This is a genomic window from Pseudomonas sp., assembly GCF_035512415.1.
Classification (GTDB): domain Bacteria; phylum Pseudomonadota; class Gammaproteobacteria; order Pseudomonadales; family Pseudomonadaceae; genus Aquipseudomonas.
Genome location: NZ_DATKDZ010000009.1, coordinates 227,168 through 284,081 on the forward strand (window position 1 = coordinate 227,168; position 56,914 = coordinate 284,081).

Sequence of the window (56,914 nt, forward strand, 5' to 3'; positions counted from 1 at the left end):
GCGGCGGCCGCATTGCGGCGTCTGGCCGGCGAACGGGCGATTGCGCAGAACCGTACCGAAGCAGCCAAAGCCTGGCTGCTGGAGCAACAGGGCGAAGCCGCTCTGGACGACGCCCAGCGGCAGAGCCTGTGGGAACTGGCTCGCCAGAGTCGCGACAGCGCCCTGGTGGTGAGCCTTGGCGAGGAACTGCAGTACCCCTGCCTGGAAACGGTCGACTGGCTGAGCCGGCATGACCGGCCGGCAGCACTGGCCAAGTTCAAGCAGTGCCCGGCCGAGAGCAACCCGCAGCAATGGCTGACCCTGGCCCAACGCCTGCAAGCCACCGAAGCCCTGGCCGCGCAACGCCTGGCAGAGCCCTGGGAACAGCAACGCCGCGCCATCCTGCTCAACCAATGGCTGGCCCAGGGCAAAAACGAGCAGGTCCTGGACTGGCTCGCCGCGCAACCCCAGGATGCCCATGTGCTGCAGCAACAGGCCATGATCCGCCAGCGCCTGGGCCAGCAGCGCAACGCCGCGCAACTCTGGGAACAACTCTACGAGCGCAACGGCAGCACCCAGGCCCTGGATCAGGCCAGTTTTCTCTGGCTGGGCCTAGGCGAGCCACAACGGGCGCAGAACCTGCTAGAACGCGCCCAGCAGCGTGGCACCGCCCTGCCCGCCAGCGCCCAGCAGCGCCTGGCCGAGCTGTATGCCGGGCAACAGACGGCCATAACGGCGACTCAGGTCGAACCCTTGCTCAACCAGGTAAACGCCGACACCCGTGGCTTGCTGCTTGCCCGTCTGGCGGAGAACGGTGGCTGCGCTACGGTGCAGCGCAATGCCGGGCAACAGCCCCAGGAATTCGGGCAGCTGCGCGCTCTGGCCAGCTGCGCGCAGCCGGAACGTCCCGCCGAGGCCGCAGCCCATTACCGCCGCGCCGTCGAGCTGGGCGACTCGGCCAGCCGTCAACCGCTGGCCTATGCCCTGGATGCCGCGGGCGACCCGGCCGCCGCGCACCTTATATGGCAAGCCTACCCCACCGCCAAACTGGATAACGACGCGCGCCTGGCCGCAGCCCGCAGCGCCCTGGCGGCCGACCAACTGGCGATTGCCCAGGATCGCTGGCACAGCGCTGAGGCGGACAGCGCCGCAGCCTGGAGCCTGGGAGCGGCCATTGCCATGGCACAGAAGCAGCCAAAGCTGGCCCTGCAACGCCAGCGTCTGGCCTTGGCCCAGGAACCTGTGGCCGAGCAGTACTACACAGCCGCGGTCATCGCTTCGGCGGCCGACGAACCGGATCAGAGCCTGGAGTGGCTACGCGAGGCCGTGCGCCTGGCACCCGAAGAGCCACGCTACCGCGCCGATTACGCCATGCGGATGGCAGTGGCTGCCGAGCCGGGGCAACGCGAGCAATCCATCCCCCTGCTTCAGCAGGCCATTCAGGACTATCCCAAGGACTACCTGTTGGCCGAAACCCTGGCCATGCGTCATAACGAAGCCGGCGACAGCGCCGCCGCGCGCGCGCAGCTGCGCCGCGCCATCGACCTGGAAAGCACCCTGCTAGAGGAACGTGGCATGCCAGCCCTGGCGCAGGGCAGCCCGGATGCCGAAAGTATCGACCTGGAAAAACGCCGTTACCGCCAGCGCCGTGCCAACGAGGCGTTGTCCCGGCGCAACAGCATTACCCTGGCCAGTACCTGGTCGCCCGTCGGGGTCGCCGGCAGCGGTGCCAGCGCCGGTTCATCGGCGGAAAACATCCAGGTTGCCAGCTGGGATCACGCCCTCGGTGAGGAGCCCAGCACAGCCGGACGCAGCCTGTCGGTGTACGGTCGCGCCCTGCTGGGAAGCGGTAGCCGCAACCGTTACGGCGAAACCCTGGGCACCGGCATCGGCCTGCGCTACAAGCCATTCGGCGAGCTGAATCTCAACCTCTATGGCGAGCTGTATAGCGAAGGTCAGCTGAAGAGCCAAGCAGGCCAGTCCCGTGACGAGGGCGTCGATGTCGACTTCCTGCTGCGCGCCAGTGCCTCGCTGCTCGACCAGGGCGAATACCGCAATGACTGGCGCACCGACCAAAGCAATTGGAACGAGCGCTCCCTGTACCTGGATGCGGCCTGGTGGACCAAGCGCGGTGAGCACCAGTTGCTGGCACGCTACCAACAGGGCCGTGCTTACAAGCTGCCGTTTGCCGGGGCCCAGACACTGATGCCCTACGCCATGCTGCAGCTCACCAGCCAGGAGACCGACGACTGGCGCGAGGACCTGCGCGCGGGCCTGGGAGTACGTTGGCAGTTGTGGTCTCACGATGACCGCTACACTGCCTACCGTGGGCGCTTATCCATGCGCCTCGAATATCAACAAGCCCTCGGTGGCACCCTGTACGGAGGGGAGAACGGCTGGTTGAGCGCACTGGAGTGGAATTTCTAATGAAATCCCTGCTGTTGGCCCTGCTACTGCTTAGCCCCTTGCTTGCCCAGGCGGATGGTCGCCTGTTTTATCAGCCGCTGAATGTCGATGCGGCCTTGAGCCAGGAACAGTGGCGCGATATCTGGCGCGACACGGCGAAAAAAGGCGTCAAGACCCTGATTGTGCAGTGGACGCGCTTCGGCGATGAGGAGTTTGGTGGGGCTCAGGGCTGGCTGGCGAGCTCCCTGCGCGAGGCCCAGGGTCAGGGGCTGAAACTGATCCTGGGCCTGCATTACGACCCGCAGTTCTACCAGCAACTAGCCGAGCACCCGGACTTTGCCCAGTACTGGCAACAGCAGCTGGCGCTATCCCTGGAGCAACGCCAGCTGCTGGAGCAGGAGTGGCAAATCCCCGTCACGGGCTGGTACCTGCCCATGGAGCTGGACGACTGGAACTTTCGCGATATGGCCCGGCGCGAAGTCCTGCAACAGCAGCTGATCGGCTTTGCCGCCCAGCTGGGTCGCCCGCTGCACATGAGCGCCTTCAGCGGCGGCTTTCTGCCGCCCAACATTTACGCGGGCTGGCTGGACAGCCTGGCCCGCGTCGGTCTGACCCTCTGGTGGCAGGACGGCGTTGGCACCGGGGCACTGTCGCCCCTGGTGCGGCTGGCCTATGTCAGCGCACTGCCGTGCAAGGTAGGGATCATTCGCGAGGCGTTTCGTCAGGTCAGCGCCGAGGGGGAACCCTTTATGGCCGTACCCGGCTCGCCGAGTGCCTGGCCGCCCTGCCACTCCACAGCCGTATTCGAACTGCGCTACAGACCCTGGGCCCAGACGCTGTACGACATCCACTATGGTTTGCAATCACCCAGCCCGTTGCTGCGCTAGCAGGGAGCCCAAAAAGAGTGTGAAACCGTAGCGCGCTGGCGGCTGCTCAGCTTTGCGTCAGCAACGCCCGCACCGGAGCAAAGGAGCGCCGATGAATCGGTGTCGGGCCCAGACGGCGCAAGGCTTCCAAATGCACCGGGGTGGGATAGCCCTTATGCCCGGCAATGCCGTAGCCGGGATACTGCGCATCGAGCTGCTGCATTTCCCGATCGCGGCTGACCTTGGCCAGGATCGAGGCAGCGGCAATCGCCGGCACCTGGCTATCGCCCTTGACCACTGCGGCGCTGGGCACCTGCAGGACGGGGCAGCGATTGCCGTCGATCAGCGCCAGCCTGGGCGTGATGCTCAAGCCTTCCACCGCTCGCTGCATGGCCAGCATGGTGGCGTGGAGGATATTCAAGCGGTCGATTTCTTCCACTTCGGCACGGGCGATGCACCAGGCCAGGGCCTTTTCGCGGATTTCGTCGAAGAGTTTTTCGCGGCGCGCCTCGCTGAGTTTCTTCGAGTCGTTGAGGCCAAGGATCGGCCGCAACGGATCGAGAATCACCGCCGCCGTCACCACCGCGCCGCACAACGGGCCACGACCGACCTCATCGACCCCGGCCACCAGTTCCTGCACCAGGGTGAAATCCAGCCCTAGTTGCATCAGTTGCGCCCCAGCAACTGCAGCACGGCCTCGGCGGCCTGCACCGAAGCATCGCGGCGCAGGGCCCGGTGAATCACATCGAAGCCCTCGGTCTGCACCTCACCGCCATTGAGCAGCGGTGCCAGCAGCTGCGCCAGGGCTTCCGGGGTGGCCGCATCCTGAATCATCTCGGGCACCAGCAAACGCTCGGCCAGCAGGTTGGGCAGGGAAATGTAGTCGCTGGTGACCAGACGCTTGAGAATCCGGTAGGTCATGGGCGCAACCTTGTAGGCCACCACCATTGGCCGCTTGTACAGCAGCGCTTCCAGGGTCGCCGTGCCCGAGGCGATCAGTACCGCGTCGCAGGCCGCCAGGGCCTCGTGGGAGCGGCCATCGAGCAGAATCAACGGTAGATCGCGACCCACCAGCATCTGCTCCAGCTCCACCCGCCGCTGAGGGCTGGCGCAGGGCAGAACGAAACGAATACCCGGACGCAGGGTGCGCAAACGCACCGCCGCATCGAGAAACAGGCTACCCAGGCGCGCCACTTCGCCGCCACGACTGCCCGGCAGCAAGGCCACCACGGCCCCGTCCTGGGGCAGGTCGAGCGTCTCGCGCGCAGCGGCGCGGTCGGCCATGACCGGAATCGTATCAGCCAGGGGGTGACCGACAAAGCGCACCGGCACCTGGTGCGCATCGTAGAACTGCGCCTCAAACGGAAACAGGCAGAGCATCAGGTCGCAGGCTTCGCGGATCTTCAGCACGCGCTTCTGCCGCCAGGCCCAGACCGAAGGGCTGACGTAGTGCACGGTCTTGATCCCGGCACGGCGCAGCTTGAGCTCAAGGCCCAGATTGAAATCCGGCGCATCGATGCCGATAAACACATCGGGCTTGGCCGCGATCAGGGTCTTGACCAACTTGCGTCGACGCGCCAGCAACTCGGGCAAGCGCCCCAGCACCTCGACCAGGCCCATTACCGAAAGGCGTTCCATGGGGAAATAGGGATTCAGGCCCTGGGCCTGCATTAGCGGGCCACCGACGCCGATAAATTCGACCTGGGGATAGCGGGCCTTGAGCGCCTGTATCAACCCGGCACCGAGAATATCGCCGGAAGCCTCGCCAGCCACCAGCGCGACACGCATTAGAGCCGCCATGGGTTAGCGGGTAATGCCGCGTTGGGAAGCCAGGATAGAGTCGCGGAACACCGCGACTTCAGGAAATTGCTGGGCAGGCTCGGCCAGCTCGGCCAATGCCGCCTCGATGGTCAGGCCCTGGCGATACACCGTCTTGTAGGCGCGGCGCAGGGCGGCGATGGCTTCAACACTGAAGCCGCGGCGGCGCAGGCCTTCGAAGTTCATGCTGCGTGCCCCGGCCGGGTTGCCGGAAACCGTGACATAGGCCGGCACATCCTTGCCGATTGCACTGCCCATGGCGGCGAAGCTGTGCGCGCCGATATGGCAGAACTGATGCACCAGGGTGTAACCGGACAGGATCGCCCAGTCGGCGATATGTACATGGCCGGCCAACGCGACATTGTTGACCAGGATGCAATGGTTGCCGATCACGCTGTCATGGCCGACATGGGCATAGGCCATGATCAGGTTGTGGTCGCCCACGGTGGTTTCGTCACGATCCTGGATGGTGCCCCGGTGCATGGTCACACCTTCGCGAATGATATTGTGATCGCCAATCACCAGGCGCGTCGGCTCCCCCTTGTACTTGCGGTCAGGGGTATCCTCGCCCAGCGAGGAAAACTGATAGACGCGGTTGTGCTTACCAATTCTGGTTGGCCCTTTGATGATCACATTAGGCCCAAGCACGGTACCCTCACCAATTTCCACATCAGGCCCGATAATCGACCAAGGGCCGACGACCACGTCGTCGGCCAGCTTGGCACTGGGATCAATAATGGCGCGAGGGTCAATCAAACTCATAGTTTGCGTTCCGCACAGATGATTTCAGCCGAACAGACTTCTTTGCCGTCGACACTGGCCTTGCACTGGAACTTCCAGATGCTGCGCTTGCTGCTCAGGTAGCGGGCTTCAAGGATCAGCTGATCGCCCGGCACTACCGGATGGCGAAAGCGTAGCTTGTCCGAGCCGACAAAGTAATACAGGGTGCCATCGGAAGGCTTCACATTCATCATTTTGAAGCCGAGGATACCGGCGGCCTGGGCCATGGCCTCGATGATCAGCACGCCCGGCATGATTGGATGCTCAGGAAAATGCCCGTTGAAAAACGGCTCATTGATGCTGACATTCTTATAGGCACGAATGCACTTGCCTTCTACATCCAGCTCCGCCACCCGATCCACTAACAGGAAAGGGTAACGATGCGGCAGGTATTCGCGAATTTCGTTGATGTCCATCATTTCCAGAGAAGCCTGTAAGAGAAGAAGCCTGTAATTAAGAAGAAGCCGGCAAGCGCCGGCTCAGGCATCAGATGAAAAGTCTGCGCCTGAGGTCACGGCGGCCAGCTGCTTTTCCATTTGTTGCAGGCGACGCGCCATGTCATCCAGCTGCCTGATACGCGCAGCGCTCTTGCGCCACTCGGCGGCCGGCTGCATGGCAGTACCGGAAGAATAGGAGCCCGGCTCGGTGATCGAACGGGTGACCATGGTCATGCCGGTGACGAACACGCCATCGCAGACCTCGATATGCCCGACCATGCCCACGCCACCGGCGATCATGCAGTTCTTGCCGATCTTGGTACTACCGGAGATGCCCACACAACCGGCCATGGCGGTGTTGTCACCGACCTGCACGTTGTGCGCGATCATGATCTGGTTGTCCAGCTTGACCCCATTGCCGATCAGGGTGTCGGCCAAAGCGCCGCGGTCGATGGTGGTATTGGCCCCGATTTCGACATCATCGCCAATGCTCACACCACCGATCTGGGCAATCTTCTGCCAGACGCCCTTCTCGTTGGCAAAGCCGAAGCCTTCGCCGCCGATGACTGCGCCCGACTGAATCACCACCCGCTTGCCGATATGCACATCGTGATACAGGGTCACGCGCGGGGCTAGCCAGCCGCCCTCGCCGATCGAGGCGCGCGCGCCGACTACGCAATGGGGACCGACCGTCACGCCTGCGGCGATCTGCGCGCCACTCTCGACCACCGCAAAGGCACCAATACTGGCGCTGCCATCGACCCGTGCGTCAGCCGCGACCACGGCTGTCGGATGCACCCCTGGCAAGGCCAGGGGTTTGCGATCGAACAGGTGGGAAAGCTGGGCATAGGCCAGGTAGGGATTGACCACGACCAAGGCATTGCCGGCATAGCCAGCGGCATCGGCGGCGGTCAGCAGCACCGCAGCGGCGCGACAATCATTGAGAAACTTGCGGTACTGCGGATTGGCCAAAAAGCTCAACTGATCGGGCCCGGCTTCCTGCAAGGTGGCCAGGCCCGCGATCAGAATATCGGCCGAGCCACTGACAGTGGCTCCCAGCCGCTCGGCCAATTGGCCGAGGGTATAGGTCGCACTCATGATCAGCGCAGCTGATTCATGCGCTCGATAACCTGACGGGTGATGTCGAACTGAGGTTTGACATCAATCACCGCACCGCGCTCCAGCACCAGGTCGAAGCTGCCTTTCTTGATCACTTCTTCCACGGCCTTGTCCAGATTCGGCTTGAGCTTCTTGAGCATCTCGCGGTCGGCAACGGCTTTGGCTTCGTTCAGCTCCTTGGACTGGAACTGGAAGTCACGGGCTTTCTGCTTGAATTCAAGCTCCAGACGCTCACGCTCGGCGGTCTGCATCTTCTCGCCATCTTTGACCAGACGGTCCTGAATGCGCTTGGCATCGCTTTCCAGGGTTTTCAGCTTGTTCAGCTGCGGGCCGAACTTCTTCTCGGCATCCACTGCATAACGTTTGGCCGCGTCGGATTCGAGCAGGGCCATCTGATAATTCAATACTGCCACTTTCATCTGGGCAAAGGCCGGGGTTGCCAGCAGGGCAACGCTTAACAGAACCAGTTGAGTCAACTTACGCACGGTGCAACTCCTGCAAATACTGTGGGTGTTCGATGATCAGACCTAGAAGGTCTGACCGAGAGAGAACTGGAAAACCTGGGTATCGGCATCGTCTGGTTTGACGATCGGCATGGCCAGGCTGAAACTCAGGGGACCCAGGGCGGTAATCCAGGTCAGGCCAACGCCGACGGAACTGGCCAGCTCGCCTGCATCGATACCGTTGCAGCTGGTCTGGGTGTCGCCGCAGCTGGTGTCGAACACATTACCCACATCCCAGAACAAGGCGGTACGCAGCGAACGCTGGTCCTTGACGAAGGGCATGGGGAACAACAGTTCGACGCCACCCTGGACCAGTACGTTACCACCGAACGGCAGTGGATCATCATCGGGGTCATTCTGGGTGCCCTCATTGCCCGTCACAGCCTCACCACGACTTGGCGTACTGCGCGGGCCCAGGCTGTTGTCCTTGAAGCCACGCACCGAACCGAAGCCGCCGGCATAGTAGTTCTCGTAGAACGGCAACTCGCTGGTGGAGCCATAGCTTTCGCCGTAGCCCAGTTGAGTGTGCAGACGCAAGGTGTAGGTGTCGCTCAACGGGGTGAAGACCTGGCCGCGATAATCGACCTTGAAGAACGACAGGTCGCTGCCCGGCACCGTGGTTTCAAACACCAGGCTCTGCGAGTGGCCACGGTTGGCCAGCACACCGCGGTTGAGGGTCGACTCGGACCAGCCGACCGACGCCTTGAGGTTCAGGTAACTGTCGCCCTCTTCTTCCATAAAGTCGAAGATTTCGTCAACGGTATAAACCCCGGTGCTGATGCTGTCGCTCTGAATAGTCAGGCCATAGGTCAGGCGCGAGGTATCGCTGATCGGGTAACCGATGCTGACGCCGGCACCGTAGCTGTCCACCGCATAGCTGGACACATCGGTGTTCAGCTCGTCGTAGTCGGTTTCACGGAAGAAGGCGTTGTAACCCAGGCTGACACCGTCCGGCGTCCAGTAGGGATTGACGAAGCCGAAGTTGTAGCTGCTCTGGTATTCGCTGCGGTTCAAGCCCAGGGTGACCCGGTTACCGGTACCCAGGAAGTTGCTCTGGCTGATCGAACCACCCAGGATCAGGCCGGCATTCTGAGCAAAACCGACGCTGGCGGTGATGGAGCCGGAAGCCTGCTCTTCAACGCTGTAGTTGACGTCGATCTGGTCATCGGTACCCGGCACCTGCGGGGTTTCGACGTTGACTTCCTTGAAGTAGCCAAGGCGCTCCAGGCGTACCTTGGACTGATCGATCAGGTAGGTCGAAGCCCAGCCGCCTTCCATCTGGCGCATTTCACGACGCAGCACCGAGTCTTCCGACTTGGTGTTGCCGCGGAAGTTGATGCGATTGACGTAAGCGCGCTTGCCCGGATCAACCACAAAGGTAATGGACACGGTGCCGTCGTCGTTGGCCACCGGCACACCGTTGACGTTGGCGAAGGTATAGCCTTCGTTACCCAGGCGGCGGGTGATCAGCTCGGAGGTGGTGGTCATGACTTTGCGCGAGAACACCTGCCCTTCCTTGACCAGCAGCAAGGCGCGCACGTCATCTTCGAGATTCTTCAGGTCACCGCTGAGGGTAACGTCACGCACGCTGTATTTTTCGCCTTCGTCGACGTTGACGGTGACGTAGACGTGCTTCTTGTCCGGGGTGATGGACACCTGGGTCGAGCTGATATCCATATTGATATAGCCGCGATCCAGGTAATAGGAACGCAGGCGCTCCAGGTCACCGGAGAGCTTCTCACGGGCATACTTGTCATCATTCTTGAAGAAGGACAGCCAGTTGCTGGTCTTCAGCTCGAACAGGTCGATCAGGTCCTCGTCGGAGAAAACAGTGTTACCCACCACGTTGATGTGCTGGATAGCCGCGACCGAGCCTTCGTTGATATTGATCTTCAGCGCCACGCGGTTACGCGGCTGCGGAATCACTTCGGCTTCGATCTCGGCGGAGTAGCGGCCCTGGGCCACATACTGACGCTGCAGTTCGTTACGCACGCCTTCCAGGGTTGCCCGTTGGAAAATCTCGCCCTCGGCCAGGCCAGACTGGTTCAGGCCCTTAAGCAGGTCTTCGCTGCTGATTGCCTTGTTGCCATCGATTTCGATACTGGAAATCGAAGGGCGCTCGACCACGCTGATCACCAGCACATTGCCGTCGCGACCCAGTTGGATATCCTGAAAGAAGCCGGTCTTGAACAGTTCCCGGGTGGCTTCCACCAGAGAACGATCATCCGCTTCCCCACCGACATTCAGCGGCAAGGCTCCGAATACGCTGCCTGCGGAAACCCGCTGCAGGCCGGTAACGCGAATATCGGAAATGGTGAAGGACTCAGCGTGAACTTCGGTGATCATCAGTGCGGCAAGCACCGCAGGTAGCAGCAGACGTTTCATGAAGTCCTTTCTTATTCCAACTGACAATAAAAAATCTGCCGCTAGGTGCGACAGATTTGTAATTCAGTAGCGGTTACAGCCGGCTCAGATCGTTTACCAGGGCGAGCAACATGACCCCGATGATCAAACTGATACCAATCTGCATCCCCCAACCCTGTATCCGTTCAGACAGCGGGCGGCCACGCACCCACTCGACCAGATAAAAAAGCAGATGCCCCCCATCCAGAACAGGGATGGGCAACAGATTGAGAACCCCCAGGCTTATGCTCAGGTAGGCCAGGAAGGTTAGAAAATCCCCAAAACCCGACTCAGCAGAAGCGCCCGCCACTTTAGCAATGGTTATCGGCCCGCTCAAGTTTTTTACCGAGAGCTCGCCAAACAGCATTTTCTTCAATGAATGAAGGGTCAGAACGCTCATGGTCCAGGTGCGTTTGGCCCCTTCGAACACCGCATCCACAGGGCCATAGCTGACCTGTCGGAGCATTTCAGGGGGCCATTCGATGCCCTGCACCCCAGCCCCCAGATAACCTGTACGGGCCTCATCCTCACCGCGCGCAGCCAACGCCAGAGTCTTCTCCAGACGCTGGCCCTGCCGCTCGACCAGCACGGCCACGGTTTTGCCCGGCAGGCCACGCACCCGATCGACCAACTGTTGCCAGTCCTGCAGCGCCTGGCCATCCAACTCCAGCAGGCGATCGCCCACCTGCAGACCGGCGGCCGCAGCAGGCCCCTTGGGATCGAGCTGCGCCAGCACCGGCTCAAGCGCCGGACGCCATGGGCGAATACCCAAGGCAGCAATCGGATCGGGTTCATCTGCGCCGCGCAGCCAGTTATCCAGGGCGATCTGCCGCGGGCTATCGGCTGTGGAACCCGGCTCGCGCACCGCCAGATTCAGGTTGCCGCTCTCACCAAGACGGCGCACCAACTGAAGATTGACCGCCGACCAGCCCAGGGTCGTCTGACCGTTGACCGCGACTATTTCCTGACCGGCCTGCAAACCGGCCACTTCAGCCAGGCTGCCACTCTCGACCGCACCGATTACCGGACGCACCTGCTGGCTACCGATCATCGCCACCAGCCAGAAGAACACCAGAGCCAACAGGAAGTTGGCCACCGGCCCCGCCGCGACGATGGCGATGCGCTGACGCACCGACTTGCGATTGAACGACTGTTCCAGTTGCTCGGGTGGCACATCCCCCTCGCGCTCGTCGAGCATCTTCACGTAGCCACCCAGGGGAATGGCCGCGATTACGAACTCGGTACCCTGGCGGTCACGCCAACGCAGCAAGGGCGTGCCAAAACCCACGGAAAACCGCAGCACCTTGACCCCGCAGCGACGGGCGACCCAGAAATGGCCGAACTCATGAAACGTCACCAGCACCCCCAGCGCAACCAGGGTACCCACCACCATATAAAGCGCACTCATCAAACTTCTCCGCGGCTACTACCGCCCAGGCATTGCTGCGCCAGACTGCGTGCACGCTTATCTGCGGCCAGCACCGTATCCAGGTTTTCGACCGCCCGGACGGCTTCGGCGTTCAGTACGCTGTCGATGATACTCGCGATCTCCGGGAAGCGAATGCGCCGCTCAAGAAAGGCCGCCACCGCCACTTCGTTGGCCGCATTAAGCATGGCCGGCGCGGTACCGCCCGCCTCTGCCGCTTGCCGCGCCAGGCGCAGACAGGGAAAGCGCTGTTCGTCGGGGGCCTGAAAATCCAGGCGCGCGACGGCAAACAGATCCAGCGGTGCGACCCCGGAATCGATACGCTCCGGCCAGGCCAGGGCATGGCTGATGGGGGTGCGCATATCCGGGTTACCCAGCTGCGCCAGCACCGAGCCATCGACATAATCGACCAGCGAATGGATCACGCTCTGCGGGTGCACCACCACCTCGATCTGCGCAGGCTTGGCATCGAACAACCAGCAGGCCTCGATCAACTCCAGGCCCTTGTTCATCATGCTTGCCGAATCCACCGAGATCTTGCGCCCCATCGACCAGTTGGGATGGGCGCAGGCCTGCTCGGGCGTCACATCCTGCAGCTGCGCAAGCGGCATCTCGCGGAAAGGACCGCCCGAGGCGGTCAGCAGAATACGCCGCACCCCGACCTGCGGCAGGCCGCGAGCATAGTCGCCGGGCAGGCACTGGAAGATCGCGTTGTGCTCGCTGTCGATGGGCAACAACACGGCACCGCTGCGCTTGACCGCCTGCATAAACAGCGCACCGGACATCACCAGGGCTTCTTTATTGGCCAGCAGGACCTTCTTGCCCGCCTCCACCGCCGCCAGGGTCGGCGGCAGGCCAGCCGCGCCGACAATAGCCGCCATCACCGTATCCACCTCGGGGTGCGCGGCGACCTGACACAACCCTGCGGGGCCGTGCAGCACCTCAGTGGCCAAACCTGCGGCGCGCAGATCAACCTGCAACTGGTGCGCGGCAGCGGCCTCGGGCACCACGGCAAAACGCGGGCGGTAGAGCAGGCACAGGGCTTCAAGCTCAGTCAGGCGACTGAAGCCGGAAAGCGCAAAAATCTGATAGCGCTCGGGGTGGCGGCCGATCACATCCAGGGTGCTCAGGCCGATTGAGCCGGTTGCCCCGAGCACGGTGACCTGCTGCAGAGGACTCACAGAGCGCCCCAGCCGGCCAGCCACAACAGAGCAGCGAAGACCGGAATCGCCGCGGTCAGGCTGTCGATACGGTCCAGCACGCCGCCGTGGCCTGGCAGCAGATTGCTGCTGTCCTTCACCCCGGACTGACGCTTGAACATGCTTTCGGTCAGGTCACCGACCACCGAGACCAGCACCACCACGGCGGTGCCGGCCAGGGCCAGGAACAGGTCGAGAGCCGACCAGCCACGGTAGAGGCCCACCAGCAGGCAAATCAGCAGGGTGGCCAGCAAGCCGCCAAACACCCCTTCCCAGCTCTTGCCGGGACTGACCCGCGGGGCCAGCTTGCGCTTACCAAAACGTCGGCCGGAGAAATAGGCACCGATATCCGCGCCCCAGACCAGCACCATCACCGCCAGAATCAGCCAATTCGCCTCAGGCCACTGCTTGAACAGCACCAGGCCCTGCCAGGCCGGCAGCAGAATCAGCAAACCTATCAGCAGCCTGACCGGAACCTGCGTCCAGTAACGGCTGCTGGCCGGATAACCCAAGACCAGAAAGGTCGCCACCGCCCACCAGACAACCCCAAGCAGCAGCACCCAGGGTGCCAACGCAGGCAGCAGATACAAACCGAACAACAACGCGGCCACCAACGCGGCGTAGGCCACGCGCTGCACCTGAGCAGTAAAGCCGGCCAGACGCGCCCATTCCCAGGCCCCCAGGCTGACTACCGCTCCGATAAACAGGGCGAACAGCCCACCGTCGAGCAGAAAGAAGCCACCCAACGCGAACGGCAACAGCACCAGCGCCGTGATAATTCGTTGCTTGAGCATTAGCTACGCGCCTCGGCAGCCAGCTGCTCGCTGGTCTTACCAAAGCGACGCTGACGGCTAGCAAAATTGGCCAGGGCTTTACGCATGGCTTCGTGTTTGAAATCCGGCCAGAACAGGTCGGAGAAATACAGCTCAGTGTAAGCCAGCTGCCAGAGCAGGAAGTTGCTGATGCGATGCTCGCCACCGGTGCGGATGCACAGGTCAGGCAAGGGCAAATCACCGGTTACCAGGCAGCTCTGCAGCAGCTCGGGGGTGATATCTTCGGCGCGCAAATGGCCACCCTGAACCTCCCGCGCCAGCCGCTGAGCGGCCTGGGCGATATCCCACTGACCGCCATAGTTGGCCGCCACCTGCAGGACAAAGCGCTTATCGCCGGCGGTCTGCGCCTCGGCTTCACGCATGGCCGCCTGCAACTCGGGATGAAAACGCGAGCGGTCGCCGATAATGCGCAGGCTGATGTCATTGTCGTTGAGGCGCTTGGCCTCACGGCGCAGCGCACCGAGAAACAGCTCCATCAACGCACTGACTTCCTCGGCCGGGCGCTGCCAGTTTTCACTGGAGAAGGCGAACAGGGTCAATACCTCAACCCCGGCCTCGGCACACACCTCGATAACCGCACGCACCGCATCGACACCGGCTTTATGGCCGGCAACACCCGGCAGCAGGCGCTTTCTCGCCCAGCGGTTATTGCCGTCCATAATGATCGCCACATGCCGCGGCACAGCGACCTGGTTACCGTCTTTGGTCTTGTCCATGACGATACCCTGGCCGTTAAACGGCCATCAGATCCGCTTCTTTCTGCTTCACAGCCACTTCGATCTCGGCCACGAACTTGTCAGTCAGCTTCTGGATCTCGTCAGCGGCGCGGCGCTCTTCGTCTTCGCTGATTTCCTTTTCCTTGACCAGGTCTTTCAACTGGCTCAGGGCATCGCGACGGATATTGCGCACGGCAACACGGCCATCTTCGGCAGCATCACGGGCCTGCTTGGTGAAGCCCTTGCGGGTTTCTTCGGTCAGGGCCGGCATGGAAATCAGCAGCAGCTCGCCCAGGTTGGTCGGGTTGAAACCCAGACCGGAGCTCTGGATGGCCTTGTCGACGGCCGCCAGCATATTGCGCTCAAAGGCCACGACCTGCAGGGTGCGCGAATCCTTGACGGTGACGTTGGCCACCTGGTTCAGCGGGGTGTCCGAGCCGTAGTAAGGCACCATCACGCCGCCGAGGATGCTCGGATGAGCCTGACCGGTACGGATACGGCTGAATGCATGGAGCAGCGATTCCAGGCTCTTCTGCATGCGCACTTGGGCGTCTTGCTTGATCGCGTTGATCATTCTTTGTTTTCCTCAATCAGAGTGCCTTCGGCACCACCCACTACAACATTCAGCAGGGCACCGGGCTTGTTCATATTGAAAACCCGCAGCGGCATATTATGGTCGCGGCACAGACAGATTGCCGTCAGGTCCATGACGCCCAGCTTGCGGTCGAGTACTTCATCGTAGGTCAGACGGTCGAACTTCTCGGCGTGCGGATCCTTGAACGGATCGGCAGTGTACACACCGTCCACCTTGGTTGCCTTGAGCACCACGTCAGCATCGATCTCGATGGCGCGCAGGCAGGCAGCCGAATCGGTGGTGAAGAACGGGTTGCCAGTGCCAGCGGCGAAAATCACCACCTCACCGGTCTTCAGATGACGCAGCGCCTTGCGCCGGTCGTAGTGGTCGGTCACCCCAACCATGGAGATGGCCGACATAACGATGGCCGGGATATTCGAACGCTCCAGCGCGTCGCGCATGGCCAAGGCGTTCATCACAGTGGCCAGCATGCCCATATGGTCGCCGGTGACCCGGTCCATGCCGGCAGCGCTCAGCGCCGCACCACGGAACAGGTTGCCACCGCCAATCACCAGGCCGACCTGTACGCCGATACCGACCAGCTGGCCGACTTCCAGCGCCATGCGATCGAGCACCTTGGGGTCGATACCGAAGTCTTCCGACCCCATCAGGGCTTCGCCGCTAAGTTTGAGCAGAATGCGCTTATAGCGCGGTTGACGACCACTCACCTGCTGAGCCATTACCAGTCTCTCCTGCGGCGTTAGAATTCTGTGCGCCCCCGCGGGCCGCCATTATCGAGCGCTTCGACAGCGCCCTGAGCGGTTGGTGCCGAAGCCCAATCACCCGTTACAGCCTGCCATCCCCCTAATTTGACAAAGAGGCCGCGCGCGTTAGCGGGCAGCCTCTTCGGGGCGACAGCGGTTAGCCGTCTTACTGCTTGCTGGCAGCAGCTACTTGCGCAGCAACTTCTTCAGCAAAGTTGTCGACCGGCTTCTCGATGCCTTCGCCAACCTTGAAGTAGGTGAAGGAAACGATTTCAGCACCGGCTTTCTTGGCCAGAGCACCGACCTTGATTTCCGGATCCTTAACGAAGGCTTGCTCAACCAGGCTGGCTTCAGCAAGGAACTTCTGGATACGACCGGCAACCATCTTCTCGACGATTTCAGCCGGCTTGCCCTTGATCTTGTCTTCGTTGAGGCTGACGAACACGGCTTTCTCGCGCTCGATGGCTTCAGCGGAAACTTCCGAAGGCAGCAGGAATTCAGGGTTGCTTGCAGCTACGTGCATGGCGATGTCTTTGGCCAGGTCGACGCTGCCGCCCTTGAGCACAACCACAACACCGATCTTGTTGCCGTGCAGGTAAGCACCCAGAACATCACCTTCAATACGCGCCAGACGACGGATATTGACGTTCTCGCCGCACTTGGCAACCAGAGCCAGACGAGCTTCTTCTTGAGCAGCGATCAGCGGCTCAACTGCAGACAGCTTGTCAGCGAAGGCTTTCTCGACACTGGCAGCAACGAAGCTCTTGAAGTCGTCCTGCAGAGCCAGGAAGTCGGTCTGCGAGTTAACTTCGAGAATAACGGCAGTCTTGCCATCTTCCTTGATGCTGATGGCACCTTCGGCAGCCACGTTGCCAGCTTTCTTGGCAGCTTTGATCGCGCCGGAAGCACGCATGTCGTCGATGGCTTTTTCGATGTCGCCGCCAGCCTTGGTCAAGGCCTTCTTGCAATCCATCATGCCTTCGCCAGTACGCTCACGCAGTTCTTTAACCAACGCTGCAGTAATTTCTGCCATTTCAAAATCCTCTGGATAGGTTGTTAACCATTCCACCCGCCAAAAACGGGCGCTCAATTCGTAACGCATTGCCGACAATGACTAGAAACAATTGCAACTACACGTCGGCGATGGTTTTCAAGGTGGCAAAAAGGGGGCCAAGCCCCCTTTTTGCGAACTAAGCAAACGCTATGCGCGCTTTACTTAGCCTTCAGCAGCTTCTGCAGCCGGGGCTTGCTCGACGAATTCGTCGGTGCCGCCGTTAGCGTTGGTGCGACCACGGATTACCGAGTCAGCCATTGCACCCATGTACAGCTGGATGGCGCGGATGGCGTCATCGTTACCTGGGATGATGTAGTCAACGCCTTCCGGGCTGCTGTTGGTATCGACGATGCCGATAACTGGGATGCCCAGCTTGTTGGCTTCGGTGATAGCAATGCGCTCGTGGTCAACGTCGATCACGAACAGAGCGTCTGGCAGACCGCCCATGTCCTTGATACCACCCAGGCTGCGATCCAGTTTTTCCAGATCACGGGTGCGCATCAGGGCTTCTTTCTTGGTCAGCTTGGTGAAAGTGCCGTCCTGGGACTGAACTTCCAGATCACGCAGACGCTTGATCGAGGCGCGGATGGTTTTGTAGTTGGTCAGCATGCCGCCCAACCAGCGATGATCGACGTACGGCGAACCGCAACGTGCTGCTTCTTCAGCAACGATCTTGCCAGCGGAACGCTTGGTGCCCACGAACAGAATCTTGTTTTTGCCCGAAGCCAGTTTCTCAACGAAGGACAGCGCTTCGTTGAACATCGGCAGGGTTTTTTCAAGGTTGATGATGTGGATCTTGTTGCGCGCGCCGAAAATGTACTTGCCCATTTTCGGGTTCCAGTAACGGGTCTGGTGGCCGAAGTGCACACCGGCCTTCAGCATATCGCGCATGTTGACTTGGGACATGATAGTTCCTTGATAAGTCGGGTTAGGCCTCCACGTATCCCAGCTTCCAACCGTGCGAACTCGTCGCAAGGCACCCAGGAAACCGTGTCGATACGTGTGTGGGTTTAAGCTTTCGGGCCTGTAGCCCGTAAAGCGGCGCGTTTTATACCATAAAGGGCTGCAGCAAGCTACAGGCTTCAAGCGTCAAGTTGCTGCCACCCTGCTTGCGGCTTATGGCTTGCGCCTTGAAGCTGTTAAGATGACGCCCTTTCTGTTCGCGTTCGAGAGCCGCATATGACCGTCACCATCAAAACGCCCGCCGAAATCGAGAAAATGCGCGTAGCCGGTCGCCTGGCTGCCGAGGTTCTGGAAATGATCGGCGAGCACGTCAAACCCGGCGTCACCACCGAAGAACTCGACCGCATCTGCCACGACTATATAGTCAACGTGCAGCAGGCCATTCCCGCGCCGCTCAACTATAAAGGCTTCCCCAAGTCGATCTGCACCTCGGTCAATCACGTGGTCTGCCACGGCATCCCGAATGACAAGCCGCTGAAAGAAGGTGATGTGATCAACATCGACATCACCGTGATCAAGGACGGCTACCACGGCGATACCAGCAAGATGTTTATGGTCGGCAAGGTCCCCGAGTGGGCCGAGCGCCTGGCCAAGATCACCCAAGAGTGCATGTATAAAGGTATCGAGCTGGTCAAGCCGGGCACGCGCCTGGGCGATATCGGCGAGGTGATCCAGAAGCATGCAGAGAAGAACGGTTTCTCCGTGGTACGTGAATACTGCGGCCATGGCATTGGCGCGGTGTTCCATGAAGAACCACAGGTCCTGCATTACGGCCGCGCCGGCACCGGCATGGAATTGCAAGAAGGCATGACCTTCACCATTGAGCCGATGATCAACCAGGGCCGCCCGGAAACCCGCACTCTGGGTGACGGCTGGACCGCGATCACCAAGGACCGCAAGCTCTCCGCCCAGTGGGAACACACCATTCTGGTGACTGCCGACGGTTACGAGATCTTCACTTTGCGCAGCGATGACAGCATCCCGCGCACCTCGGCCTGAGCCCTCGCCGTGTCTGCTTTATAGAAGGAAGGCTGTTGCATGCCGCAGGTAGATCCCGAACTGTTCGACCGTGGCCAGTTCCAGGCGGAGCTGGCGCTCAAATCCAGCCCCATCGCCGCGTTCAAGAAGGCCATTCGCCGCGCCCACGACGCCCTCGATGCCCGCTTCAGAGCCGGCCGCGACGTGCGCCGCCTGGTCGAGGATCGCGCCTGGTTCGTCGACCAGATTCTGCGCGAAGCCTGGGATCGCCTGTCCTGGAGCGCGGATGCTGAAATCGCCCTGCTGGCGGTGGGCGGCTACGGCCGCGGCGAACTGCACCCCTATTCGGATATCGACCTGCTGATCCTGCTGAACAGCAACGACCACGAAACCTTCCGCGAACCGATCGAACGCTTCCTCACCCTGCTCTGGGACATCGGCCTGGAAGTCGGGCAAAGCGTGCGTTCGGTGAACGAATGCGCCGAGGAAGCCCGCGCCGACCTGACGGTGGTCACCAACCTGATGGAAAGCCGCACCATCGCCGGCCCCGAGCGCCTGCGCCAACGTATGCAGGCGGTCACCAGCACCGAGCAGATGTGGCCGAGCAAGCATTTCTACCTGGCCAAGCACAAAGAACAGCGTGCTCGCCACAGCAAATACAACGACACCGAATACAACCTGGAGCCCAACGTCAAAGGCTCGCCGGGCGGCCTGCGCGATATCCAGACCATCCTCTGGATCGCCCGCCGCCACTCCGGCACCCTCAACCTGCACGCCATGGTCAACCAAAGCTTTCTTCTGGAAAGCGAATACGCCCTGCTCGCCGCCAGCCAGGAGTTTCTCTGGAAGGTGCGCTACGCCCTGCATATGCTTGCCGGCCGCGCCGAAGACCGTCTGCTGTTCGACCATCAAAGCCGGGTCGCCGCTCTGCTCGGCTTCGAGGACAGCGACCCCAAGCGCGCCATCGAACGCTTTATGCAGAAGTACTACCGTGTGGTGATGGCCATCGCCGAACTCAGCGAGTTGGTCAACCAGCACTTCGAAGAACAGATTCTGCGCGCCGGCGAAGTCGGCCCGGCCAGCCAGCTCAACAGCCGCTTCCAGCTGCGTGACGGCTATATCGAAGTCACCCACCCGAACGTATTCAAGCGCACCCCGTTCGCCATCATGGAAGTCTTCGTGCTGATGGCCCAGCACCCGGATATCAAAGGCGTGTGCGCCGACAGCATCCGCCTGCTGCGCGAACACCGGCACCTGATCGATGAGGATTTCCGCCGCGATATCCGCAACACCAGCCTGTTTATCGAGCTGTTCAAGAGCCCCCAGGGCATCCACCGCAACCTGCGGCGGATGAACCGCTACGGCATCCTCGGCCGTTACCTGCCGGAGTTCGGCCATATCATCGGGCAGATGCAGCACGACCTGTTCCACATCTATACAGTCGATGCGCACACCCTGAACCTGATCAAACACCTGCGTAAGTTCAAGTGGACTGAGCTGGCGGAAAAATTCCCCCTGGCCAGCGAGCTGATGGAGACCCTGCCCAAGCCTGAGCTGATCTACCTGGCCGGGCTCTACCACGACATCGGCAAGGGCCGTGGCGGCGACCACTCGGAACTCGGCGCAGTGGATGCAGAAATATTTTGCGCCCGCCATCAGTTGCCCAACTGGGACTCCAAGCTGATCGTCTGGCTGGTCCAGCACCACCTGGTGATGTCCACCACGGCGCAGCGCAAGGATTTGTCCGACCCGCAGGTGATCTTCGATTTCGCTCGCCTGGTCGGCGACCAGACCCGCCTGGACTACCTCTACGTGCTGACCGTGGCCGATATCAACGCCACCAACCCGAGCCTGTGGAACTCCTGGCGGGCCAGCCTGATGCGCCAGCTGTACACCGAGACCAAGCGCGCCCTGCGCCGCGGCCTGGAGAACCCGCTGGACCGTGAAGAACAGATTCGCCTGACCCAGAACAGCGCCCTGGACATCCTGGTGCGTGGCGGCCTCGACCCGGACGATGCCGAGCAGCTCTGGTCGCAGCTGGGCGACGACTACTTCCTGCGCCACAGCGCCGAGGATGTGGCCTGGCACTGCGACGCCATCCTCCAGCACCCGGACGACGGCGAGCCACTGGTACTGATCAAGGAAACCACCCAGCGCGAGTTCGAGGGCGGCACCCAGATCTTTATCTACGCCCCGGACCAGCACGACTTCTTCGCCGTGACGGTGGCGGCCATGGCCCAACTCAACCTGAACATTCACGACGCGCGGATTCTGACCTCCACCAGCCAGTTCACCCTCGACACCTATATCGTGCTCGAAGCGGACGGCAGCTCGATCGGCAACAACCCAGCGCGGATCAAGCAGATCCGTCAGGGCCTGGTCGACGCGCTGAAGAACCCCGACGACTACCCGACCATCATCCAACGTCGGGTCGCCCGTCAGCTCAAGCACTTTGCCTTCGCGCCCCAGGTGACCATCCACAACGACGCCCATCGCCCGGTGACCATCCTCGAGCTGACCGCCCCGGACCGTCCCGGCCTGCTGGCGCGGATCGGGCGGATCTTCCTCGACTTCGACCTGTCGCTGCAGAACGCCAAGATCGCCACCCTGGGCGAGCGAGTGGAAGACGTATTCTTCGTCACCGACGCCCACAACCAACCGCTGTCCGACCCGGAGCTCTGCACCCGCCTGCAGGAAGCCATAGTGCTGCAACTGTCGGATGACCCCGGCAAGAAAAGCGAAAACCACCCCATTACCTTCTGATCACCGCCGCTTGACGCGACAAGCGGCGTGCCGGCCACCACCGGCAGCCGCGCGCAGTATCCAGGAACCCAGCATGAATAACGCCCTGCAGCAGTTACAGCCCTACCCCTTCGAGAAGCTCCGCGCCCTGCTCAGCAGCGCCCAGCCGGCGGCGGACAAGTCACCCATCGCCCTGTCGATCGGCGAACCCAAGCACCGCTCGCCGGCCTTTGTCGCTGAAGCCCTGGCCGCCAACCTCGATCAGATGGCGGTATACCCGACCACCCTGGGCATCCCGGCGCTGCGCGAAGCCATCGCCAACTGGTGCGGCCGCCGCTTCGGCCTGCCGGCCGGCGTGCTCGACCCGGCGCGCCATGTGCTGCCGGTCAATGGCACCCGCGAGGCGCTGTTTGCTTTTACCCAGGCAGTGGTACAGCGTGATGTCTCTCCACCTCAAGGGCCGGGCCTGGTGGTCAGCCCTAACCCGTTCTATCAGATCTACGAAGGCGCAGCCCTGCTCGCCGGCGCACAGCCGCACTACCTGGCGTGCCTGGAAGAACATGGCTTCAACCCCGATTTCGACGCAGTCAGTGACGAGGTCTGGCAGCGCTGCCAGATCCTCTTCCTGTGCTCGCCGGGCAACCCCACCGGCGCGCTAATTCCGCTGCCAACGCTGAAGAAGCTGATCGCCCTGGCCGACAAATTCGACTTCGTGATCGGAGCCGACGAGTGCTACAGCGAGCTGTACTTCGATGAGGCCAACCCACCGGCCGGCCTGCTGACGGCCTGCGCTGAACTCGAGCGGCATGACTTCAAACGCTGCGTGGTGTTCCACAGCCTGTCCAAGCGCTCCAACCTGCCGGGCCTGCGCTCGGGCTTCGTGGCCGGCGACGCCGACATTCTGAAATCATTCCTGCTGTACCGTACCTACCACGGCTGCGCCATGCCGGTACAAACCCAGCTGGCCAGCGTCGCGGCCTGGAACGACGAAGCCCACGTCAAAGCCAACCGCAACCTGTACCGCGAAAAGTTCGACGCGGTGCTGGCGACTCTCGACGGCGTGCTGGATGTGCAGCGCCCGGATGGCGGCTTCTACCTGTGGGCGAAAACCCCGATAGACGATGAAACATTTACCCGCGAGCTGTTTGCCCGCGAGCATGTCACCGTGGTGCCCGGCTCGTACCTGTCGCGCGCTGTGGACGGCAGCAACCCAGGTGCCGGCCGTGTGCGCATGGCCTTGGTCGCGCCACTGGCCGAGTGCGTAGCTGCAGCCGAACGTATCCGCGACTTTGTGAAGAGCCTCTGACATGACCCTGTTTGGAATAAAAGCCTGCGACACCATGAAAAAAGCCCGCACCTGGCTCGACGAGCACGGGGTAAGCTACGTCTTTCATGATTACAAAACCGTAGGCATCGACCGTGAGAACCTGGAAAGGTGGTGCAACGAACATGGCTGGGAAATCATTCTCAACCGTGCCGGCACCACCTTCCGCAAGCTGGATGAGGCGCAAAAAGCCGACCTCGACCAGAACAAGGCGATCGAGCTGATGCTCGCCCAACCGTCGATGATCAAGCGTCCAGTGCTGGATCTCGGCAACAAGACCCTGGTTGGTTTCAAGCCCGAGCGCTATGCCGCCGAGCTGGCTTGAACAACCCCCATTGAATTCGCGTTAAGGAAAGCAACATGACCACGACCCTCTTCAGCCTGGCCTTCGGCGTTGGCACCCAGAACCGTCAGAACAACTGGCTGGAAGTCTTCTACGCCCAGCCCCTGCTCAACCCAAGCAGCGAAGTGGTCGGCAAGGTGCTGGAAAAACTCAGCTACCAGGGTGGCAACCAGGCCATTGCCATCAACAACAGCCAGGCCGGCGATCTGGCCGAAGCGCTGAAAAATGTTGATGCCGCGCAGTCCGCCCTGCTCACCCGCCTGGCCGAAAGCCAGAAGCCGCTGGTGGTCACCCTGCTCGCCGAAGACGCCCCGCTGACCAGCACACCTGAGGCCTACCTCAAGCTGCACCTGCTGTCGCACCGCCTGGTCAAGCCCCACGGCCTGAACCTCACCGGCATCTTCCCGCTGCTACCGAACGTGGCCTGGACCAGCCAGGGCGCAGTCGATCTCGGCGAGCTGGCCGAGCGTCAACTGGAAGCGCGCCTGAAAGGCGACCTGCTGGAAGTCTTCTCGGTGGACAAGTTCCCCAAGATGACCGACTACGTGGTGCCGAGCGGCGTACGGATCGCCGACAGCGCGCGCGTGCGCCTGGGTGCCTACGTGGGTGAAGGCACTACCGTGATGCACGAAGGCTTCGTCAACTTCAACGCCGGCACCGCAGGCCCGGGCATGATCGAAGGCCGCGTTTCTGCGGGCGTCTTCGTCGGCAAGGGCTCGGACCTGGGCGGCGGCTGCTCGACCATGGGCACCCTGTCCGGCGGCGGCAATATCGTGATTTCCGTCGGCGAAGGCTGCCTGATCGGTGCCAACGCCGGTATCGGCATCCCCCTGGGCGACCGCAACACCGTGGAATCCGGCCTGTATATCACTGCCGGCACCAAGGTGGCGCTGCTGGATGCCGACAACAAGCTGGTCAAGGTGCTGAAGGTCCGCGACCTGGCTGGCCAGCCGGACCTGCTGTTCCGCCGCAACTCGCAAACCGGCGCGGTGGAGTGCAAGACCCACAAGTCGGCGATCGAACTAAATGAAGCCCTGCACGCGCACAACTGATTCCAGGGATGCCCGACGGTAGGGTGCGCCGTGCGCACCGAGCGTTTCACGCTCTTTAGTGCGCATATCGCAGCCTACGTGCTCTTGTAGGATGGGTTAAGCATCGCGATACCCATCACGCTCATTATGGGTATCGCTGCGCTCAACCCATCCTACGGTCTCGATTGCCTGCCCATGCCTATCCACTCCCCCTGGCGCGCTGACTTCCCCGGCATTCGGGCCCTCGAGGCCGAAGGCCAGACCTATCTGGACAGCGCTGCCACCGCGCAAAAACCCCAGGCCATGCTCGATACCCTGCTCGGCTATTACGCCGGTGGCGCAGCCAATGTCCATCGCGCCCAGCATGTACCGGGCGAACGCGCCACCCGCGCATTCGAAGCAACACGCGAGAAGGTCGCGCAGTGGCTGAATGCGCCCGACGCCGAGCAGATCGTCTTTACCCGCAGCGCTACCGAAGCGTTCAACCTGCTGGCCTACGGCCTGGAACAGCGCCTGTATCCCGGTGACGAGATCGTCATCAGCGCCCTGGAACACCACGCCAACCTGTTGCCCTGGCAACAACTGGCGCTGCGTCGTCAGCTCAAGCTGGTGGTGCTGCCGCTCGACAGCCATGGCCTGATCGACCTTACCCACGCCGCGCAACTGATCGGCCCACGCACCCGCCTGCTGGCGGTCAGCCAGCTGTCCAACGTGCTCGGTTGCTGGCAGCCGCTTGAGCAACTGCTCGCGCTGGCACAGGCGCAAGGCGCGCTGACGGTGGTCGATGGCAGCCAGGGCGTGGTGCATGGCCGCCATGATGTGCAGGCCCTGGGCTGCGACTTCTATATCTGCTCCAGCCACAAACTGTACGGCCCGGACGGCGTCGGCCTGCTCTATGGCCGCCCGCAGGCCCTGGAGCAGTTGGCGCACTGGCAGTTTGGCGGCGAGATGCTGTTGCACACCGACTATGCCAGCGCCACCTTTCGCCCCGCGCCACTGGGCTTTGAGGCCGGCACGCCGCCGATTGCCTCGGTGATCGCCCTCGGGGCCAGCCTGGATTATCTGAGCCGCCTCGACGCCAGCGCCGTTAGCGCCCACGAAGCGGCGCTGCATACCGAGCTGATCATAGGGCTGCGGCAGCGCCAGGGCATACGCCTGCTCGGCACGCCCAACGTCGCCCTGGCCAGCTTTGTGGTCGACGGCGTCCATCACTCAGACCTCGCGCACCTGCTGACCGAACAGGGCATCGCCGTGCGCGCCGGCCATCACTGCGCCATGCCGCTGCTGCATGGCCTGGGACTAAGCGGGGCGATTCGCGTATCCCTGGGGCTGTATAACGACTCGGCCGACCTGCAACGCTTTTTCGCCGCCCTGGATCAAGCTCTGGAGCTGCTGCAATGACCCTGCCGGCCAGCGCCCAACAGGCCCTTGAGGCCTTCGGCCAATGCCCCGGCTGGGAACAGCGCGCGCGCCTGCTGATGCAATGGGGCGAACGGCTTGCCCCGCTCAGTGAAGACGAACGCTGCGAAGCCAATCGGGTACAGGGTTGTGAAAGCCAGGTGTGGCTGATCGGCGAACGTGCCGGCCAGCACTGGCAGTTTCGCGCCAGCAGTGATGCACGGCTGTTGCGTGGTCTGCTCGCGCTGCTGCTGACGCGGGTCAATGGCCTGGCACAGGCCGAATTGGCGCAACTGGATCTACCGGACTGGTTTACCCAGCTCGGCCTGGCCCGCCAGCTGTCGCCGTCACGCAGTAATGGCCTGCAGGCCGTACTTATACGTATGCAACAGCTGCTGGATGCCGCCGATCAGGGCGTGACCGACCACTGATCCGCATTGCCGGAGTACAAAGCCTGCTGCAACCGCTCCAGCTCACCGCTCTCGGCCAGGCGGCGCAGGCCGGCGTTGAATACCTCACGCAACTGATCAGCCTTGGCATCGTCTTTGCGAAACAGCAGGTGCAACGGCTCGGTATTCAAAAGCCGCGGATGATGGGTGATTGCCGCCCGCGCCTCAGGGGTAAACATCCGCCGCAGCATGGCGTAGCCCACTGCCCGATCCTGCGGATGAAAATCCACACGCCCCAGTTCCAGCAGGCGAAATCCGGTCTCTTCCTTGCCGCTTTGCTGCACCTGCAATTGCCCGCTCTGCACCGCCGCATCGAACTGCGGACCATAGGAGTAGCCCAGGGTGGTGGCGATGCTGAAAGACTTGAGGTCTTCGATACGCGCCCAGTTCAACTGCTGGTCGGTGCGCTGGAACAACACAATCTCTCCCTGTACCACCGGATCACTGCACTCGCTGATACGCCGCCGCTGGGCGGAGCAGGAATACGGCATCACCGCATCCAGATTGCCGTGCTCGAGCATCAGCAAATTGCGGTCCCAGGGGTAGTAGACGAATTCGACCTGATAACCCGCCGCCTTGAAAATATCGCGCACCAGCCGCGACAAAGCACCGCCATCTTCGCGCTGCTGATCGACATAGGGCACCCAGTCACCGCTGCCAACCCGCACAACCGGGTGAGCATGAGCACTCAGGCAAGCAGAAAGCGCTGCAAGCAGCAGCACAGATCGCGGGATATGACGTAACACATGACGCAGCAGGGACAACACAGCACACCTCAAAAGAGAATCACCAGCACATCCCTGCTGAACATCGACCGCACGCGGTCATTGTTTAAATCTTAGCCAACATCACTATGTGCAGGCTGCCGCTCCGCCGGCCGCCGTGTACCAGCCACCAACTTATCGACAATACGCGCGGCCGCGACCATGCCAAAGGTCGCCGTCACCATCATCACCGCGCCAAAACCGCCGGCGCAGTCGAGTTTGACCCCTTCACCGACAAAGCCCTTGTACTGACACACCGTGCCATCGGGCTTGGGGTAGCGCAGCTGCTCGCTGGAGTACACACAGGGCACGCTGTAATTGCGCCCCGCGGTGCGTGAAAAACCATACTCACGGCGCAGGGTGGAACGCACCTTGGCGGCCAGTGGGTCGTTCCAGGTCTTGTTCAGATCGCCGACCTGAACCTGCGTCGGGTCGATCTGCCCGCCCGCGCCGCCGGTGGTGATCACCTGAATCTTGCGCCGTTTGCACCAGGAAATCAGCGCGGCCTTGGCGTTGACGCTGTCGATGCAGTCGATCACCGCATCCAGTTGTTCGGTGATGTACTCGGCCATGGTTTCACGGGTTACGAAATCCGCCACCGCATGCACCACACAGCCGGGGTTGATGCCACGGATACGCGCCGCCATCACCTCGACCTTGGGCTGGCCGACCGTGCTATCGAGCGCATGCAGCTGGCGATTGCTGTTGCTGACGCAGACATCATCCAGGTCGAACAGAGAGATCTCGCCCACCCCGGAGCGCGCCAGGGCCTCGGCCGCCCAGGAGCCCACGCCGCCGATGCCGACCACCGCAACATGCGCAGCCGCCAGCCGTTCGGCACCTTCGCGGCCATACAGACGGGCGATTCCCGCAAAGCGTTGTTCATCCACAGGCATCTTCTCTCCTCGCTACCCCGCATCCGAGGCGGCGCATTATAGGAAGCCGCAGGCCACGACCCAAGCACTGTCTTGCCTGGCCCATGGCCAGCAGACCAATGGCGGGACCACGGCCGGCGAAACAGCCTGGCGGCGGCCCATTGCGGCCAATTTGCTTTAAGATGGCGACCTTTCCGCCTGATGCCGCCTTGGAGCCGCAATGACCGCCATCGCCCCGACCCTCTCCCCGACCCTGGAGCTTGCCTGCGAGCTGATTCGTCGCCCCTCCGTCACGCCCCTCGACGAAGGTTGTCAGGAGCTGATGACGCGCCGCCTGGCTGCCTGCGGTTTCAACATCGAGCCGATGCGGATCGAGGAAGTGGACAATTTCTGGGCCAGCCACGGCAGCAACGAGGGCCCGGTGCTGTGCTTCGCTGGACACACCGATGTAGTGCCGACCGGCCCGCTGCAAGCCTGGCAGCACCAGCCGTTCGACGCACTGATCGATGAAGACGGTATGCTCTGCGGCCGCGGTGCGGCCGACATGAAAGGCAGCCTGGCGTCGATGATCATCGCCGTTGAGCGCTTTGTCGGCGAATATCCGAACCACAAGGGCCGCATTGCCTTCCTGATCACCAGCGACGAAGAAGGCCCGGCCCACCATGGCACCAAGGCCGTGATCGAACGCCTGGGCGCGCGGCGCGAACGCCTGGACTGGTGCATCGTCGGCGAACCCTCGAGCACCTCGCTGGTCGGCGACGTGGTGAAGAATGGTCGCCGCGGCTCCCTCGGTTGCACCCTCAGCGTGCGCGGCGTTCAGGGCCATGTGGCCTACCCGCATCTGGCCAAGAACCCTATCCACCTGGCCGCACCGGCCCTGAGCGAACTGGCCGCCGAACACTGGGACGATGGCAATACCTTCTTCCCGCCGACCAGCTTCCAGATTTCCAATCTCAACGCTGGCACTGGAGCGACCAACGTCATCCCAGGCGAGCTGAAAGCGGTATTCAACTTCCGCTTCTCCACCGAATCCACGGTCGAAGGCCTGCAGAAGCGCGTCGAAGCCATTCTCGACAAGCACGGCCTGGACTATCACCTGGAGTGGGCGCTGTCCGGCCTGCCCTTCCTCACCGAGCCTGGGGCCCTGCTCGACGCCGTGGCCGCCAGCATCAAGACGGTCACCGGCCGCGACACCCAGCCCTCGACCAGCGGCGGCACCTCCGACGGACGCTTTATCGCCACCCTCGGCGCCCAGGTGGTGGAGCTCGGCCCGGTCAATGCCACCATTCACCAGATCAACGAGCGGGTACTGGCCAGCGACCTGGATGTGCTGACCGAAATCTATTACCAGACCCTGGTCAAACTTCTCGCATGAGCCTCACCTGCCCCATCTGCCAAAGCGCGTTAAGCGTCGTCGACAATAGCGTGGTCTGCCCAGCAGGCCATCGCTTCGACCGCGCGCGCCAGGGCTACCTGAACCTGCTGCCGGTGCAACACAAGAACAGCCGCGACCCTGGCGACAACGCCGCCATGGTCGAAGCGCGTCGGCGTTTTCTCGATGGCGGGCATTATGTGCCGCTGGCAGAGCGCCTGGCTCAGCTCGCGGCCGGCTACCAACCCGCGCGCTGGCTGGATATCGGCTGCGGCGAGGGTTATTACACCGCCAAGCTCGCAGATAGCCTGCCCCAGGCGGACGGCTATGCCTTGGATATTTCCCGCGAAGCGGTCAAGCGGGCCTGCAAGCGCGCGCCACAGCTAAGCTGGCTGGTGGCAAGCATGGCCCGGGTACCGCTGGCGGATGCCAGCTGCCAGCTGCTCGCCAGCGTATTCAGCCCGCTGGATTGGCAGGAAGCCAAGCGCCTGCTCGCCCCCGGCGGCGGCCTGTTGCGTATGGGGCCGACGAGTGAGCATCTGATGGAATTGCGGCAGAAACTCTATGACGAAGTGCGCGACTACGATGATCAGAAGCACCTGGAACTGATCCCCGGAGGCATGCGCCTGGCCCATAGCGAAACCTTGAGTTTCACCCTGCAACTGGACAGCAGCCAGGCCCGCGCCGACCTGCTGGCCATGACCCCGCACGGCTGGCGCGCTAGCGCCGAGAAGCGCGCAGCGGTGATCGCCGAACCCTGTGAAGTGACTGTTGCCATCCGCTACGACTGGATCGAGAGAATATGACCATGCGCCAACCGGATATCGAGATCTACCTGAAAGACGCCGACCACACTGCCATCGGCGAATGGCTGGGCCAGGCCCTGGGCAGCTGCACGCCTTGGCAACAGAAGGGCCAGACCTACAAATGCCAAGCCGGCAACGTACCCGTAACCTGGCTGCCCAAGGCCGTCGGCAAATGGCACAGCCTGTATCTGGAAAGCGACGCTACACCCTGGGCCGACGACCTGGCCTGCGCCCAGGCTGCCTTCGCCGCCCTGAATGTCGAAGTCCGCTGCGCACCCGGCGGCTGGCAGGAAGAAGAAAGCGACGAACAAGCCGACCGCTGGATGCGCATCAGCGCCGATGGGGTAGAAGAAATCACCTGGCGCACGGGCTAACAGCGGCCCCTAAAACAACAAGCCCCGCCTAGGCGCAATGCTGTTCACTTAAGCGGAGCGACATTGCGGGATATCTTCACCGTCTTGGGTCGTGATGGCTTTGAACGGTGGCCCAGAAAGTAGGATGGGTGATAACCCATCAATTGGCTGATGGGTTATCACCCATCCTACGTCCTACACCCGTACGCCGCGTGCACCAGAAATCGCGGCCTCCCCCTAAAACAACAAAACCCCGCCGAGGCGGGGTTTTGCTTTAACCGGGCGCTTACTTCTTGCCCAGTTTCTTCAGCTCTTCGTCACGCAGTTCGCGGCGCAGGATCTTGCCGACGTTGGTGGTCGGCAGCACGTCACGGAACTCCACGGCCTTGGGCACCTTGTAGCCGGTGACGTTGGCGCGCATGTGCTCCATGACCTGCTCTTTGGTCAGGGTTTCACCCGGCTTGACCACCACGAAGATCTTGATCGCTTCGCCCGATTTCTCATCCGGCACACCGATGGCCGCGCACTGCAGCACGCCCGGCAGGGTGGCGAGCACGTCTTCCAGTTCATTGGGGTAGACGTTGAAGCCGGACACCAAAATCATGTCCTTTTTGCGGTCGACAATGCGCATGTAACCGTCTTCCTGGATCACCGCGATGTCGCCGGTCTTCAACCAGCCTTCGGCGTCGAGGATTTCGTCGGTGGCTTCCTGGCGCTGCCAGTAGCCCTTCATCACCTGCGGACCTTTGACGCACAGTTCGCCAATCGCACCCAGCGGCTGCTCGACGCCGTCGTCGTCGATCACCTTGCACTGGGTCGACGGCACTGGAATGCCGATGGTGCCGATCTGGATATTGCTGAACGGGTTGACCGAGGCCACCGGGCTGGTTTCGGTCATGCCGAAGCCTTCGCAGATCGAGCAACCGGTCACCTGCTTCCAGCGCTCGGCAGTAGCCAGTTGCAGCGCCATACCGCCGGAGAAGGTGGCCTTCAGGGTGGAGAAGTCCAGCTTGCGGAAGTCCTCGTTGTTGCACAGGGCAACAAACAGGGTATTGAGGCCGACAAAACCGGTGAACTTGTACTTGGCCAGGTCCTTGGTCATCGCCGGCAGGTCACGCGGGTTGGTGATCAGCACGTTGTGCCCACCAATCAGCATCATTGCCATGCAATGGAAGGTGAAGGCGTAGATGTGGTACAGCGGCAGCGGCGCGATCAGCACTTCGCTGCCTTCGCTCATTTCCGCGCCCATCAGCGCTTTGACCTGGAGCATGTTGGCGATCAGGTTGCGATGGGTCAGCATCGCGCCCTTGGCCACCCCGGTGGTGCCGCCGGTGTATTGCAGCACGGCGATATCACCGCTGCGCGGCGCGGCGTCCTTAACCGCCAGGCCACGGCCCTTGGCCAGGGCGGCATTGAGCTTGATGGACTGCGGCAGGTTGTAGGCCGGCACCATTTTTTTGACGTGCTTGACCACCGTATTGACCAGCAGACGCTTGAGCGGCGAAAGCATGTCGCCGACTTCGGTGATGATGACCGTCTTGATCCCGGTCTTGGGCAATACCTGCTCAGCCAAATGGGCCATATTGGCCAGGCTGACCAGAGCCTTGGCCCCGGAATCGTTGAACTGGTGTTCCATTTCCCGCGCGGTGTACAGCGGGTTGGTGTTGACCACGATCAGGCCGGCGCGCAGGGCACCGAACACCACCACCGGGTATTGCAGAACGTTGGGCAGCTGCACGGCAATGCGGTCGCCGGGCTGCAGATCGGTGTGCTGCTGCAGGTAGGCGGCAAAGGTGCCGGACAACTCATACAGCTCGCCATAGGTCAGGGTCTTGCCCATATTGCTGAAGGCTGGCTTGTCGGCGAAGCGCTGGCAGGACTCTTTCAGTACCACCTGAATATTCGGGTACTGGTCAGGATTGATTTCGGAAGCGATCCCGGCAGGATACTTATCCTTCCAAAAGTTCTCGGTCATGGAAGCCCACTCCTCAGCAACAGCTTGATCTTCGCCGCATACAGGCGGCTGTTTATTGTATGTTTGCCCGCTCTAGCCCACTCCAGGGGGCAAAAAGCCGCCCGAGAGTAGCAGCTTTGCCAGGGAGCGACCAGCACCAGAGACGGGCCGCACGGTCACAAAAAAACCGGATCATTTGATCCGGTCATTTGCCTCGACCTACCGCCAAACGACGGGCCTTAGGCGATATCGCGCAGCTCGCGACGGAGGATCTTGCCCACCGGGGTCATCGGCAGCGCATCGCGGAAAACGATGTGCTTGGGTACCTTATAACCGGTGAAGTTCTCCTTGCAGTAGGCCTTCAGCTCCTCGGCGGTTACCCCGCCCTCACGGGCCACCACGAACAGCTTGACCGCCTCGCCGGATCTCTCGTCCGGCACACCGATGGCGGCGCAGCTGGCCACTTGCGGATGGCCCATGACCACATCCTCGATCTCGTTGGGGTACACGTTAAAGCCGGAGACGATGATCATGTCCTTCTTGCGGTCGACGATGCGCACAAAGCCGTCCGGGTCGATTACCGCCACGTCACCACTCTTGAACCAGCCCTCGACATCCATCACCTCGGCGGTGGCCTCTTCGCGGTTCCAGTAGCCCTTCATCACCTGCGGGCCCTTGATGCACAGCTCGCCGCGCTCGCCCAGCGCCATCTCGTTGCCGTCGTCGTCGATCACCTTGAACGCCGTACCCGGCACCGGAATACCCACAGTGCCCAGGCGTGCCTGGTCGCCATAGGGGTTGGTGCTGGCCACCGGCGAAGTTTCAGTCAGGCCATAGCCTTCCACCACGGCGCAGCCGGTCATGGCCTGCCAGCGCTCGGCCGTAGCCTTGACCAGGGCGGTGCCGCCGGAGTTGGTGACCTTGAGCTTGGAGAAATCCAGGTTGCGGAAATCCGGGTTATCCATCAGCGCGACAAACAGCGTATTGAGGCCCAGCAGCGCGGAGAACTGCCACTTGCCCAGCTCCTTGACGAAGCCCGGGATATCCCGCGGGTTGGTGATCAGCACGTTGTGGTTGCCGTTGACCATCATGCACATGCAGTTCGCGGTAAAGGCATAGATATGGTAGAGCGGCAGCGGCGCGATCATGATCTCCTGGCCCTGTTTCATCAGCGGGCTGCCGTCCGGCCCCAGCTGCGACAGGCAGGCATCGACCTGGAGCATATTGGCCACCAGGTTGCCGTGGGTCAGCATCGCGCCCTTGGCCACCCCGGTGGTACCGCCGGTGTACTGCAGCACGGCGACATCATCCTGGCCGACCTTGACCGGTTTGAGGCCATGCCCCTGGCCCTGCTTGAGCGCGTCCTTGAACGCCACCGCCTGCGGCAGATGGTATTCGGGCACCATCTTCTTGACCTTCTTCACCACGGTGTTGACCAGCCAGCCCTTGAGGCTCGGCAACATGTCACCCATCTTGGCCTCGATCAGGTAGTCGATCTCGGTATCCGGCAGCACGTCCTGCACCAGCTTGCCGAACATGTTCAGGTAGACCAGGGCGCGTACCCCGGCGTCCTTGAACTGGTGACGCATCTCGCGGGCGGTGTACAGCGGATTGGTGTTGACCACGATCAGCCCGGCACGCAGGGCCCCGAACACGGCAATCGGATACTGCAGCACGTTGGGCATCTGCACGGCGATGCGCTCGCCGGGCTGCAGGTCGGTGTGCTTCTGCAGATAGGCGGCAAAGGCCGCGGACTGGCGGTCCAGATCGGCGTATGTCAGGGTCACCCCCAGGTTGCTGAAAGCCGGCCGGTCAGCGAACTTCTTGCACGAGCGCTCGAACACCTCGATCACCGACTTGTAAGCCCCAAGGTCGATGTCATTGGGTACGCCAGCCGGGCGTTTATCGTTCCAGAAATCAGGCTGCATTTATTTTTATCCTCTTGCCCTGAAATGATCCTATCCGCGCAGCGGAGTTGCCTGGAAAGTAACAGCTAAGCTCAGGTGGGCAAATAGTCAGAGCGCGTCATTGACGAGCTGAATCTAGCCGCTCACCCTGAGCGCTATCCGGGCCCCTCGCCCATTACCTTCCCGCACAGGCCCCCAGCCAAGCCGCCATGCCGATTATTCTGTTTGTAGCAGTGTGTCTGCTGTTGTGCGGCAACCCGAGCCATGCGCAACCACTGCGCCTGGCCACCCTGGAATACCCGCCCTACAGCTCCGAACACCTACGTAACGGTGGCAGCATAGTCGAACTAACCCGTCGCGCCTTTGCCGTGCAGGGTTATGCGGCGCAGATCGATTTTCTACCCTGGGCCCGGGCGCGCGCCGCCCTGCGCCAAGGCCACTACCAGGGAGCCCTGGCGCTATGGCCCAGGGAAGTTCAGGAGGAGCGCCTGATCGCCTCCCGGCCGCTGTTCTACAGCGAACTGGGCCTGTTCGTGCGGCGCGGCCACCCGCTGAACATCGACCACCTGGGGCAACTGCGCGGGAAAACCCTGGGCATAGTCCGCGGTTACGGCTACCCCCAGCGCATTCTCGGAGCCGGGATGATTCTGGAAGAGGCGGTGGACGACCTCAGCAACCTGCGCAAACTGCAGGCCGGGCGCTTTGATCAGATACTCCTGGAACGTCGGGTCGGCGAACACCTGGTGGCTCGTGACCCGCGACTGCGGGGGCAGCTGGTGTGGCAAGGCACGGTGCTGGAGCGGATTCCGCTGCTGGTGGGCTTCGCCCCCAGCCGCCCGGGCCAGCCCGACTGGATCAGGATCTACGAACAAGGCCTGCGCGAGCTGCATGCCAGCGGCGAGTACACGCGCATACTGCGCCGGCACAATAACTGACGCGCGCCAGGCTTTGCGGCAGGCCGCGCGCGGTGCACAATGCGCGGCACTTGCACGCTACACAGGCCGTCGAAAGACCCGGGCGCGGCAGGCGAGACAAGGCAAAAATGGCGAAATACCCGGCATGCCCAGCGCATACCGGCAGTCCGAGGCCATTTTTAACGCGGTAACGGCAACACAGGCGGCAGCAACGGCCTGTTAAGGGATTCGCCATGCTCCACGAGACGTTCTGGCTGACCAGCACAGATGCAGCGCCGATTTATGTCAACCGCTGGTACCCCGCCCAACCGCCCAAAGCCGTGCTGATGGTGGCCCACGGCATGGCCGAGCACAGCGGTCGTTATGGGCGTTTTGCCGAGGCGCTGGTGGCAGCGGGTTTCGAAGTCTATGCCCATGACCAGCGCGGCCATGGCAAAACCGCCGAACACGGCCTGCTCGGCCAGTACGCCGAACAGGGCGGCTGGAACCTGGTGGTGGGCGACCTTGCCAGGCTCAACCACCATATCCGCCAGCAACACCCACAAGCACCGATCTTCCTGCTGGGCCACAGCATGGGCAGCTATATCGGCCAGGCTTATCTGATGCAGCATAGTTGCAGCCTGCAGGGGGCGATCCTCTCGGGCTCCAACTACCAGCCGGCGGCGCTGTACCGTCTCGCCGAACTACTGGCCCGCTTCGAGCGCTGGCGGCAAGGCCCCAGCGGACGCAGCGGCCTGCTCGAATTCGCCACCTTCGGCTCGTTCAACAAGCGCTTCAAACCCAACCGCACCGAGTTCGACTGGCTCAGCCGCGACCCGGCCGAAGTCGACAAGTACGTGAGCGACCCGCTCTGCGGCTTTCGCTGCGTCAATCAACTCTGGGTCGACCTGTTCGCCGGCCTGCAACAGATCTCCCCGCTCGACAACCTGGCGCAGATCGACAGCAGCCTGCCCTTGCTGGTGATCGGCGGTGCCTGTGACCCGGTCAGCGACGGCAAACGCCAGGCCGATCTGGCCAACGCCCTACGCGCCGCCGGCAACCCCCATGTGCAATTGCAGCTCTACCCGGATGCCCGTCACGAGGTGCTCAACGAGAGCAACCGCGACGAGGTCACCACCTACATTATCGACTGGTTGCAGCAGGCCCTCGGCCAGCCGCGCCAGTGTCCACAACCGAGCCAAGAGAGTCATCCATGAGCCAAAGCAGCAATACCCCCTACGACGCCCTCGAAGTCGGCCAGACCGCCAGCTACAGCAAGAAGGTCGAAGAACGCGATATCCAGCTGTTCGCCGAAGTATCCGGTGACCACAACCCGGTCCACCTGGACGCCGAATACGCCGCCACCACCATGTTCAAGGAACGCATCGCCCACGGTATGTTCAGCGGTGCCCTGATCAGCGCTGCGGTAGCCTGCGAGCTGCCTGGCCCGGGCACCATCTACCTCGGCCAGAGCATGCGTTTCACCCTACCGGTGAAACTCGGCGACACCCTGACCGTGCGCCTGGAAATCCTGGAAAAGCTGCCGAAATTCCGCGTACGCGTGGCCACCCGTGTATTCAACCAGAACGATGAACTGGTAGTGGACGGCGAAGCGGAAATCCTCGCCCCGCGCAAGGCGCAGACCGTTGAACTGACTCAGCTGCCGCCCATCACCATCGGCTAAACCTCGCTCACGATCGGCTGTGCGTTGCTTTTGCGGCAAGATCGTCAACAGCTTCTAAGCTTGTTAGCCCAAGTCACCGTCGCCGACTGCGGCGGTGCACTTCCCTACTACGTAATCGCGCTGGGCAATCCGTTCCGGCGCACCTGGAGATTTTTATGTCCCTGTCCATGTACCAAGCGTCCATCCCGGTGTTTACCCGCCAGCTCAACAACCTCTCGACCATCCTCGGCATCGCCGCGGCCCATGCCGAAGAGAAGAAGATCGAGCAGAGCGTATTTCTCAACGCCCGCCTGGCACCCGATATGTTCCCGCTAAGCCGCCAGGTGCAGATCGCCTGTGACGGTGCCAAAGCCGGCGCGGCGCTGCTGGCCGAAGTGGAAGCACCGAGCCACGCCGACGACGAAACCAGCTTCGCCGAACTGCAAGCGCGTATCGCCAAGACCCTGAGCTTTCTCACCAGCCTGAATACTGCGCAGATCGACGGCAGCGAAGCCCGCACCATCACCCTCAAGCGCCGCGACAAGGAAACCCACTTCCAGGGCCAGGCCTTCCTGCTCGACCACGTGCTGCCGAACTTCTACTTCCACCTCACCACCGCCTACGCCATCCTGCGCCATAACGGCGTGGCCATTGGTAAGCGTGATTTCCTCGGCACCCGTTAAGTCCGCCTGCTAGGAGCCTGTCGAGCTGTTCCGTAGTAGAAGTCCGACAGGCTTTTAGGCAAATACACTGACCGTCTGCCGACTGATCACACAGGCCCGGCCGTGCCTGTCCCACAGGGTCGCGTCGATATGGCTGTAACCATTGGCCGAGCTTTGGATCGCCGCGCGGTATTGCCACCAGTCATTGCCACTGCAGTCCTGCGGTACCTGCACAACACTCAGGGTCCAGGTCAATGAACTGCCACTGGCGGGTTTCTTCAACAGGCTAAACACCGCCGGTGGCCAGGCGTCCATCAGGGCCAGCAGCGTGGCCGGGCAAACCCTTGCAGGCGAGGCCTCACGCAGACGGATCCAGCCGCCCATGTCGTGCTGCTGCGCCCCCATAAAGGGCATCTTGCCCAAGGTATAGCGATAATCGAAATACTGGGTGAAATCCGGCGTCAGACCGGGAATAAACGGGAAAGCCTGCACCTCATCCGGCCCGATAAAGGCCGGCGCTAGCGCGTGGTCCACCTGCACCGCGGATTCACGATCACTGCCGAAGCTGGTCAGCATCACGGCGCACACCTGCTCCTGCTGAATCGCCGTGGCCTGCACCTGGATCGCCGCCTTGCCCTCGCGTAATAGCCGCACCTGCACCTCCAGCGCCCCAGGTGCCACCGGAGCGACGAAGGAAAGCGACAGCGAACGCAGTGGCCGCTGGGTGCCGAGCTCAACCTCTACCCGCTGCAACATCACGGCAGCCACCAGACCACCAAAGGTGGCTCGCCCCTGCCCCCATTTTTCCGGAATATCCAGGCGCTGCTCGGCGCTATCGCGTACCGCCACCATCACATCGTTGAAATCCATAACAACACCTCCTCTCCATTGTTCAAGTTGCAGCCCTGCCTCAGGCAAGCTGCTGGCCGCCCAACTGCTCATCGAGAAAGCCGATCACCCGTTGCGCATAGGCCTCGGGCTCGGCAGCGTAGGCCTGGGTGTGCTGCGCCTGCGGCACCTGCCAGAAGTGGGTCGAGGTCCGCTGGCGCAGGGCCTGCCAGAGCATCTGGCCGTCACGTACCGGGGTAAAGACATCGGCCTCGCCATAGATCAGCAGCAGCGCCGGGCTACCGCGCAGATGTTCGGCGGCATGCAGGGGGCGCAAGCGCCGCTCGCCGGCGGGGTAGACCAGTTTGGACAGCTGGATGCCCAGGCGGGGAATGGGGTAGCGCGACCAGAAGTGCAGCAACGTCGGAAAAGCAGCCTCCAGCACCGCCGCCTTGAACGGATGGGCCGCATCGGTCATGGCGCACAGGCTCATGGCCGCGCCCATGGACGCCCCCAGCACGGCCACCGGCAGCTGCGGATATTCGGCCTGCAGGGCCTGCCCGGCGGCGAGCACATCCAGATGAAAATCCATGGTGCTGGAGCTGCTTTCGCCGAAGCCGTTCAGGTCAAACAGCATCACGTGATAGCCGGCCTGACGCAGCAGCTCGGCATGGCCGTACTTGATCCAAAACCCCTTGGCCACCACCCCCATGGGATGGCACATCAGCACCGCGCCCTTGGCCTGCCCACCATGGGCCGGTGCCAGCAATGCGGCAAGGCTCGCGCCGGATTCACTGCAAATACGCAAGGTTCGCCATTGACTCGGCTCGGCCTCTGCCGGCCAGCGCCAGGGACGCACAAAACGGCCGAAGAAAGGTTTCTTGAACAACCGGTATGCCGCGTGCTTCATGCGGGTAACTCCCTTGAATTATTTGCTATCGTGCCGGGTCAACCCAGGCTACCCAGCCGCACGGGCGGCCACCATGGCGATAAATGACAAATAACATGCGAGTTTTCGCGCCGTGAAAAACACCTGGAACTGTTGAAATGAATGTCACTCTGCTTATGGCCAACCAGTGCTCATCCACCAGCGTGGCGGCGGCCCTGGAGTTTTTCGAGACGGCCAATGTGCTGCAGCATTACGCGCTGGATAAGCAGGCCCGCCAGCAGGCCAGCAATGCGCCGCTATTTCGTCTGCACACGGCATCGATGGACGGCCAGCCCGTAGCCTGTACCGGCGGCCTACGCCTGACCCCGGATATGGCCGTCGCGGAGCTGCCCCAGAGCGAGCTGATTGTCGTGCCGGGCTTTATGTTCAATATCCTCGGCGTGCTGCCCCAGTTGAGCGGCATGATCGACTGGTTGCGCCAGCAGCATCAGCAGGGCAGCTATATCGCCAGCCTGTGCACCGGGGCCTTTGTCACGGCCCAGGCCGGCCTGCTCGACGGTCGCAGTGCCACCACCCACTGGGCCTTTAGCGAACAGTTCGCCAGGCGCTTTCCCCATGTCAGGCTGCACCCCGAACGCACCGTGACCGATGACGGCCAACTGCTGTGCTCGGGCGGATCCACCAGCAGCAGCGACCTGTTGCTGCACCTGATCCGCAAGTTCGCCTCACCGCAACTGGCCGCCGAATGCGCCAAGAAACTGCTGGTGGATGCGGTCGCCCGTAGCCAGACGCCCTACGCCAGCACCACCTTCAAGAAGAACCATACCGACGCCGAGATTCTCAGGATTCAGATCTGGCTGGAAAGCCACCTGAGCAGCCCTATCCTGCTGGAGCAGGTGGCCGAAGGCTTTGGCCTGAGCCTGCGCAATCTGATCCGCCGCTTCAAGGACGCCACCGAGCAGACACCCATGCAATACCTGCAGGAGCTGCGCATCGAAAAAGCCAAGCTGTTGCTGGAAAGCAGCCAGGCCGCCTTCGACCAGATCACCCTGCAGGTGGGTTACGAGGACGGCAACTCCTTCCGCCGCCTGTTCAAGCAAAGAGTCGGCTTAGCCCCGAGTGCTTATCGCAAACGCTTCGCCAGCCAACGCCAGTGACCCAACCTTCCAGCCGTTACAACCGTGCCCAGCCAAGTTCACCCCGATGAGCCCGCAGGTGCGGCAGTACCGCCGCCAGCAGAGGTTCCTTGAACGCCTCCTGAAACCGGTGGGCCAGGCCCGGGATCAGCTTCAGCTCGCTGCCCTTGATATGCGCCGCCACATGCACGCCGTGCATCACTGGCAGCAGCGGGTCGGCGGTGCCGTGCACCACCAGGGTCGGTACGCTCAGGCCATTGAGCAGTTCGACCCGGCTCGCCTCGGCCAGAATCGCCAGCAATTGCCGCTGCACGCCCTCCGGGTTGAAGGCCCGGTCGTAGGCGATCTGCGCCTGTTCCAGCAGCAGTTCGCGGTCGTCGCTTACCGCCGGGCTGCCCAGGGCTGCCAGCAGGTCTGCCTGCTGTTCCAGGGCAAGCGCGCGATTGGATGCCTCGCGTTTGGCCAGCAGTGTCAGCAGGGACGCGCTGGGAGCCGGCAGGCCCTGGGCACCGGAACTGGTCATGATCAGGGTCAGACTCTGCACCCGCTCCGGGGCCATGTCGGCCAGGTGCTGGGCAATCATTCCGCCCATGCTCGCGCCCAGCACATGGAAACGCCGGATGCCCAGGCCATCCATCAGCCCCAGGGCATCACCGGCCATATCGCGCAGGCTGTAAGGAGCGGCAACCGACAGCCCGAGGCGATAACGCAGCGCTTCATAGGTCAGGTTGATCGAGGGTGCCGCCTGGCTCCAGCTGCTCAGGCCGACATCGCGGTTATCGAAGCGGATCACCCGGAAGCCTTGCTGGCACAGACGCGCCACCACCTCATCCGGCCAGTGGATCAGCTGGCCGCCCAGGCCCATAACCAGCAGCAGCGCCGGGTCACGTTCGCGGCCGATGGCCTGGTAGGCCAGGCTCACCTCACCCAGCGCAACATGCTGGGTTGGCTGCTGAAGATCGCAACGATTAGCCGCAAAGGAAGGCAGGCCGCACAGCAGTGCAGCCAGGAAAATAAGAACACGCATGCAAACACCAGAACGCAGAACCCCATTGAGACGCGAGTTTGCTGACATTCGCTCGAGCGCGCTGCCACACAAGCGTGACAGTTTGATGAATAGGGACGAGCGGTCTCCCTTGAGCCACAAGAGGTCCACTTAAAACGGCGGCCGAAGCCCCGCCCAGAGCCGATCAGGACCGTGGGAGGGGTTTTAGCCGCGACAGAGCGTCGATCAGGCCAGCTCGGTGCGCAGCTGGCGGGCGGCGGCGACCATATTGACCAGCGCCGCTTCGGTCTCGGGCCAGGCGCGGGTTTTCAGGCCGCAGTCGGGGTTGACCCACAGACGTTCGGCGGGAATGCGCCGGGCCGCCTTGCGCAGCAGCCCCGCCATCTCGGCGCTGTCCGGCACCCGTGGCGAGTGGATGTCGTAGACCCCCGGACCGATATCGTTGGGGTAATCGAACGCCTCGAACGCCTGCAGCAGCTCCATATCCGAACGCGAGGTTTCGATGGTGATCACATCGGCGTCCATGGCGGCGATGGACTCGATCACGTCGTTGAATTCGCTGTAGCACATATGGGTGTGGATCTGGGTTTCGTCGCGCACACCCGAGGCGCACAGGCGGAAGGACTCGGTGGCCCAATCCAGATAACCCTGCCATTGCGCGCGGCGCAGCGGCAGGCCCTCGCGGAACGCCGCCTCGTCGATCTGCACAATCTTGATCCCGACCGCCTCCAGGTCCATCACCTCATCGCGGATGGCCAGGGCCAGTTGGCGCGCCTGCACCTCGCGGCTGACATCCTCGCGCGGGAAGGACCACATCAGCATGGTCACCGGGCCCGTGAGCATGCCCTTCATCACCTTGCGAGTGAGACTCTGGGCGTACTTGATCCACTCCACCGTCATGGCCTTGGGCCGGCTCAGATCGCCATAGATCAGCGCCGGTTTGACACAGCGCGAGCCATAGCTCTGCACCCAGCCGAATCGGGTAAAGGAGTAGCCGTCCAGTTGCTCGGCGAAGTACTCGACCATGTCATTGCGCTCGGCCTCACCGTGCACCAGCACATCCAGGCCGAGGTTTTCCTGCACCTCGACGGCGTGGCGAATCTCGCTGTGCATGGCCTCGGTGTAGTCACCCAGCGACAGTTTGCCGGCCTTGAACGACTGGCGCGCCAGCCGGATCGAGGCGGTCTGCGGGAACGAGCCGATGGTGGTGGTCGGGAACGCCGGCAACTGCAGGCGTGAACGTTGCTGTTCGATGCGCGTGGCAAACGGCGACTGGCGCTGGCTGTCGGCGGCGCTAATGGCCGCCAGACGCGCCTGCACGGCCGGTTTGTGGATGCGTGGCGATTGCGCGCGACTGGCCTGCACGGCGCGGCTTTCCGCCAGCGCGGTCTGCACCTGGACGTTGTGCGGGTCATTCAGGGCCGTCGTCAGCAACGCGACTTCCTCGCACTTCTGCACGGCGAAGGCCAGCCAGCTTTTCAGCTCGCTATCCAGCTTGTCTTCACGGTTCAGATCCACCGGGCTGTGCAGCAGCGAGCAGCTCGGTGCCACCCACAAACGTTCGCCCAGCCGTTCCTGGGCTTGTTGCAGGATATCCAGGGCCTGGTGCAGATCGGTGCGCCAGATGTTGCGGCCGTTAACCACGCCCAGCGACAGCACCTTGTAGGCCGGTAAACGATCGAGAATGCTCGGGAACTGCTCCGGGGCGCGCACCAGGTCGATATGCAGGCCATCCACCGGCAGGCTGGCGGCCAGACCGAGGTTGTCTTCAAGGCCGGCGAAATAGGTGGCGATCAGCTTCTTGCCCGGCTCACGCTGGAGCAGGTTGTAGGCGCGCTCGAAGGCATTTTTCCAGTCTTGCGGCAAATCCAGCACCAGAATCGGCTCATCGATCTGCACCCACTCCACGCCCTGAGCGGCCAGGCGCTGGAGGATTTCGCCGTAGACCGGCAGCAGCCGCTCCAGCAGTTCAAGCCGGTCAAAATCGCTGCCCTTGGCCTTGCCCAGCCACAGATAGGTCAGTGGGCCGATCAGCACCGGTTTGACCTTGTGGCCGAGGGCCTGGGCTTCCTCTACCTCGTCAAACAATTGCTCCCAATTCAGCTGGAACTGCTGATCGGCGGTGAATTCCGGCACCAGGTAGTGGTAGTTGGTATCAAACCACTTGGTCATCTCTTGGGCGTGGGCACCACCGCAACAGGCGTTCTGGCTGCTCTTGTTTCCAACGGCACCGCGCGCCATGCCAAACAGGGTATCCAGGGTCGGTTTGCCGTCTGCCGGGCGGAAGCGCTCGGGGATCACGCCGAAGGTCAGCGAATGGCTCAGCACCTGGTCGTACCAGGCGAAATCACCGACCGGCAGCAATTCGATACCGGCGTCCTTCTGCAGCTGCCAGTGAGTGGCGCGCAACTCGCGGCCGACCGCCTGCAGGCCGGTTTCGTCCAGTTCGCCCTTCCAGTGGGCCTCCAGGGCTTTTTTCAATTCGCGGTCGCCGCCAATACGGGGAAAACCAAGGGAATGGGCCAGGGCCATGTCGTAACGCTCCATAGATCAACAAGATAGGGGACATTCTCAACAAACCCGCATAGTGAGACAAACTCAACATATTCGTCTTGATCTATAGTTTTACTCATGTAGGGTGGATGACGCTTTCTTCATCCACCGTTCGGAATCACGTCGCCCCTGTGGTGGATGGGTGAAGCGTCATCCACCCTACGCCCCTCTTCCTCGCCGAGGCCCGCCATGCTCGAACTACGCCACCTGAAAACCCTCCACGCCCTGCGCGAAAGCGAAAGCCTGGTGGACGCCGCCGAGCGTCTGCACCTGACCCAGTCAGCGCTGTCGCACCAGTTCAAGGAACTGGAGGAGCGCTTAGGCATGCAGCTGTTTGTGCGCAAGACCAAGCCGGTGCGCTTTACCAGCGCCGGCCTGCGTCTGCTGCAACTGAGCGATGCGGTATTGCCGCTGCTACGCGGGGCCGAGCGCGATCTGGCGCGCCTGGCCGGTGGCACTGCCGGCCGCCTGCATATGGCCATCGAGTGCCACAGCTGCTTCCAGTGGCTGATGCCGACCATCGACCAGTTCCGCGACGCTTGGCCGGAGGTGGAGCTGGACCTGGCCTCGGGCTTCTCCTTCGCCCCGCTGCCGGCCCTGGCCAGGGGGGATCTGGACCTGGTGGTGACCTCAGATCCGCTGGAGCTGGCCGGCATCACCTATGTACCGCTGTTCACCTACGAGGCCATGCTCGCGGTGGCCAACCAGCATCCGCTGGCCGCCAAGCCCTTTATCCAGCCCGAAGACCTGGCCAGCGAGACGCTGATCACCTACCCGGTGGAGCGCGACCGCCTGGATATCTTCACCCGCTTCCTCGAACCGGCGGACGTGGAGCCAGCCCAGGTGCGCACCTCGGAACTGACGGTGATGATGATGCAGCTGGTAGCCAGCGGCCGCGGCGTCTGCGGCCTGCCCAACTGGGCGCTGCACGAATACAGCTCGCGCGGCTACGTCACGGCCAAGCGCCTGGGCGACAAGGGCCTGTTCGCCACCCTGTATGCAGGCATCCGCACCGATATGCTCGATGCGCCCTTTATGCGCGACTTTCTGCTCACCGCCAAGGACACCTCCTTCGCCAATCTGGAAGGGGTCAGCGTGGCGCGCTAGATGCGCCGCCGTGCATTTTGGCCTATGTCCCGAGCAAAGATCGCGGTTACCCCGGTGCGCATGGCGCACCCTACGGCAGGCAACCCCCACGGCCCGAATGCCGGCGCGCCCAGGGTAAATATGCTCGCTACAGCCATGATCTGGATCAATTGCACCTGAGCGCTGCTGCGCTTTAATCAAAACGACGACACCCCATAGACGCGGAAACCGAACCCCATGATCCAGGCGATGCACAGCCGCCATAGAGCATTCAGCAGAAATCTGCTGGCGCTCTGGTGTGTGCTGCTTATCGCCTGCGCCTTCGCCCATATTCAGATCACCAGCGCCCACGCCCACGACGCCGCCGAGATCGCCATATACAGCGGCCATGAGCATGCCAGCCATGACACAGGTACAGCCGATAGCTGCAGCGCCTTGCAGAACGCGCCGTTCAACCAGCAACTGCTCACGCTGCTGGCCTTGACCGCCCTGTTCGCCCTGGCTGGTAACCTTGGCTTGCTCAACGACCTGCAGCGGCGCAGCGGCCGCTTACTGCTCATACCCTTATTCAGCCCCGGCCTACCCGCGCCCATTCGCAAGCAGCTGCATCGCTATAACGAATAGCGCCACTCTCCCCCGCTAAAACCCGCAGCCGCGCTGCGCCGGCCCACGCCGTGCATAGCGCTGCGCCCCTCGGTTTTTTGGAGAGTGCCAACATGCCCCATGACTCGCATCGCGCCCATGCCGCCAACAACCCCTGGCGCTACTGGCCTGCACTGGTGGTTTTCGCCGCCGTCGCCCTGTTCCTCCTCTGGGAAGAGCACGAGGCCCATCTGCTCGGTGCCCTGCCCTATCTGATCCTGCTGCTCTGCCCGCTGATGCATCTGTTTATGCATCACGGCCATGGCCGGGATCATGGCCGGGATAAAGAAGGCCCGCACGACCACCACTGATCAGGAGGCAACAGCATATGGAACATACAACCTCGGCCTACGGCCTCTGGGGCCTGGTGATCATCAATTCACTGGTGTTTATCCTGTTCGCCTTTAGCTTCTTCAAGCCCAACAGCCCGCGGGATTGGCGCACCTTCGGCACCTTCGCGGCCTTTATCGTCGCCCTGTTCGTTGAGATGTACGGCATTCCACTGACGCTCTACCTGCTGGCCGGCTGGTTGCAAAGCAGCTATCCGCAACTGGATCCGCTGTCCCACGATGCCGGCCATCTGTGGAACAGCCTGCTGGGCAGCGAGGGCGATCCGCATTTCGGCGTGCTTCATATCCTCAGCAACCTGCTGATCTTCGCCGGTTTCTGGCTGCTGGCCACCGCCTGGCGCGTGCTTTACCGCGCCCAGCAGGCCGGCACCCTGGCCGATAGCGGCCCTTACGCGCGCATCCGCCATCCACAATATGTGGCCTTCAGCCTGATCATGCTGGGCTTCCTGCTGCAGTGGCCGACGTTGCTGACCCTGTTGATGTTCCCGGTGCTGGTACTGATGTACGCACACCTGGCGCGCCAAGAGGATCGCTGGGCCGCCAGCCACTTCGGCGAGCACTGGCAGCGCTACCGGGCACGGGTGCCGGCCTTTATCCCACGGCTGTTCGGCGCTGCCGCCGATACCACTGTTCAACAGGAGCCCAAGCCATGAATGCGATCGAGCCGATCGGCAGTCACCAGACTGCGATATTGATAGTCCCCGGCATGGGCAGCGACCACTGCGCCGGCCTGGTCAGCCAGTCGCTCAAGCGCCTGCCCGGCATCGCCGAGCTGAGCACCAGCATTGCCAGCCACAAGGTGCGCATCGAATTCGATGGTGAGCAGACCAGCCTGGCCGCCCTCAAGCAGGCCGTGGAACAAGCCGGCTATCAGGTGGCCAAGGCGGTGCTGGCCAGTACCGCAGGCGAACCCACAGGGGCCGAAGAGGAAGAGCAGTACCTGCGCGACGCCTGGCGACGCATGTGGATAGCCGGCGTACCCACGACCCTGATCATGCTGCTGATGGCCTTGCCCATGGCCGGCGTAGCGGTGCCCGGCTACCTGGCCATCGTGGTGGTGCTCGCCGCCATCCCGGTGTTTATCGCCGGAGCCAGCACCCATGTATCGGCCTGGAAGGCGCTGCGCAATCGCACCGCCAATATGGATGTACTGATCAGCCTGGGCAGCCTGCCGCCCTACTTTATCGGCCTGGTGGGGTTCTTCTACCCCATGACCTCCTTCGTCGAGATGGCCGCCACCATCACCACCTTCCACCTGATCGGCCGCTACCTGGAGGCCCGCGCCAAGGGCCGCGCCTCCCAGGCGATTCGCAAGATGCTGGAACTGGGCGCCAAGAGCGCGGTGCTGCTGCGCGACGGCAAGGAAGTGCAGGTGCCGATCGAGGCCGTGACGGTCGGTGACCTGATGCTGGTGCGCCCCGGCGAGAAGGTGCCCAGCGACGGCGAGGTGGTCGAGGGTAACAGCCATATCGACGAGTCCCTGGCCACCGGCGAATCGCTGCCGAAGGAGAAAGGCCCGGGCGATGCGGTGATAGGCGCGACCCTGAACAAGGAAGGCCTGCTCACCGTGCGCGCCACCAAGGTCGGCCAGGACACATTCCTCGCCCAGGTAATCGACCTGGTCGAACACGCGCAAAGCTCCAAAGTGCCAATCCAGGAGTTTGCCGACCGCATGACCGGGCGTTTCGTCCCCGTGGTGCTGCTGGTCAGCCTGGCCAGCCTGGCGGTCTGGCTACTCTGGGGCGAGTCGCTGCGCGGCATTCTGCTGTGGGGCGCAACCTGGTTGCCTTGGGTCAACCCGGAGCTGTCGTCGCCCCTGGTGGGACTGCTGTCGGCGGTCGCGGTACTGGTGATCGCCTGTCCCTGCGCCCTCGGTCTGGCCACCCCGACCGCACTGATGGTAGGTGCCGGCCGTGGCGCCGAACGCGGCATTCTCTATCGCTCCGGCACGGCCATCCAGATGTTCAAGGACATCAAGGTGATGGTGCTGGACAAGACCGGCACCCTGACCCTGGGCAAACCTGTGGTCACCGATTGCCTGCCCAGCGCCGGTATCGACGAGCAGGAGTTGCTGCGCCTGGCCAGCAGCGTGGAATACGGCTCCGAGCACCCGATTGCCCAGGCCATGGTCGAACGCATCAAGGAACTCGGCCTGGAACTGGGGAGCCTTAGCGAATTCCAGGCGCTCAACGGCCTGGGCGTGCAGGGCCAGGTGGACGGCCAGTTGATCCGCGTCGGCAATGCGCGCTGGATGCAGGAATGCCAGGTGGACACCGCCGCCCTGGCCAGCCAGCTGGAAACCCTGGAGAACCAGGGCAAGACCGCCCTCTATGTCGCCCGCGAGCAGCAACTGCTCGGCGTGGTGGCGGTGGCCGACAGCCTCAAGGAGGACGCCCAGGCAGCCATTACCGAACTGCGCGCCCTGGGCATCCATACCGTGATGCTGACCGGCGACAACCCGCGCGCCGCCGCCCATATCGCCGCGCAAGTGGGCATCGACAGCGTGCACGCGGGTGTCCTGCCCAGCGGCAAGGTCGAGGTGATTCGCCAATTGCAGGCCGAATACGGCCAATGGGTGGCCATGGTCGGCGACGGCATCAACGACGCCCCGGCGCTGAAACAGGCCAACATCGGCATCGCCATCGGCAGCGGTGCCGACGTGGCTATGGAGGCCGCCGACGTGATCCTTATCGGTGGACGCCTGGGCGGCCTGGTGGAAGCGGCGCAGCTGTCACGCCTGACCTTCCGCAAGATCGTCGAGAACCTGATCTGGGCCTCGGCCTACAACGTCGCCGCCATCCCCATCGCCGCCGTCGGCTTGCTGCATCCAATGATCGGCGTGATCGCCATGACCGCCAGTTCGCTGTCGGTGATCGCCAATTCCCTACTGCTCAAGAGAGCCCCCTTGAGCGCTATCCGCAAAACCCATTGAACCCCTGCCGGAGAAACACCATGAGCACATTCACCTACAAAACCCTGAGCGCCCTCGCCCTGACCGGCGCACTACTGAGCGCCCCGGCGTTCGCCGAGGACGCCCACCACCCCGAAGAAGGCGCAGCCACAGCCGCGCCAACCGAACAGGCCACCCCCGCCGCCGCTGGTAAAGGCATGGGCATGATGGGTGACATGGACATGACCAAGATGCACGAGATGATGCAGAAAATGCATGGTGCCAAGACGCCCGAGGAGCGCCAGAAATTCCGCGCCGAGCATCGCACGGCCATGCAGGACAAAATGGGCATGATGCGTCAGCGCATGCAGGACAGTCAGTGCCCCATGGCCAAGGACGACGCCACCCAGCAGCAGTGCATAAAGGCCATGGGCGAAAACATGCAGGACATGATGCAAATGATGGAACAGATGATGGACAGCCAGGCCATGCCGAACGGTCAGTGAGCCGGGCTGCGTAATCTGCGGAAGGTATCCACCCGCTATTGGAGGAGTTGACCGGGCGGCCCCGTAACCAAGCAACGGGCAGGGTCGCCGTCCAACCTGGCGGGTCTGTTGACCGGCCAAGAAGCCTAGCTGGCAGTTGAAAAACTACCTGCTAGTCGACTGCTTCCCATTGTTTTCCCGTTGTGCCAACAGAAGGAAAGCCGCCATGAAAGAAGCAAACCGGCTGGGCGTCTCCAGCGCCAATTTGGTAACCCGTCACTTGAAGCTTGAACCCACGGAGCGGGAAAAACTGGATGCGGCAATCGCCGAGATCGACAAGCTATATGGCCTCGCCAGCGTCTCCTTCGATGACAGTAAAGGACGCCTCGACATGGCCTATGATGCGACCCGAATCTGCCTGGACTGCATTGAGGACGTCCTAACAACGTACGCCATCGAGGTCAGTCATGACTGGTGGACGCACTTCAAGGAAGGTCACTACCGTTTTGTCGATCAGAACCTGAAAGACAATGCCTCTCGAGAACCATGGAGCTGCCATAAGTCGCCACCAGGCTCCGGGCACAATCGATAATTCGTGGCCCTTGCCATGCCCTGCCCTGCGCGGAAAGTCCGCGCCGAACTCGTTGGGCTTCGCAGGCTCAGCACCTACCTACGGCGCTGTGCGCTGACCTGGGCGTAATCGCTCATCGCGGCCAAGGCCGCTCCTACAAAACACGCGGTTTCGTGGACCCTATGTTCCTGCGCAATATCTACGACGTCGTAGGGAGGACATGCCGAAAGCTTGTCCGCCATTGGGCAGCCAGCGGTGGACAAGCCTTCGGCATGTTCACCCTACACAAGCGCTACCGTACCCCGGATAAGCTCCAGCGCAATCCGAGGCCGCTCTCGCGGTTTGCCGCGCTTTCGCGTTTTCCAACTTCGTAGGGCGGGTGCAACCCGGGGGTGGACATACCATTTCCCCGGATTGCATCCGAGCTACAGCTCGCGCGCTTGCCCGAGCTTGCGCCTACGCATCAAGCGATAGGCCGCCGGCAATACGAACAGCGACAGCAGCGGCGCGCTGAGCATGCCGCCGACCATGGGCGCGGCGATGCGGCTCATTACTTCGCTGCCGGTGCCGCCGCCGAGCAGGATCGGCAACAGGCCGGCGATGATCACCGCCACTGTCATGGCCTTGGGTCGCACCCGTTGCACCGCGCCTTCGCGAATCGCCTCGACCAGCGCCTGTTCGCTGCTATCGCCAGCTTCCTCGCGTTCGGCCCAGGCGTTCTTCAGGTAGAGCAGCATGATCACGCCGAATTCCGCCGCCACCCCAGCCAGGGCGATAAAGCCGACGCCAGTGGCCACCGACATGTGAAAGCCGAGCAGGTAGAGAAACCAGATCCCGCCGGTCAGGGCGAACGGCAGCGTGGCCATGATCAGCAGCGCCTCGCTGAAGCGGCCAAAGCACAGGTAGAGCAGCACGAAGATGATCAGCAACGTGGCCGGCACCACCAGCTTGAGCCGCGCGTTGGCCCGTTCGAGAAACTCGAACTGCCCCGAATAGCTCAGGCTGATACCCGGTTGCAGGGTGACCTGCTCGTCGATGGAGGCGCGCAGGTCGGCCACCACCGAGGCCAGGTCGCGGCCGCGCACATCCACATAGACCCAGCCCGAGGGCCGCGCGTTCTCGCTCTTGAGCATCGGCGGGCCGTCGCTGACCTTGATTTTCGCCACCGTGCCCAGGGTGATCTGGCTGCCCTGGGGGGTGTAGATCGGCAACTGTTCGAGCCCGCCCAGCGAGTCGCGCCATTCGCGCGGGTAACGCACGCTGATGGGGAAACGCGCCAGGCCTTCAATGGTCTCGCCGACATTCTCGCCGCCGATGGCGCTGGAGACGATCGACTGCACGTCGGCGATATTCAGGCCGTAACGCGCGGCCGCCGCCCGGTCGATATCGACATCGATATAGCGCCCGCCGGTCAAGCGCTCGGCCAACGCCGAACTCACCCCTGGCACGCCTTTGGCGACCTTCTCGATGGCCTGGGTGGCCGCATCGATCTGCGCCAGATCGCTGCCGGCGACCTTGACTCCGATCGGGCTCTTGATCCCGGTGGCGAGCATGTCGATACGGTTGCGGATCGGCGGAATCCAGATATTGGTCAGCCCCGGCACCTGCACCACCCGATCCAGTTCCTCCACCAGCTTGTCCGCGGTCATGCCAGCGCGCCACTGCTCGCGCGGCTTGAACTGGATGGTGGTCTCGAACATCTCCAGCGGCGCCGGGTCGGTGGCGGTTTCGGCGCGGCCGGCCTTGCCGAACACATGGGCGACTTCCGGCACCGTCTTGATCATCCGGTCGGTCTGTTGCAGCAGCTGCGCGGCCTTCTGCGCCGACAGTCCGGGCAGGGCCGATGGCATATAAAGCAGATCGCCCTCGTCCAGCGGCGGCAGGAACTCGCCGCCCAATTGCGACAGCGGCCACAGGGTGCTGAGAAACACCAGCAACGCGACCAACAAGGTGGCCCTGGGCCAAGCCAATACCGCCTCCAGCGCCGGTTGGTAGAGGCGGATCAACCCGCGGTTCAGCGGATTACGCGCCTCGGAGGGAATCCGCCCGCGAATCCAGTAGCCCATCAGCACCGGCACCAGGGTCACTGACAGCCCCGCGGCGGCGGCCATGGCGTAGGTCTTGGTGAAGGCCAGCGGACCGAACAGCCGGCCCTCCTGGGCCTGCAGGGTGAACACCGGAATAAACGACAGGGTGATGATCAGCAGGCAGAAGAACAGCGCCGGGCCGACTTCCACCGCTGCATCGGTAATCACCCGCCAATGGCTTTCGCCCTTGAGTTCCTCGCCGGGATGCTTCTGGTGCCAGGCCTCGATCTTCTTGTGCGCGTTTTCGATCATCACCACCGCGGCGTCGACCATGGCGCCGATGGCGATGGCGATGCCGCCCAGGGACATGATGTTGGCGTTGATGCCCTGCTGTTGCATGACGATAAAGGCGATCAGCACCCCGACCGGCAAGGACACGATGGCCACCAGGGAGGAACGCAGGTGCCAGAGAAAAGCCGCGCAGACCAGCGCCACGACGATAAATTCCTCCACCAGCTTCTCGCCCAGGTTGCGCACCGCGCGGTCGATCAACCGGCTGCGGTCGTAGGTGGTGACGATCTCCACCCCTTCCGGCAGGCTGCTTTTCAGCGTCTCGAGCTTGGCCTTGACCGCTTCGATGGTGCTGCGCGCGTTCTTGCCGCTGCGCAGGATCACCACGCCGCCGACCACCTCGCCCTCGCCATCCAGCTCGGCGATGCCGCGGCGCATCTCCGGTCCGAGCTGGATATGCGCCACCTCGCCGAGCGTCACCGGCACGCCGCCGGCACCCAGGCGCAGGGGGATGGCGCGAAAGTCGTTAAGGCTTTGCAGATAGCCCGAAGCGCGCACCATAAATTCGGTTTCCGCCAGTTCCAGCACCGCGCCGCCGGTTTCCTGATTGGCGCGGCCGATGGCGTCCGTCACCTCGGCCTGGGTGATGCCCAGGCTGGCCAGCTTGATCGGATCGAGTTGCACCTGGTACTGCTTGACCATGCCGCCGATGGTCGCCACTTCGGCGACGTTGGCCAGGGTCTTCAACTCGAACTTGAGGAACCAGTCCTGCAGCGCGCGCAACTGCGCCAGGTCATGATTGCCGCTGCGGTCGACCAGGGCGTACTGGTAGATCCAGCCGACCCCGGTAGCGTCCGGCCCCAGCGACGGTTTGGCACTGGCCGGCAAACGACTCTGGATCTGGCTGAGGTATTCCAGCACCCGCGAACGCGCCCAGTAGAGGTCGGTGTCGTCCTCGAACAGCACATAGACGAAGCTGTCGCCAAAGAATGAATAGCCACGCACGGTCTTCGCTCCCGGCACCGAGAGCATGGTGGTGGCCAGCGGGTAGGTCACCTGATTCTCGACGATCTGCGGCGCCTGACCCGGATAGGGCGTACGGATGATCACCTGCACGTCGGACAAATCCGGCAGCGCATCGATCGGCGTGTTCTGCAGCGACCAGATGCCCCAGGCGGTGGCGAACAGGGTCGCCAGCAGCACCAGGAAACGGTTGGCCACCGACCAGCGGATCAGCGCGGCGATCATGGCTGCGCCTCCCGATGGCCGTCATGGCCGCTGGTTGCCTGGGGCACGGGTGCCAGACGCTCAATGCTCTCGATGCGCATACCCTCGTCATCGGCGCGCACCCCGACCCGCACCCGGTCGCCGGGTTTGAAGCCTTCCAGCAGCGCCGCATCCGCGACCGGAAACAGCATGCTCATGCCCGGCATGCCCAGGGTCTTGAACGGGCCATGGGTGAGCATCACCCCATCCTCTTCGATGGCGTCGATCTGCCCTTCCGCTTCATGCAGGGCCGGCTCGAGCTTGACCTCCGCCGCCGGCGCGCCCAGTTCCTGGGCCATGATGCCGCGCAGGCTGGCCTCGGAATCGAGGAGGAACTGCCCGGAGGCGACCACCTGCTGGCCCTCCTCCAGCCCTTCGAGTATCTGGGTATTACCCGCGGCCTCCTGGCCCAGGCGGACTTCCACCGGGCGGTAGCGCCCTTCGCCTTCGGCGAGCATCACCAGGGCGCGGCGGCCGCTGCGGATCACCGCCTCGCTCGGTACGAACAACGCATCGCGTTCGGCCGGGCGAACCAGGCGTACCTGGGCGGTCAGGCCCGGGCGCAGGCGGCCATCGGGGTTATCCAGCACGACCCGCACACGCAGGGTGCGGCTGTCGAGGTTGGCCTGGGGCAGAATCGCCTCGATGCTGCCGTTGAGCACTTCGCCGGGAAACGCCGGCAACCGCGCCTCGACCACCTGGCCTTGATGCAGGCCCAGGGCTTCGGCCTCGGGCACTGCCACATCGAGCCAGACGCTGCGCAAACCATTGATGGTCGCCAGGGTCTCGCCCGCCATCAGGTTCATGCCCTCGCGCACATTGAGTTGTTGCAGCACCCCGGCAATCGGGCTGGTCACCGTCCACAGCGCCTGCACCTTGCCGCTGCGCTCGAACCGGGCAATCAGCGCCGCCGGCATGCCAGCCAGACGCAAGCGTTGGCGCGCCGCCGCCAGTAGCGCGGGGTCGCCGGCATCGCGCAGGGCCAGATACTCTTCCTGGGCACTGACCCACGCCGGCACCAGCAAGTCCGCCAGGGGCGCGCCGGCTTCGAGCAAATCCTCGGGGGCGCGGGCATAAACCCGCTCGACGAAACCGCCGGTACGCGCCTGCACCACGGCGATATCGCGAGTATTGAAAGTCAGGTTGCCGACCGCTTCCAGGCTGTTGGCCAATGCCCCGCGGGTCACCGAAGCCAGACGCATGCCGAGGTTCTGGGTAACGCTCGCATCGATGCTGACGGCAGCGCTGTCGCCGCCTTCGTCGGCATAGCGCGGCACCAGCTGCATATCCATAAAGGGCGACTTGCCCGGCTGGTCGAATTGTTGCTGCGGCACCATGGGGTCGTACCAATACAGCACCTGGCGCTCCTCGGCCGTACTGACCTGGGTTTGCCCGTGAGCGGCCTCGGGTTCAACGCTTATCGATTGCTGGGCGAACCAGTAACCGCCGGCCGCGCCTATAGCCAATACCAGCGTCGCCAGCAGCGCGCCTTTTATTAGTCGAGCACTCATTGGCTCACCCCTTCATAAGCGAAATGCAGGCGGGCGCTGCTCAGCGCACGCGCTTGTTCGAAGTCGATGTGTTTCAGGCGCGCCTCGACCCGCTCGCGTCGGGCGGCGACCACGCTGGCCAGTTCGCCGCCGCCAGCGCGATAGCCGGCCAGGGTCAGCGCGACCTTTTCCTCGGCCAGCGGCAGCAGCAGATCCTGGCTGCGGCGCAGCGCGCGTTCGAAACGCTGGTACTCGGCCAGGTCGTCGGCCAATTGCTGCGCATGCTCGCGCTCGGCCGCTTCGCGTTCGGCGTGCAACTGGCTGAGCGTGGCCTGCTTGGCGGCGATTCTGGGGTTCTGCCGCGAGCCCGGAAACAGCGGCAGGTCGAAGCTCAATTGCAGCGAAACCATGTCACCGAAAGCCGGGTCGCGCTTCTGGTAAGCCAGCTGCCAGCTCCAGTCAGATTGTTTGTCCGCCACGGCCTGGCGCACCTCGGCTTGCGCCGCCTCGGTCATGGGATCGAACAGCGCCAGTTCGGGATGGCGTTGCAAGTTGTGCTGATAGTGCTCGGCATCCACCGGCCAGTTCGGCAAGCGCCCGGACAGAGTTTCGGCGGCACGCGGGCCGATCCAACGGCGCAGGGCCGCACGCTGTTGCGCGCGGCTTTGCAGCAGCTGATCCTCGGCCTCGGCGAGCAACGCCGCCTCCTGCTTCGGTGCGACGCTGTCGGCGGCCTGGCCACGGCCACCGGCGATGCTGGCGCGCACCGCCTTGGCCAGTAGATCGTTCTCGGCATAGAGGTCTTTGAATAGGGTCAGCTTCTGCTCGACGGCGCGCGCCGCAATCCACGCCAGCGCGGTTTGCCGGCGTACCCGCAGGCGCTCGACCCGCTCCCGGGCGGCGGCGCTGAGCACGCCGGCCTCGGCAGCCTCGACCCGAGCGCGGCGTTTGGCGCGACTGGGCACCTCCTGCATCAGCCCGATCATCTGCATGGTCATCGGCTCGCGGTCGAGACGACCACGGTTGTCGCCCTCAATCGGCAGGTTCTGCAGGCCTAGGGTCAGCTTCGGGTCGGGCAACTCGCCCGCCGGTACCGCGGCATGACGCGCGGCCTGCACATTGGCCGCCTGAGCCGCCAGCGAAGGTGCCTCGCGCTCGGCCAGATCCAACGCCTGATCGAGGGTCAGCGCCGCGGCCGGCAGGCTGAACAAAGCAGCAGCCAGCGCGCCGGCCGCCAAACGGCCGGGGAAGGAAAACAAACGGGACATACGGGTGATTCCTGTCGATATCGCGCGCTATGGGCGCGCAACGACCATCGAGCCACCAGGGCTACACGATGGGATTCGCAACGGGACAGGAATCAGGCGCGGGGTGGGCGCCAGGGGGCAAGCGCGGGTCGGGACAGGGGTTCGGTTTGGCTATACAAGGAGGCGCTGACGGCGACCGGCAACAGCTTGAGTTTCAATCGATAGCCATCAACCAAGGGCAGACCGGCGCTGGGGCATTTGCTCATATCCGGGCACAACTGCCCGCTAAGTTGCATCGCCGCCTCGTCGCAGCAATCGCTCAGCTGCGGCGCGTCCTGGCTCATCGGGCAGGGTTCGGCGACCAGCAGCGCGCCCGCCAGGCTCTGCAAGGGCAGAACCAGGGCCAGGAGCAATACCAGACACAAGCGAGGGAAGGCGTTCATGCCGGGCAGTCTAGCCCCGCGCAGGGTCAGGAGCAATTGACCAGGGTCAAGGACCAGGTCGTGGCGAAACGGCTTCAGGGCAACAACTGCTCGCGGCGGCCGTCGGAGTATTCACCCCGCTCGCCCGGCAAACCCAGCACAGCAGATGGCCCGGCGCATGCCCTGTTACAACTCCTCGCTTGTTCGCCGTGACCAACAGTCATAGCATGACCGTCGGTCACAACTCTGCTATCGGGTCACCATGCGCTATCAGGATCAACTCTTCGAACAACGGGAAAACGCCATTCTCGATGCCGCGCGCCAGCTGTTCAGCACGCAGCCCTGGGACCGGGTGACCATCGCCGAGGTGGCGGTTGCCGC

52 protein-coding genes (2 of these 52 cut by a window edge) are annotated in these 56,914 nt (G+C 62.9%); 25 read left to right on the forward strand and 27 right to left on the reverse strand.

All coding sequences use genetic code 11. The annotated features are described in order from the left end of the window. Together VMP31_RS04560 and VMP31_RS04565 are read left to right on the forward strand one after the other, a co-directional pair. Positions 1-2,406, forward strand: the 3' portion of a protein-coding gene (locus VMP31_RS04560) for an NfrA family protein (protein ID WP_325504526.1). The gene continues 684 nt to the left of window position 1, outside the view; only the last 2,406 of its 3,090 coding nucleotides appear in the window; the start codon falls outside the window, past its left edge; it ends in the stop codon at positions 2,404-2,406. Next, positions 2,406-3,272 carry a DUF4434 domain-containing protein gene (locus VMP31_RS04565; protein WP_325504528.1) on the forward strand — a complete coding sequence of 289 codons (867 nt, stop codon included), beginning with the start codon at positions 2,406-2,408 and terminating at the stop codon, positions 3,270-3,272. The genes VMP31_RS04560 and VMP31_RS04565 overlap by 1 nt, the downstream gene beginning before the upstream one ends. A 46-nt stretch (positions 3,273-3,318) precedes the next feature. Here VMP31_RS04565 and rnhB read toward each other — a convergent pair whose 3' ends face one another. From rnhB to rpsB, 15 genes are all read right to left on the reverse strand, one after another. Continuing rightward, positions 3,319-3,918, reverse strand: a complete 600-nt coding sequence (rnhB, locus tag VMP31_RS04570) for a ribonuclease HII (RefSeq protein WP_325504530.1) — start codon at positions 3,916-3,918, stop codon at positions 3,319-3,321. Continuing rightward, entirely contained in the window at positions 3,918-5,051 is a 1,134-nt protein-coding gene (lpxB, locus tag VMP31_RS04575) for a lipid-A-disaccharide synthase (protein WP_325504532.1), read from the reverse strand. Before lpxB ends, rnhB begins: the two co-directional genes overlap by 1 nt. 3 nt (positions 5,052-5,054) lie before the next feature. After that, positions 5,055-5,831 (reverse strand): acyl-ACP--UDP-N-acetylglucosamine O-acyltransferase, encoded by a 777-nt coding sequence (gene lpxA / locus VMP31_RS04580; protein WP_325504534.1) that lies wholly within the window; start codon positions 5,829-5,831, stop codon positions 5,055-5,057. Next, positions 5,828-6,268 carry a 3-hydroxyacyl-ACP dehydratase FabZ gene (gene fabZ, locus VMP31_RS04585; protein ID WP_325504536.1) on the reverse strand — a complete coding sequence of 147 codons (441 nt, stop codon included), beginning with the start codon at positions 6,266-6,268 and terminating at the stop codon, positions 5,828-5,830. Before fabZ ends, lpxA begins: the two co-directional genes overlap by 4 nt. Before the next feature lie 60 nt (positions 6,269-6,328). After that, a complete protein-coding gene (lpxD, locus tag VMP31_RS04590; RefSeq protein ID WP_414705430.1) occupies positions 6,329-7,384 on the reverse strand; it encodes a UDP-3-O-(3-hydroxymyristoyl)glucosamine N-acyltransferase in 1,056 nt (351 codons plus the stop codon). A 2-nt stretch (positions 7,385-7,386) separates the two neighbouring features. Further along, complete coding sequence (locus VMP31_RS04595; RefSeq protein WP_325504538.1) at positions 7,387-7,890, reverse strand: OmpH family outer membrane protein; 504 nt, start codon at positions 7,888-7,890, stop codon at positions 7,387-7,389. Positions 7,891-7,932: 42 nt separating this feature from the next. Next, a complete protein-coding gene (gene bamA, locus VMP31_RS04600; protein WP_325504540.1) occupies positions 7,933-10,293 on the reverse strand; it encodes an outer membrane protein assembly factor BamA in 2,361 nt (786 codons plus the stop codon). Between the two features lie 73 nt (positions 10,294-10,366). After that, complete coding sequence (gene rseP / locus VMP31_RS04605) at positions 10,367-11,719, reverse strand: sigma E protease regulator RseP (RefSeq protein ID WP_325504542.1); 1,353 nt, start codon at positions 11,717-11,719, stop codon at positions 10,367-10,369. Continuing rightward, complete coding sequence (ispC, locus tag VMP31_RS04610) at positions 11,719-12,918, reverse strand: 1-deoxy-D-xylulose-5-phosphate reductoisomerase (RefSeq protein ID WP_325504544.1); 1,200 nt, start codon at positions 12,916-12,918, stop codon at positions 11,719-11,721. Before ispC ends, rseP begins: the two co-directional genes overlap by 1 nt. Further along, positions 12,915-13,730, reverse strand: coding sequence for a phosphatidate cytidylyltransferase (locus VMP31_RS04615; RefSeq protein WP_325504546.1), 816 nt, complete (start codon positions 13,728-13,730; stop codon positions 12,915-12,917). Before VMP31_RS04615 ends, ispC begins: the two co-directional genes overlap by 4 nt. Further along, a complete protein-coding gene (gene uppS / locus VMP31_RS04620; protein WP_325504548.1) occupies positions 13,730-14,485 on the reverse strand; it encodes a polyprenyl diphosphate synthase in 756 nt (251 codons plus the stop codon). Before uppS ends, VMP31_RS04615 begins: the two co-directional genes overlap by 1 nt. A 16-nt stretch (positions 14,486-14,501) precedes the next feature. Further along, positions 14,502-15,059, reverse strand: coding sequence for a ribosome recycling factor (gene frr, locus VMP31_RS04625; RefSeq protein ID WP_325504549.1), 558 nt, complete (start codon positions 15,057-15,059; stop codon positions 14,502-14,504). Beyond that, positions 15,056-15,799: a UMP kinase gene (gene pyrH / locus VMP31_RS04630; protein WP_325504551.1), complete on the reverse strand. Its 744-nt coding sequence runs from the start codon at positions 15,797-15,799 to the stop codon at positions 15,056-15,058. Before pyrH ends, frr begins: the two co-directional genes overlap by 4 nt. 190 nt (positions 15,800-15,989) lie before the next feature. Then, positions 15,990-16,856, reverse strand: coding sequence for a translation elongation factor Ts (tsf, locus tag VMP31_RS04635; protein ID WP_325504553.1), 867 nt, complete (start codon positions 16,854-16,856; stop codon positions 15,990-15,992). Between the two features lie 183 nt (positions 16,857-17,039). Beyond that, positions 17,040-17,783 carry a 30S ribosomal protein S2 gene (gene rpsB / locus VMP31_RS04640; RefSeq protein WP_275961183.1) on the reverse strand — a complete coding sequence of 248 codons (744 nt, stop codon included), beginning with the start codon at positions 17,781-17,783 and terminating at the stop codon, positions 17,040-17,042. A gap of 273 nt (positions 17,784-18,056) precedes the next feature. Here rpsB and map point away from each other — a divergent pair, with 273 nt between their 5' ends. The 7 genes from map to VMP31_RS04675 all read left to right on the forward strand — a co-directional run bounded on the left by map (position 18,057) and on the right by VMP31_RS04675 (position 26,087). Continuing rightward, positions 18,057-18,839, forward strand: a complete 783-nt coding sequence (gene map / locus VMP31_RS04645) for a type I methionyl aminopeptidase (RefSeq protein ID WP_325504557.1) — start codon at positions 18,057-18,059, stop codon at positions 18,837-18,839. Positions 18,840-18,878: 39 nt separating this feature from the next. After that, positions 18,879-21,581: a [protein-PII] uridylyltransferase gene (locus VMP31_RS04650; protein ID WP_325504559.1), complete on the forward strand. Its 2,703-nt coding sequence runs from the start codon at positions 18,879-18,881 to the stop codon at positions 21,579-21,581. A gap of 73 nt (positions 21,582-21,654) precedes the next feature. Further along, complete coding sequence (gene dapC / locus VMP31_RS04655) at positions 21,655-22,866, forward strand: succinyldiaminopimelate transaminase (protein WP_325504561.1); 1,212 nt, start codon at positions 21,655-21,657, stop codon at positions 22,864-22,866. 1 nt (position 22,867) lies between these two features. Then, positions 22,868-23,209, forward strand: a complete 342-nt coding sequence (locus VMP31_RS04660) for an ArsC family reductase (RefSeq protein WP_325504563.1) — start codon at positions 22,868-22,870, stop codon at positions 23,207-23,209. 35 nt (positions 23,210-23,244) lie between these two features. After that, the gene (dapD, locus tag VMP31_RS04665) at positions 23,245-24,279 is read left to right on the forward strand and encodes a 2,3,4,5-tetrahydropyridine-2,6-dicarboxylate N-succinyltransferase (protein WP_325504565.1); all 1,035 of its coding nucleotides are present in this window, start codon (positions 23,245-23,247) and stop codon (positions 24,277-24,279) included. A 174-nt stretch (positions 24,280-24,453) separates the two neighbouring features. Beyond that, positions 24,454-25,659 (forward strand): cysteine desulfurase, encoded by a 1,206-nt coding sequence (locus tag VMP31_RS04670; RefSeq protein WP_325504567.1) that lies wholly within the window; start codon positions 24,454-24,456, stop codon positions 25,657-25,659. Next, positions 25,656-26,087 (forward strand): SufE family protein, encoded by a 432-nt coding sequence (locus VMP31_RS04675; RefSeq protein ID WP_325504569.1) that lies wholly within the window; start codon positions 25,656-25,658, stop codon positions 26,085-26,087. Before VMP31_RS04670 ends, VMP31_RS04675 begins: the two co-directional genes overlap by 4 nt. Here VMP31_RS04675 and VMP31_RS04680 read toward each other — a convergent pair. Both VMP31_RS04680 and tcdA read right to left on the reverse strand, forming a co-directional pair. Then, on the reverse strand, positions 26,066-26,869 hold the full coding sequence (locus VMP31_RS04680) for a substrate-binding periplasmic protein (protein WP_325504570.1): 804 nt from the start codon (positions 26,867-26,869) through the stop codon (positions 26,066-26,068). The genes VMP31_RS04675 and VMP31_RS04680 overlap by 22 nt on opposite strands. A 74-nt stretch (positions 26,870-26,943) precedes the next feature. Then, positions 26,944-27,765 carry a tRNA cyclic N6-threonylcarbamoyladenosine(37) synthase TcdA gene (gene tcdA, locus VMP31_RS04685; RefSeq protein WP_325504572.1) on the reverse strand — a complete coding sequence of 274 codons (822 nt, stop codon included), beginning with the start codon at positions 27,763-27,765 and terminating at the stop codon, positions 26,944-26,946. A 199-nt stretch (positions 27,766-27,964) separates the two neighbouring features. On the opposite strand from tcdA, the gene dapE reads away from it, so the two are divergent. Genes dapE through VMP31_RS04700 form a run of 3 tightly spaced genes read left to right on the forward strand, consistent with a single transcriptional unit; the run spans position 27,965 to position 30,296 of the window. Continuing rightward, positions 27,965-29,119, forward strand: a complete 1,155-nt coding sequence (dapE, locus tag VMP31_RS04690) for a succinyl-diaminopimelate desuccinylase (RefSeq protein ID WP_325504574.1) — start codon at positions 27,965-27,967, stop codon at positions 29,117-29,119. Then, positions 29,116-29,922: a putative RNA methyltransferase gene (locus VMP31_RS04695; protein WP_325504576.1), complete on the forward strand. Its 807-nt coding sequence runs from the start codon at positions 29,116-29,118 to the stop codon at positions 29,920-29,922. Before dapE ends, VMP31_RS04695 begins: the two co-directional genes overlap by 4 nt. 2 nt (positions 29,923-29,924) lie before the next feature. Beyond that, a complete protein-coding gene (locus VMP31_RS04700) occupies positions 29,925-30,296 on the forward strand; it encodes a hypothetical protein (RefSeq protein WP_325504766.1) in 372 nt (123 codons plus the stop codon). Positions 30,297-30,561: 265 nt separating this feature from the next. Here the strand turns inward: VMP31_RS04700 and fadD1 are convergent, their stop codons facing one another. Together fadD1 and fadD2 are read right to left on the reverse strand one after the other, a co-directional pair. Next, a complete protein-coding gene (gene fadD1 / locus VMP31_RS04705; RefSeq protein ID WP_325504578.1) occupies positions 30,562-32,250 on the reverse strand; it encodes a long-chain-fatty-acid--CoA ligase FadD1 in 1,689 nt (562 codons plus the stop codon). A gap of 218 nt (positions 32,251-32,468) precedes the next feature. Then, positions 32,469-34,157, reverse strand: a complete 1,689-nt coding sequence (fadD2, locus tag VMP31_RS04710; RefSeq protein ID WP_325504580.1) for a long-chain-fatty-acid--CoA ligase FadD2 — start codon at positions 34,155-34,157, stop codon at positions 32,469-32,471. Between the two features lie 188 nt (positions 34,158-34,345). On the opposite strand from fadD2, the gene VMP31_RS04715 reads away from it, so the two are divergent. The 4 genes from VMP31_RS04715 to VMP31_RS04730 all read left to right on the forward strand — a co-directional run bounded on the left by VMP31_RS04715 (position 34,346) and on the right by VMP31_RS04730 (position 37,375). Beyond that, positions 34,346-35,071, forward strand: a complete 726-nt coding sequence (locus VMP31_RS04715) for a substrate-binding periplasmic protein (RefSeq protein WP_325504582.1) — start codon at positions 34,346-34,348, stop codon at positions 35,069-35,071. A 212-nt stretch (positions 35,072-35,283) separates the two neighbouring features. Then, positions 35,284-36,246, forward strand: coding sequence for an alpha/beta hydrolase (locus tag VMP31_RS04720; protein ID WP_325504584.1), 963 nt, complete (start codon positions 35,284-35,286; stop codon positions 36,244-36,246). Then, positions 36,243-36,713, forward strand: coding sequence for a MaoC family dehydratase (locus VMP31_RS04725; RefSeq protein WP_325504586.1), 471 nt, complete (start codon positions 36,243-36,245; stop codon positions 36,711-36,713). The genes VMP31_RS04720 and VMP31_RS04725 overlap by 4 nt, the downstream gene beginning before the upstream one ends. A gap of 155 nt (positions 36,714-36,868) precedes the next feature. Continuing rightward, a complete protein-coding gene (locus VMP31_RS04730) occupies positions 36,869-37,375 on the forward strand; it encodes a DUF1993 domain-containing protein (RefSeq protein ID WP_325504588.1) in 507 nt (168 codons plus the stop codon). Positions 37,376-37,429: 54 nt separating this feature from the next. On the opposite strand, the gene VMP31_RS04735 is transcribed toward VMP31_RS04730, so the two are convergent. Both VMP31_RS04735 and VMP31_RS04740 read right to left on the reverse strand, forming a co-directional pair. Continuing rightward, positions 37,430-38,224 carry a thioesterase family protein gene (locus tag VMP31_RS04735; RefSeq protein ID WP_325504590.1) on the reverse strand — a complete coding sequence of 265 codons (795 nt, stop codon included), beginning with the start codon at positions 38,222-38,224 and terminating at the stop codon, positions 37,430-37,432. Positions 38,225-38,264: 40 nt separating this feature from the next. Beyond that, positions 38,265-39,092: an alpha/beta hydrolase family protein gene (locus tag VMP31_RS04740; RefSeq protein ID WP_325504592.1), complete on the reverse strand. Its 828-nt coding sequence runs from the start codon at positions 39,090-39,092 to the stop codon at positions 38,265-38,267. A gap of 137 nt (positions 39,093-39,229) precedes the next feature. Here VMP31_RS04740 and VMP31_RS04745 point away from each other — a divergent pair, with 137 nt between their 5' ends. Then, a complete protein-coding gene (locus tag VMP31_RS04745) occupies positions 39,230-40,228 on the forward strand; it encodes a GlxA family transcriptional regulator (RefSeq protein ID WP_325504594.1) in 999 nt (332 codons plus the stop codon). A 16-nt stretch (positions 40,229-40,244) separates the two neighbouring features. Here VMP31_RS04745 and VMP31_RS04750 read toward each other — a convergent pair whose 3' ends face one another. Further along, the gene (locus tag VMP31_RS04750; RefSeq protein WP_325504596.1) at positions 40,245-41,234 is read right to left on the reverse strand and encodes an alpha/beta hydrolase; all 990 of its coding nucleotides are present in this window, start codon (positions 41,232-41,234) and stop codon (positions 40,245-40,247) included. Between the two features lie 204 nt (positions 41,235-41,438). Beyond that, positions 41,439-43,745 carry a 5-methyltetrahydropteroyltriglutamate--homocysteine S-methyltransferase gene (gene metE, locus VMP31_RS04755; RefSeq protein WP_325504598.1) on the reverse strand — a complete coding sequence of 769 codons (2,307 nt, stop codon included), beginning with the start codon at positions 43,743-43,745 and terminating at the stop codon, positions 41,439-41,441. Positions 43,746-43,955: 210 nt separating this feature from the next. Between metE and metR the strand changes: the two genes are divergently transcribed. From metR to VMP31_RS04790, 7 genes are all read left to right on the forward strand, one after another. Beyond that, positions 43,956-44,873, forward strand: coding sequence for a transcriptional regulator MetR (gene metR / locus VMP31_RS04760; protein ID WP_325504601.1), 918 nt, complete (start codon positions 43,956-43,958; stop codon positions 44,871-44,873). A 216-nt stretch (positions 44,874-45,089) separates the two neighbouring features. Next, positions 45,090-45,476, forward strand: coding sequence for a hypothetical protein (locus VMP31_RS04765; protein ID WP_325504602.1), 387 nt, complete (start codon positions 45,090-45,092; stop codon positions 45,474-45,476). A 92-nt stretch (positions 45,477-45,568) separates the two neighbouring features. After that, positions 45,569-45,805, forward strand: coding sequence for a DUF2933 domain-containing protein (locus tag VMP31_RS04770; protein WP_325504604.1), 237 nt, complete (start codon positions 45,569-45,571; stop codon positions 45,803-45,805). Between the two features lie 17 nt (positions 45,806-45,822). Then, complete coding sequence (locus VMP31_RS04775) at positions 45,823-46,497, forward strand: isoprenylcysteine carboxylmethyltransferase family protein (RefSeq protein WP_325504606.1); 675 nt, start codon at positions 45,823-45,825, stop codon at positions 46,495-46,497. After that, a complete protein-coding gene (locus VMP31_RS04780; RefSeq protein ID WP_325504608.1) occupies positions 46,494-48,776 on the forward strand; it encodes a heavy metal translocating P-type ATPase in 2,283 nt (760 codons plus the stop codon). The genes VMP31_RS04775 and VMP31_RS04780 overlap by 4 nt, the downstream gene beginning before the upstream one ends. 20 nt (positions 48,777-48,796) lie before the next feature. Beyond that, positions 48,797-49,240, forward strand: coding sequence for a hypothetical protein (locus tag VMP31_RS04785; protein ID WP_325504609.1), 444 nt, complete (start codon positions 48,797-48,799; stop codon positions 49,238-49,240). Between the two features lie 205 nt (positions 49,241-49,445). After that, the gene (locus VMP31_RS04790; RefSeq protein ID WP_325504611.1) at positions 49,446-49,811 is read left to right on the forward strand and encodes a cation transporter; all 366 of its coding nucleotides are present in this window, start codon (positions 49,446-49,448) and stop codon (positions 49,809-49,811) included. A gap of 404 nt (positions 49,812-50,215) precedes the next feature. On the opposite strand, the gene VMP31_RS04795 is transcribed toward VMP31_RS04790, so the two are convergent. The 4 genes from VMP31_RS04795 to VMP31_RS04810 all read right to left on the reverse strand — a co-directional run bounded on the left by VMP31_RS04795 (position 50,216) and on the right by VMP31_RS04810 (position 56,554). After that, entirely contained in the window at positions 50,216-53,356 is a 3,141-nt protein-coding gene (locus VMP31_RS04795; protein ID WP_325504613.1) for an efflux RND transporter permease subunit, read from the reverse strand. After that, complete coding sequence (locus VMP31_RS04800; protein WP_325504615.1) at positions 53,353-54,885, reverse strand: efflux RND transporter periplasmic adaptor subunit; 1,533 nt, start codon at positions 54,883-54,885, stop codon at positions 53,353-53,355. The genes VMP31_RS04795 and VMP31_RS04800 overlap by 4 nt, the downstream gene beginning before the upstream one ends. Further along, on the reverse strand, positions 54,882-56,132 hold the full coding sequence (locus tag VMP31_RS04805) for a TolC family protein (protein ID WP_325504617.1): 1,251 nt from the start codon (positions 56,130-56,132) through the stop codon (positions 54,882-54,884). The genes VMP31_RS04800 and VMP31_RS04805 overlap by 4 nt, the downstream gene beginning before the upstream one ends. A 92-nt stretch (positions 56,133-56,224) precedes the next feature. After that, positions 56,225-56,554: a hypothetical protein gene (locus tag VMP31_RS04810; RefSeq protein WP_325504619.1), complete on the reverse strand. Its 330-nt coding sequence runs from the start codon at positions 56,552-56,554 to the stop codon at positions 56,225-56,227. Positions 56,555-56,795: 241 nt separating this feature from the next. Between VMP31_RS04810 and VMP31_RS04815 the strand changes: the two genes are divergently transcribed. Further along, positions 56,796-56,914, forward strand: partial view of a helix-turn-helix domain-containing protein gene (locus VMP31_RS04815; protein ID WP_325504621.1) — the 5' end (the start) only. 538 nt of this gene lie beyond the right edge of the window; only the first 119 of its 657 coding nucleotides appear in the window; the start codon lies at positions 56,796-56,798; the stop codon falls past the right edge of the window.

Excerpts from the sequence above, each read along its gene's own strand:
- dapC (WP_325504561.1), top strand. The coding sequence starts at position 21,655 with ATGAATAACGCCCTGCAGCAGTTACAGCCCTACCCCTTCGAGAAGCTC.
- VMP31_RS04715 (WP_325504582.1), top strand. The coding sequence starts at position 34,346 with ATGCCGATTATTCTGTTTGTAGCAGTGTGTCTGCTGTTGTGCGGCAAC.
- metR (WP_325504601.1), top strand. The coding sequence starts at position 43,956 with ATGCTCGAACTACGCCACCTGAAAACCCTCCACGCCCTGCGCGAAAGC.
- lpxA (WP_325504534.1), bottom strand. The coding sequence starts at position 5,831 with ATGAGTTTGATTGACCCTCGCGCCATTATTGATCCCAGTGCCAAGCTG.
- lpxB (WP_325504532.1), bottom strand. The coding sequence starts at position 5,051 with ATGGCGGCTCTAATGCGTGTCGCGCTGGTGGCTGGCGAGGCTTCCGGC.
- VMP31_RS04740 (WP_325504592.1), bottom strand. The coding sequence starts at position 39,092 with ATGAAGCACGCGGCATACCGGTTGTTCAAGAAACCTTTCTTCGGCCGT.
- VMP31_RS04650 (WP_325504559.1), top strand. The coding sequence starts at position 18,879 with ATGCCGCAGGTAGATCCCGAACTGTTCGACCGTGGCCAGTTCCAGGCG.
- VMP31_RS04795 (WP_325504613.1), bottom strand. The coding sequence starts at position 53,356 with ATGATCGCCGCGCTGATCCGCTGGTCGGTGGCCAACCGTTTCCTGGTG.
- fabZ (WP_325504536.1), bottom strand. The coding sequence starts at position 6,268 with ATGATGGACATCAACGAAATTCGCGAATACCTGCCGCATCGTTACCCT.
- rseP (WP_325504542.1), bottom strand. The coding sequence starts at position 11,719 with ATGAGTGCGCTTTATATGGTGGTGGGTACCCTGGTTGCGCTGGGGGTG.
- VMP31_RS04770 (WP_325504604.1), top strand. The coding sequence starts at position 45,569 with ATGCCCCATGACTCGCATCGCGCCCATGCCGCCAACAACCCCTGGCGC.
- VMP31_RS04765 (WP_325504602.1), top strand. The coding sequence starts at position 45,090 with ATGATCCAGGCGATGCACAGCCGCCATAGAGCATTCAGCAGAAATCTG.
- VMP31_RS04810 (WP_325504619.1), bottom strand. The coding sequence starts at position 56,554 with ATGAACGCCTTCCCTCGCTTGTGTCTGGTATTGCTCCTGGCCCTGGTT.
- fadD1 (WP_325504578.1), bottom strand. The coding sequence starts at position 32,250 with ATGACCGAGAACTTTTGGAAGGATAAGTATCCTGCCGGGATCGCTTCC.
- VMP31_RS04805 (WP_325504617.1), bottom strand. The coding sequence starts at position 56,132 with ATGTCCCGTTTGTTTTCCTTCCCCGGCCGTTTGGCGGCCGGCGCGCTG.
- fadD2 (WP_325504580.1), bottom strand. The coding sequence starts at position 34,157 with ATGCAGCCTGATTTCTGGAACGATAAACGCCCGGCTGGCGTACCCAAT.
- VMP31_RS04720 (WP_325504584.1), top strand. The coding sequence starts at position 35,284 with ATGCTCCACGAGACGTTCTGGCTGACCAGCACAGATGCAGCGCCGATT.
- VMP31_RS04675 (WP_325504569.1), top strand. The coding sequence starts at position 25,656 with ATGACCCTGCCGGCCAGCGCCCAACAGGCCCTTGAGGCCTTCGGCCAA.
- pyrH (WP_325504551.1), bottom strand. The coding sequence starts at position 15,799 with ATGGCTCAGCAGGTGAGTGGTCGTCAACCGCGCTATAAGCGCATTCTG.
- VMP31_RS04775 (WP_325504606.1), top strand. The coding sequence starts at position 45,823 with ATGGAACATACAACCTCGGCCTACGGCCTCTGGGGCCTGGTGATCATC.
- VMP31_RS04785 (WP_325504609.1), top strand. The coding sequence starts at position 48,797 with ATGAGCACATTCACCTACAAAACCCTGAGCGCCCTCGCCCTGACCGGC.
- VMP31_RS04615 (WP_325504546.1), bottom strand. The coding sequence starts at position 13,730 with ATGCTCAAGCAACGAATTATCACGGCGCTGGTGCTGTTGCCGTTCGCG.
- VMP31_RS04660 (WP_325504563.1), top strand. The coding sequence starts at position 22,868 with ATGACCCTGTTTGGAATAAAAGCCTGCGACACCATGAAAAAAGCCCGC.
- VMP31_RS04790 (WP_325504611.1), top strand. The coding sequence starts at position 49,446 with ATGAAAGAAGCAAACCGGCTGGGCGTCTCCAGCGCCAATTTGGTAACC.
- bamA (WP_325504540.1), bottom strand. The coding sequence starts at position 10,293 with ATGAAACGTCTGCTGCTACCTGCGGTGCTTGCCGCACTGATGATCACC.
- VMP31_RS04750 (WP_325504596.1), bottom strand. The coding sequence starts at position 41,234 with ATGCGTGTTCTTATTTTCCTGGCTGCACTGCTGTGCGGCCTGCCTTCC.
- frr (WP_325504549.1), bottom strand. The coding sequence starts at position 15,059 with ATGATCAACGCGATCAAGCAAGACGCCCAAGTGCGCATGCAGAAGAGC.
- rnhB (WP_325504530.1), bottom strand. The coding sequence starts at position 3,918 with ATGCAACTAGGGCTGGATTTCACCCTGGTGCAGGAACTGGTGGCCGGG.
- VMP31_RS04565 (WP_325504528.1), top strand. The coding sequence starts at position 2,406 with ATGAAATCCCTGCTGTTGGCCCTGCTACTGCTTAGCCCCTTGCTTGCC.
- dapE (WP_325504574.1), top strand. The coding sequence starts at position 27,965 with ATGACCGCCATCGCCCCGACCCTCTCCCCGACCCTGGAGCTTGCCTGC.
- VMP31_RS04725 (WP_325504586.1), top strand. The coding sequence starts at position 36,243 with ATGAGCCAAAGCAGCAATACCCCCTACGACGCCCTCGAAGTCGGCCAG.
- tsf (WP_325504553.1), bottom strand. The coding sequence starts at position 16,856 with ATGGCAGAAATTACTGCAGCGTTGGTTAAAGAACTGCGTGAGCGTACT.
- VMP31_RS04695 (WP_325504576.1), top strand. The coding sequence starts at position 29,116 with ATGAGCCTCACCTGCCCCATCTGCCAAAGCGCGTTAAGCGTCGTCGAC.
- VMP31_RS04730 (WP_325504588.1), top strand. The coding sequence starts at position 36,869 with ATGTCCCTGTCCATGTACCAAGCGTCCATCCCGGTGTTTACCCGCCAG.
- VMP31_RS04700 (WP_325504766.1), top strand. The coding sequence starts at position 29,925 with ATGCGCCAACCGGATATCGAGATCTACCTGAAAGACGCCGACCACACT.
- metE (WP_325504598.1), bottom strand. The coding sequence starts at position 43,745 with ATGGCCCTGGCCCATTCCCTTGGTTTTCCCCGTATTGGCGGCGACCGC.
- VMP31_RS04745 (WP_325504594.1), top strand. The coding sequence starts at position 39,230 with ATGAATGTCACTCTGCTTATGGCCAACCAGTGCTCATCCACCAGCGTG.
- uppS (WP_325504548.1), bottom strand. The coding sequence starts at position 14,485 with ATGGACAAGACCAAAGACGGTAACCAGGTCGCTGTGCCGCGGCATGTG.
- VMP31_RS04735 (WP_325504590.1), bottom strand. The coding sequence starts at position 38,224 with ATGGATTTCAACGATGTGATGGTGGCGGTACGCGATAGCGCCGAGCAG.
- dapD (WP_325504565.1), top strand. The coding sequence starts at position 23,245 with ATGACCACGACCCTCTTCAGCCTGGCCTTCGGCGTTGGCACCCAGAAC.
- lpxD (WP_414705430.1), bottom strand. The coding sequence starts at position 7,384 with ATGAGTGCGACCTATACCCTCGGCCAATTGGCCGAGCGGCTGGGAGCC.
- VMP31_RS04800 (WP_325504615.1), bottom strand. The coding sequence starts at position 54,885 with ATGAGTGCTCGACTAATAAAAGGCGCGCTGCTGGCGACGCTGGTATTG.
- tcdA (WP_325504572.1), bottom strand. The coding sequence starts at position 27,765 with ATGCCTGTGGATGAACAACGCTTTGCGGGAATCGCCCGTCTGTATGGC.
- map (WP_325504557.1), top strand. The coding sequence starts at position 18,057 with ATGACCGTCACCATCAAAACGCCCGCCGAAATCGAGAAAATGCGCGTA.
- VMP31_RS04780 (WP_325504608.1), top strand. The coding sequence starts at position 46,494 with ATGAATGCGATCGAGCCGATCGGCAGTCACCAGACTGCGATATTGATA.
- VMP31_RS04670 (WP_325504567.1), top strand. The coding sequence starts at position 24,454 with ATGCCTATCCACTCCCCCTGGCGCGCTGACTTCCCCGGCATTCGGGCC.
- rpsB (WP_275961183.1), bottom strand. The coding sequence starts at position 17,783 with ATGTCCCAAGTCAACATGCGCGATATGCTGAAGGCCGGTGTGCACTTC.